This is a genomic window from Lysinibacillus sp. FSL M8-0355 (genome assembly GCF_038008985.1).
GTDB classification, from domain to species: domain Bacteria; phylum Bacillota; class Bacilli; order Bacillales_A; family Planococcaceae; genus Lysinibacillus; species Lysinibacillus fusiformis_D.
On sequence record NZ_JBBPAI010000001.1, the window covers coordinates 2,998,918 to 3,056,588 of the forward strand.

Annotated in this window: 51 protein-coding genes and 1 pseudogene (2 of these 52 only partly in view); 4 read left to right on the forward strand and 48 right to left on the reverse strand. The window is 35.9% G+C overall.

What is annotated here, in order from left to right; all coding sequences use genetic code 11:
* Nucleotides 1–532, reverse strand: the 5' portion of a protein-coding gene (locus MKY46_RS14535) for an imm68 putative immunity domain-containing protein (protein WP_340834621.1). The gene continues 23 nt to the left of window position 1, outside the view; the window shows 532 of its 555 coding nt (coding positions 1–532); the start codon lies at nt 530–532; its stop codon lies beyond the left edge, outside the window.
* Nucleotides 533–1,328: 796 nt separating this feature from the next.
* Here MKY46_RS14535 and MKY46_RS14540 point away from each other — a divergent pair.
* Nucleotides 1,329–1,865, forward strand: a complete 537-nt coding sequence (locus MKY46_RS14540) for a hypothetical protein (protein WP_330493193.1) — start codon at nt 1,329–1,331, stop codon at nt 1,863–1,865.
* Between the two features lie 75 nt (nt 1,866–1,940).
* Here the strand turns inward: MKY46_RS14540 and MKY46_RS14545 are convergent, their stop codons facing one another.
* From MKY46_RS14545 to MKY46_RS14590, 10 genes are all read right to left on the reverse strand, one after another.
* On the reverse strand, nt 1,941–2,480 hold the full coding sequence (locus MKY46_RS14545; RefSeq protein ID WP_340834622.1) for an imm11 family protein: 540 nt from the start codon (nt 2,478–2,480) through the stop codon (nt 1,941–1,943).
* 186 nt (nt 2,481–2,666) lie between these two features.
* Nucleotides 2,667–3,200 (reverse strand): RHS repeat domain-containing protein, encoded by a 534-nt coding sequence (locus tag MKY46_RS14550; RefSeq protein WP_180957843.1) that lies wholly within the window; start codon nt 3,198–3,200, stop codon nt 2,667–2,669.
* A gap of 129 nt (nt 3,201–3,329) precedes the next feature.
* Nucleotides 3,330–3,584, reverse strand: coding sequence for a DUF7660 family protein (locus tag MKY46_RS14555; protein WP_036127392.1), 255 nt, complete (start codon nt 3,582–3,584; stop codon nt 3,330–3,332).
* A gap of 33 nt (nt 3,585–3,617) precedes the next feature.
* Nucleotides 3,618–5,279, reverse strand: a complete 1,662-nt coding sequence (locus tag MKY46_RS14560; protein ID WP_340834624.1) for an RHS repeat-associated core domain-containing protein — start codon at nt 5,277–5,279, stop codon at nt 3,618–3,620.
* A gap of 135 nt (nt 5,280–5,414) precedes the next feature.
* Nucleotides 5,415–6,044 carry a hypothetical protein gene (locus tag MKY46_RS14565; RefSeq protein WP_230593887.1) on the reverse strand — a complete coding sequence of 210 codons (630 nt, stop codon included), beginning with the start codon at nt 6,042–6,044 and terminating at the stop codon, nt 5,415–5,417.
* A 50-nt stretch (nt 6,045–6,094) separates the two neighbouring features.
* Nucleotides 6,095–7,318 (reverse strand): RHS repeat domain-containing protein, encoded by a 1,224-nt coding sequence (locus tag MKY46_RS14570; RefSeq protein WP_340834627.1) that lies wholly within the window; start codon nt 7,316–7,318, stop codon nt 6,095–6,097.
* A 158-nt stretch (nt 7,319–7,476) separates the two neighbouring features.
* The gene (locus tag MKY46_RS14575) at nt 7,477–8,532 is read right to left on the reverse strand and encodes a hypothetical protein (RefSeq protein ID WP_058844143.1); all 1,056 of its coding nucleotides are present in this window, start codon (nt 8,530–8,532) and stop codon (nt 7,477–7,479) included.
* A 5-nt stretch (nt 8,533–8,537) separates the two neighbouring features.
* Nucleotides 8,538–10,148 (reverse strand): RHS repeat domain-containing protein, encoded by a 1,611-nt coding sequence (locus tag MKY46_RS14580; protein ID WP_340834630.1) that lies wholly within the window; start codon nt 10,146–10,148, stop codon nt 8,538–8,540.
* 363 nt (nt 10,149–10,511) lie between these two features.
* Complete coding sequence (locus tag MKY46_RS14585) at nt 10,512–11,096, reverse strand: hypothetical protein (RefSeq protein ID WP_230593993.1); 585 nt, start codon at nt 11,094–11,096, stop codon at nt 10,512–10,514.
* A gap of 19 nt (nt 11,097–11,115) precedes the next feature.
* Nucleotides 11,116–11,919, reverse strand: a complete 804-nt coding sequence (locus tag MKY46_RS14590) for an RHS repeat domain-containing protein (protein ID WP_051891783.1) — start codon at nt 11,917–11,919, stop codon at nt 11,116–11,118.
* 331 nt (nt 11,920–12,250) lie between these two features.
* Between MKY46_RS14590 and MKY46_RS14595 the strand changes: the two genes are divergently transcribed.
* Nucleotides 12,251–12,625, forward strand: coding sequence for a hypothetical protein (locus MKY46_RS14595; protein WP_155273227.1), 375 nt, complete (start codon nt 12,251–12,253; stop codon nt 12,623–12,625).
* Between the two features lie 75 nt (nt 12,626–12,700).
* Here the strand turns inward: MKY46_RS14595 and MKY46_RS14600 are convergent, their stop codons facing one another.
* The 5 genes from MKY46_RS14600 to MKY46_RS14620 form a co-directional block, all read right to left on the reverse strand.
* Nucleotides 12,701–13,240 carry an imm11 family protein gene (locus MKY46_RS14600; protein ID WP_036128862.1) on the reverse strand — a complete coding sequence of 180 codons (540 nt, stop codon included), beginning with the start codon at nt 13,238–13,240 and terminating at the stop codon, nt 12,701–12,703.
* Between the two features lie 186 nt (nt 13,241–13,426).
* Complete coding sequence (locus MKY46_RS14605; protein WP_340835679.1) at nt 13,427–13,960, reverse strand: RHS repeat domain-containing protein; 534 nt, start codon at nt 13,958–13,960, stop codon at nt 13,427–13,429.
* 129 nt (nt 13,961–14,089) lie between these two features.
* Nucleotides 14,090–14,344, reverse strand: a complete 255-nt coding sequence (locus MKY46_RS14610) for a DUF7660 family protein (protein WP_036127392.1) — start codon at nt 14,342–14,344, stop codon at nt 14,090–14,092.
* 33 nt (nt 14,345–14,377) lie between these two features.
* Nucleotides 14,378–14,959 carry an RHS repeat-associated core domain-containing protein gene (locus MKY46_RS14615; RefSeq protein ID WP_340835681.1) on the reverse strand — a complete coding sequence of 194 codons (582 nt, stop codon included), beginning with the start codon at nt 14,957–14,959 and terminating at the stop codon, nt 14,378–14,380.
* A gap of 9 nt (nt 14,960–14,968) precedes the next feature.
* Complete coding sequence (locus MKY46_RS14620; RefSeq protein ID WP_340834634.1) at nt 14,969–16,441, reverse strand: RHS repeat domain-containing protein; 1,473 nt, start codon at nt 16,439–16,441, stop codon at nt 14,969–14,971.
* Between MKY46_RS14620 and MKY46_RS14625 the strand changes: the two are divergent.
* Nucleotides 16,407–16,607: pseudogene (locus MKY46_RS14625) on the forward strand (IS3 family transposase); the annotation flags it as partial. The gene MKY46_RS14620 and the pseudogene MKY46_RS14625 overlap by 35 nt on opposite strands.
* Nucleotides 16,608–16,792: 185 nt before the next feature.
* Here MKY46_RS14625 and MKY46_RS14630 read toward each other — a convergent pair.
* The 10 genes from MKY46_RS14630 to MKY46_RS14675 all read right to left on the reverse strand — a co-directional run bounded on the left by MKY46_RS14630 (nt 16,793) and on the right by MKY46_RS14675 (nt 30,138).
* The gene (locus MKY46_RS14630) at nt 16,793–17,419 is read right to left on the reverse strand and encodes an Imm43 family immunity protein (protein WP_036124943.1); all 627 of its coding nucleotides are present in this window, start codon (nt 17,417–17,419) and stop codon (nt 16,793–16,795) included.
* Between the two features lie 4 nt (nt 17,420–17,423).
* Nucleotides 17,424–21,089 (reverse strand): DUF6531 domain-containing protein, encoded by a 3,666-nt coding sequence (locus MKY46_RS14635; protein ID WP_340834637.1) that lies wholly within the window; start codon nt 21,087–21,089, stop codon nt 17,424–17,426.
* 247 nt (nt 21,090–21,336) lie between these two features.
* A complete protein-coding gene (locus MKY46_RS14640) occupies nt 21,337–21,822 on the reverse strand; it encodes a hypothetical protein (protein WP_155273232.1) in 486 nt (161 codons plus the stop codon).
* Between the two features lie 10 nt (nt 21,823–21,832).
* Nucleotides 21,833–23,923, reverse strand: a complete 2,091-nt coding sequence (locus tag MKY46_RS14645) for an RHS repeat domain-containing protein (RefSeq protein ID WP_340834640.1) — start codon at nt 23,921–23,923, stop codon at nt 21,833–21,835.
* 206 nt (nt 23,924–24,129) lie between these two features.
* Entirely contained in the window at nt 24,130–24,477 is a 348-nt protein-coding gene (locus tag MKY46_RS14650) for a hypothetical protein (protein WP_340834641.1), read from the reverse strand.
* Nucleotides 24,478–24,480: 3 nt separating this feature from the next.
* On the reverse strand, nt 24,481–25,071 hold the full coding sequence (locus MKY46_RS14655) for an RHS repeat-associated core domain-containing protein (RefSeq protein ID WP_080717142.1): 591 nt from the start codon (nt 25,069–25,071) through the stop codon (nt 24,481–24,483).
* A gap of 558 nt (nt 25,072–25,629) precedes the next feature.
* Nucleotides 25,630–26,190, reverse strand: coding sequence for a DUF4303 domain-containing protein (locus MKY46_RS14660; RefSeq protein WP_036126892.1), 561 nt, complete (start codon nt 26,188–26,190; stop codon nt 25,630–25,632).
* A 31-nt stretch (nt 26,191–26,221) separates the two neighbouring features.
* Nucleotides 26,222–28,213, reverse strand: a complete 1,992-nt coding sequence (locus MKY46_RS14665) for an RHS repeat domain-containing protein (RefSeq protein WP_340834643.1) — start codon at nt 28,211–28,213, stop codon at nt 26,222–26,224.
* 192 nt (nt 28,214–28,405) lie between these two features.
* The gene (locus tag MKY46_RS14670) at nt 28,406–29,257 is read right to left on the reverse strand and encodes a hypothetical protein (protein ID WP_036125854.1); all 852 of its coding nucleotides are present in this window, start codon (nt 29,255–29,257) and stop codon (nt 28,406–28,408) included.
* Nucleotides 29,254–30,138: an RHS repeat-associated core domain-containing protein gene (locus MKY46_RS14675; protein WP_340834646.1), complete on the reverse strand. Its 885-nt coding sequence runs from the start codon at nt 30,136–30,138 to the stop codon at nt 29,254–29,256. The genes MKY46_RS14670 and MKY46_RS14675 overlap by 4 nt, the downstream gene beginning before the upstream one ends.
* 169 nt (nt 30,139–30,307) lie before the next feature.
* Here MKY46_RS14675 and MKY46_RS14680 point away from each other — a divergent pair, with 169 nt between their 5' ends.
* Entirely contained in the window at nt 30,308–30,844 is a 537-nt protein-coding gene (locus MKY46_RS14680; RefSeq protein WP_340834648.1) for a hypothetical protein, read from the forward strand.
* 85 nt (nt 30,845–30,929) lie between these two features.
* Here MKY46_RS14680 and MKY46_RS14685 read toward each other — a convergent pair whose 3' ends face one another.
* The 22 genes from MKY46_RS14685 to MKY46_RS14790 form a co-directional block, all read right to left on the reverse strand.
* Nucleotides 30,930–31,469: a hypothetical protein gene (locus tag MKY46_RS14685; RefSeq protein ID WP_036127217.1), complete on the reverse strand. Its 540-nt coding sequence runs from the start codon at nt 31,467–31,469 to the stop codon at nt 30,930–30,932.
* 14 nt (nt 31,470–31,483) lie between these two features.
* Nucleotides 31,484–33,457, reverse strand: coding sequence for an RHS repeat-associated core domain-containing protein (locus MKY46_RS14690; RefSeq protein ID WP_340834651.1), 1,974 nt, complete (start codon nt 33,455–33,457; stop codon nt 31,484–31,486).
* A gap of 357 nt (nt 33,458–33,814) precedes the next feature.
* Nucleotides 33,815–34,162, reverse strand: a complete 348-nt coding sequence (locus tag MKY46_RS14695; RefSeq protein WP_340834653.1) for a hypothetical protein — start codon at nt 34,160–34,162, stop codon at nt 33,815–33,817.
* Nucleotides 34,163–34,828: 666 nt separating this feature from the next.
* On the reverse strand, nt 34,829–35,365 hold the full coding sequence (locus MKY46_RS14700; protein ID WP_036116838.1) for an RNA 2'-phosphotransferase: 537 nt from the start codon (nt 35,363–35,365) through the stop codon (nt 34,829–34,831).
* Nucleotides 35,366–35,450: 85 nt separating this feature from the next.
* Complete coding sequence (locus MKY46_RS14705) at nt 35,451–35,705, reverse strand: DUF7660 family protein (RefSeq protein ID WP_036116835.1); 255 nt, start codon at nt 35,703–35,705, stop codon at nt 35,451–35,453.
* A 39-nt stretch (nt 35,706–35,744) separates the two neighbouring features.
* Nucleotides 35,745–41,246, reverse strand: coding sequence for a DUF6531 domain-containing protein (locus tag MKY46_RS14710; RefSeq protein WP_340834655.1), 5,502 nt, complete (start codon nt 41,244–41,246; stop codon nt 35,745–35,747).
* A gap of 29 nt (nt 41,247–41,275) precedes the next feature.
* On the reverse strand, nt 41,276–41,674 hold the full coding sequence (locus MKY46_RS14715) for a DUF4280 domain-containing protein (RefSeq protein ID WP_051891603.1): 399 nt from the start codon (nt 41,672–41,674) through the stop codon (nt 41,276–41,278).
* Nucleotides 41,675–41,750: 76 nt separating this feature from the next.
* A complete protein-coding gene (locus MKY46_RS14720) occupies nt 41,751–42,248 on the reverse strand; it encodes a hypothetical protein (RefSeq protein WP_051891604.1) in 498 nt (165 codons plus the stop codon).
* Nucleotides 42,249–42,272: 24 nt separating this feature from the next.
* Nucleotides 42,273–43,370: a pentapeptide repeat-containing protein gene (locus tag MKY46_RS14725; protein ID WP_036120165.1), complete on the reverse strand. Its 1,098-nt coding sequence runs from the start codon at nt 43,368–43,370 to the stop codon at nt 42,273–42,275.
* Between the two features lie 15 nt (nt 43,371–43,385).
* The gene (locus tag MKY46_RS14730; protein ID WP_036120168.1) at nt 43,386–44,897 is read right to left on the reverse strand and encodes a phage baseplate assembly protein V; all 1,512 of its coding nucleotides are present in this window, start codon (nt 44,895–44,897) and stop codon (nt 43,386–43,388) included.
* Nucleotides 44,897–45,535 (reverse strand): hypothetical protein, encoded by a 639-nt coding sequence (locus MKY46_RS14735; protein ID WP_036120171.1) that lies wholly within the window; start codon nt 45,533–45,535, stop codon nt 44,897–44,899. Before MKY46_RS14735 ends, MKY46_RS14730 begins: the two co-directional genes overlap by 1 nt.
* Nucleotides 45,536–45,601: 66 nt before the next feature.
* Entirely contained in the window at nt 45,602–46,375 is a 774-nt protein-coding gene (locus tag MKY46_RS14740) for a hypothetical protein (RefSeq protein WP_036120174.1), read from the reverse strand.
* 38 nt (nt 46,376–46,413) lie between these two features.
* Nucleotides 46,414–49,002 (reverse strand): molecular chaperone, encoded by a 2,589-nt coding sequence (locus MKY46_RS14745; RefSeq protein ID WP_051891607.1) that lies wholly within the window; start codon nt 49,000–49,002, stop codon nt 46,414–46,416.
* A gap of 80 nt (nt 49,003–49,082) precedes the next feature.
* Complete coding sequence (locus tag MKY46_RS14750) at nt 49,083–49,778, reverse strand: hypothetical protein (protein WP_036120178.1); 696 nt, start codon at nt 49,776–49,778, stop codon at nt 49,083–49,085.
* A complete protein-coding gene (locus tag MKY46_RS14755; RefSeq protein WP_340834659.1) occupies nt 49,769–51,040 on the reverse strand; it encodes a normocyte-binding protein in 1,272 nt (423 codons plus the stop codon). The genes MKY46_RS14750 and MKY46_RS14755 overlap by 10 nt, the downstream gene beginning before the upstream one ends.
* Before the next feature lie 36 nt (nt 51,041–51,076).
* Nucleotides 51,077–52,687 (reverse strand): serine/threonine protein phosphatase, encoded by a 1,611-nt coding sequence (locus tag MKY46_RS14760; protein WP_340834661.1) that lies wholly within the window; start codon nt 52,685–52,687, stop codon nt 51,077–51,079.
* A gap of 32 nt (nt 52,688–52,719) precedes the next feature.
* Entirely contained in the window at nt 52,720–53,559 is an 840-nt protein-coding gene (locus tag MKY46_RS14765; protein ID WP_036120181.1) for a PP2C family protein-serine/threonine phosphatase, read from the reverse strand.
* Nucleotides 53,560–53,565: 6 nt separating this feature from the next.
* A complete protein-coding gene (locus MKY46_RS14770; protein WP_036120184.1) occupies nt 53,566–54,093 on the reverse strand; it encodes an FHA domain-containing protein in 528 nt (175 codons plus the stop codon).
* 35 nt (nt 54,094–54,128) lie between these two features.
* Nucleotides 54,129–54,704, reverse strand: coding sequence for an FHA domain-containing protein (locus MKY46_RS14775; RefSeq protein WP_036120187.1), 576 nt, complete (start codon nt 54,702–54,704; stop codon nt 54,129–54,131).
* 30 nt (nt 54,705–54,734) lie between these two features.
* Entirely contained in the window at nt 54,735–55,169 is a 435-nt protein-coding gene (locus MKY46_RS14780) for a J domain-containing protein (RefSeq protein ID WP_036120190.1), read from the reverse strand.
* A gap of 89 nt (nt 55,170–55,258) precedes the next feature.
* Nucleotides 55,259–55,684: a hypothetical protein gene (locus MKY46_RS14785; protein ID WP_036120193.1), complete on the reverse strand. Its 426-nt coding sequence runs from the start codon at nt 55,682–55,684 to the stop codon at nt 55,259–55,261.
* A 231-nt stretch (nt 55,685–55,915) separates the two neighbouring features.
* On the reverse strand, nt 55,916–57,671 hold the 3' portion of the coding sequence (locus MKY46_RS14790; RefSeq protein WP_036120196.1) for a hypothetical protein. The gene runs 413 nt beyond the window's last position; the window shows 1,756 of its 2,169 coding nt (coding positions 414–2,169); the start codon falls outside the window, past its right edge; its stop codon occupies nt 55,916–55,918.

Below are 57,671 nucleotides of genomic sequence, written 5' to 3' on the forward strand. Positions count from 1 at the left end.
TTTCATGACCCATTAAATTCTCCAATTGTCCGATCAGTTCTGTATTAATTTCCTTACATTGCTTTGCAATTTCTCTCATATCATCTTCAGGACAAAACTCCTCCAAATCATAGCTATAAGAGTGATGAATAAAATCCTCTAATATCCCCCTTAGCAAAGCCAGTTCTTCTTTTTCCACTTTTAAAGAAATAACAGCATTTTTGTCCATGATGCCGCCACCTAAATCTGGAAGACAAACCTTACCGTTTTTTTGACATTCAACAATAATAGCCGAAACATCCATCAAAAGATTGATTGCACAACCTATATCCTGACGATACCCGTTATCGCTAATAAAGTAAATATCTTTCGTTTGACGTAAGTCTTTTATTTCCCAAGCATTCTTCAGTTGGAAATCTTGCAACATATTTTTAACGTTTATTTCTGCTGGAATTTCCATCTTAAATTCTCTGTTAGCCAAGTAGTCAATTAAAGTGCAAGTATCATCTGTCCCGCCAATATATTCTCCCCACCATCGTTCAATGTACATCATCGCTTCTATTCATTCCCCTCCAATTATTTGTTCAGCCAATTTGGAAAATTGGTTGTAATTGTTTTCCCTATTCCCTTTATCTTCTTCCAATGTAACAAGAGCAAAGTTTTCCACTCTTCTAGTCTCTCAATAACACCTAAATGAGCATAATCAAGAAACAGGGGCTTTCTCGTCCAGCAATATCGCTCCCAGTTTATCTTGCCTCTAACGCCCTACTCAAATACGACCTTGCTACATTAACCCAAACTGTCAGTATTTCGTATTCAAGTAAATCGTAAAGAAGAAGCTTTATGCTGAATTAGCGAATTACTGCCCCTGATACCTAAACGGAATGAAATGCTGCTCACCATCACCAGTGAACTCTTTGACTCTGCCATAAATATCAAGCTCAGCTGACCAAACCCTATTACCTTATTCATCATAGGTTTCAGTAGATGTTCCAAGATAATCACTAGTAACACTATAATAACCTTCATTCGCGATTTTTGCAGAAGGGACAAAGCATCATGAAAATACCCATGCAACTAGATTATTTGCGATGTCGGCGTTTGTCTATGAAGCATTCCGTACCAAATCCCCAAATATATCTGAATTATCTTGCAAGAAATGCTCATGGAGAATTGTATTCCCATCCCACACCAATCTCATAGTTTATTTGTTAGATCCCAACCAGAATTAAAACTTTACCAAAATCGTTCACCCTAATGGATAATATACACAAAAGTATTTATTTAAATTAATATCTTATCTAGTATATATGGTGAAATTAAACAAAAAATATTGGAGGAATAATAAAATGATACCTTTTGAAGAGAACATGAAAATTTGGAATGACACCTTAGAGGAAATTAGTCATCCTATTTATAAATCTATTTTAAATAACTTTCATACAGATATGATTCAAGAAATTTCATTTAACATCAAAGCTGATATTGTCCAAAAGGATTTTGATTCAATTATGAATTATTCATTAAAGTACATTTTACAATCTCTTTTCATTCAAATTAAAAAGTCAAAAGAATTCGAATTAATGGAATTATTTTTTGGAGATAAAGTATGTGATGAGTTTGAAAAGCTACTTCTTATGGATGCTATTGATATTTCTTACCATATAGATGATTTTATTACTGAGAAAGAAATGGAGGAAGAAGGTATTAGTGTGGACGACTTAGATAACTTTCTTAATATCATTGTGAATTTTAATGAAAAGCAGTTTGCAATATTAAAACTTACTAACTCTGTCTGTGAGCTAGGAGAATTAGCTTTTCTAAATCTAGACACTTCAGATACATTCATTAATGGTAACCATTATAGTGACTATGAAGAGAAATAATTCTCTTCATAGCACTGAGGAAATTCATATTATGAAATAAGAGTATGTTTAAAATATGCTATTCACTTATTAGAGTCAAAGTCCTGTCCCTACTTTCATAAAACGCAATCCATTAATTCCATTTTTTTCAATAAAATCTTTAAAATTTTGTGTACAGAAATAAAAGTTGTTAATTCTAATATCTCTAAAAATAGTTTCATTTTCTATTTTTTCTAAATTAAATCTAATGTTTTCACCTCGCAACATTGCAAGAGATTCTTGCATATCTAAACCATCAAAATTAATTGCTGTTAAAACATTTGTTATATTTATATATGTATAATCCTCTGAAATACCTTTGATTTTTATGGGGAGGGTTTCTATATTTTCTGAAAATTCATCAATAAAAAACTTTTCAAATTTCTTTTTTACTATTAATGTAGCTCCATAACAACGTGAATCAAAATCTAACAATTTTCCTCTATTCAGTTTATCTTCTGAAATACCAAATATCTCTGCGTTCCAATCCAGAGTAATTTTTTGCCCTGTAAAAGTTGAAAAAAGACGAACATAGTCCTTATTTAAAAAGGTTAAATCTTTAAAATCATCATCATTTACAAATCTATATACATTCATTTACAAAACTCCCTTTACCAAATTTTAACGTTAAATAATAAATCCGTCCTAATATTTTCTAGCTCAGCTAACACTGCTTCTTTTGCTTTTGCTCCACCAAAACGCTCCGCAGCCTCCAACCTATCAGCAACATTTCTAAAATAATCATTAGTATGGATTATTCTATGATAAGCACCAGGTTATATACTATTTGGATCCATGTTTTAAATAAATCCCATTATCTGCACTATTGACATCAATCTTATGCCTTTCTAGAATATCCCTAGCTCTTTGAGCATTTGGATTTGAATGGTCCCCCGCCACAATATGATGAGCTGCTGAACTTTTATACTTATGCCAAGCACGTTTCATGTACCCTTCATTCTTTCTTAACTCACGATTAGCTTTGTTCATATTTTTCTTTAACTCTTTAGTACAAGAAAGACCAAAAATATCTATTGAGTTATTTGTATCTTGTACATAGCCATATAAGACCAAACCTCCATTAAGCCCAATTGGATCCTTTTGCGTATACATACCCTCAATTGGTGAATAATATCTAAATCTGTTGTAGTAAAGGCCAGTTTCTTCATCCTCGTATTGCCCTTGATATCGGAATGGTATAAAATTCTTGTCACAGGTAAACTCTTTTGACTGACCATAAATATCTAACTCATTGGACCAAACCTTATTACCATCAGTATCGTAGGCTTCAGAAGGTGTACCTAGATAATCACTAATAAGGCTTCTTCAACTAATCAATCGATCTAATAAATTCCTTAAATTGATATATTATTTACACCGCACTCATCAATTTAAAGTCTTTCCATACAAATTTCACATAACTAATTCTTTTTTAGCGTGGGCCTTTTATTCATATATCTTACCTACATATAGCATAATAGATAATAGTTTCCAGTCAATATTTTTGGGAGTATCTAAACCAGAATTTTCATAAAATCCTTCCATATCTTCCATCCATCCCTCAATGGCTTGAAGAAATAAATCTATAGATTTATTCTCCCATTCATCTATATTTTTTTTATAATCCGCTGATAATAAATTTACAAATTCTAAGAATTGTTGCTTGTTTGATACGTTTTCAATTTTGTTATACCAATCCATATTATTCACACCTCTCTATTTCAACTATTGACTCTATTTTTTCCTACAAATCACCTGTCTAGATCCATCTTCCCTCTTTAAAACAATCGATGTTCCACCATTTTTTGTTGACATTTTAAACCATTGATTCTTCACTTGTTTTTTACTTGCCCAGTTTACTGGAATTTCATCAATACCTGCGAGTCTAAATGCTGCGAGTCTTCTATGATCCAACGTCCATATTTTACCGTCTGTATCCTTCCAAACATTAACTGTAGGTAAGTCACTTACTTTAAGTGAACCATTCTTTAATGATTCAGCATTTTCTAAAACTGTAAATGCACCCGTACTATTCTTGATATTACTCTGCATAAAATGAATTTCATTTGGATCTAACGAAAGAGGTTTATTTCCTGATAACTCAGCAAAATTAAATTTAGGTTTTGGCTTTAATCCAAATGGATCATTTATAGCATTCGTATCACTAACATACCCATAAAGCGTAGGATTCCCACCCGCAAGTCCAATCGGATCTATTTGAGTATAATTCCCTTGTTCTGGGTCGTAGTATCGGAATCGGTTATAATACAATCCAATTTCAACATCCTCATACTGCCCTTGATATCTAAATGGAATAAAGTCTTTCTCACCTGTAACTTCTTTCACTCGTCCATAAACATCAAGTTCAGCTGTCCAAACCCTATTCCCTTTTTCATCATAGGCTTCAACAGGTGTTCCAAGATAATCACTAATAATACTATAATGACCTTCACTCGTAATCTTTGCAGAAGGGACAAACCCTTCATTAAATACCCATGTAACTAGATTATCTGCTATAGCAGTATCGGTTTGTGAAGATTTTAGATTGTCTAAAGTATCTGCAGCATTCTGCGTGGAATACTCATGCAGAATCGTATTACCATCCCATACAAAATGCGTTGCCTTATCCTCAGAACGCTTCTCTATTCGCCTACCTAATGAATCATACTTGAAAGTAACTTCCGTATTATCTGGCCTAATGACCTTCGCCATCATTCCATTGCCACAGTACTCATACTTCCACGTATCACCATTCTTTTCAACTTTCTCTACGAGATTTCCTTCTTCATCATAAGAGAATTTAGCATCTTTCGTTTCTAGTAATCTACTACCAGCGCCATAGACACGATCTTTTTTGTCTTTTGTTTCATACAAATTCCCGACATCGTCCACGCTGCGGTATAAGAAATCAAATTGGCGACTGTCTTGATTGGCCCACACAAGGTTACTAAATTCGTCGTAACCATAAGTCACTTTTACACCCGTTAGCTCGTTGACCATACTGCGTAATTGATGATTGATGTCCCAATTGTAGGCACGTCTTCGTGTATCTCGGCTTTGGCTACTTACGCGATGGTGTGTTGGTCTACCTGTGATATCATATTGCCATTTACTAATGACATCCCCTGGCAGGATACGCTCAATCTCTTGCCCAAGTTCATTGTACTGCATCGAGGCTGTCCACTGGGCTTGTTCGGAGCGAGAGGCAGTCATTTGTAAGATATTGCCCAGCTCATTACGCGTGACATCGATTTTGGCACCGAGGCTACTTGTTATTTGGGAGCGATTGCCTAATTCGTCATAGCTACTGGCAATCCAATGGTCATTTTGCCACTCTTTGATGACTTGCCCAGATGGGTCTCGCTCTAGCTTGACGGTTACATGCTCGTTTTCCATTTCTAGTAGCGGACTGTTTTTGTCATAGCAAAACATTTCTTAGATGTAACGGAATGATAACTGTTCACTTATGAATGGTATAAAAAAGAAGGCTTAAGCGCCTTCTTTTTTATTTTTCAGCTATTATTTATCAAACTATGAATATTGCCAATATCCTACTATTGGATCCTTTATCGAATCCTTCGTCACAATTGCATACAAATACACAGCACCAAACCCAAATGGAAGACTTGTGCCTGAATGGAATAATCCACTTGGATAACCGTCCTCATCAATTTGACACAAGAAATTATATCCATTTTTTTCTAATTCTCTGTAATAATATTCCTCTTCTTGGATATGAAAAGGATTCCCTCCAAATTTAATAAAAAAAGGAGTTTCAAATGCTTGTTCTTCACTTACTAAAATACCTTCTGAAATATAGTGTTTATCTATTCCAAATTCAGTGTAAGTAGAATCCAAACTTTCTATCGAAATTGGATGTTCAAACACATACAATGAACAGTTTGGATATATATTTTTTGAAACACGATTTTCGTATTTTTTTGGTATAAAGATGGAAATCATGTTATTTTTATCTAATGGATTAACAAAACAAAGATAGAAGTTATAGTCAAATCCAATTTCACTTAAAAGTTCACCTTTATCGTCAAAATATGCTGGAGCATTTCCACCAATCCATCCATTACCAACATTTCGGTTTTTGTCTAACTGAAATAAAATACTTTCTTTTCGCTCAACTAATATGTTATTTTTATTCTCCATATTGTTCATCCGAAAAACTTAATCCGGATTTCACACTCCTTTGCATTTAGTTATTTTCTACAGATTAATCCATGTCTTTCACCATGTTCAATTGCTTGTTTTCTTAATTCCATAACTTTTTCAGTTGCAAATACTTTTGCTTCCTTACTGTCCCAACCTCTCGTAATGAGTTCATTCATAATCCCACGTCTTGTTAACGCGGCATTTCTATTAATGTTCTGCAAAGCACTTTGTTTTCTTAAAGTTTCTTCAGAATGCATACCATATTTTTTCTGTAAATTTGTAATACTTTGATGAAGAGGACTCTCTTTTAATGCAATTGCAGGGTTTTGTCTGGAAAGTGGTCCTGTACCTCTTCTAGTTACTCCAGCATTGTATTTTAACCATGCATTTTGTAATATTTCATGTGCTGTAAATCCATCTTTCACATGTAATTTACTTGCATATTCTGCAATTTCAAATTCATTTAACAAACCAAATGGATCAGTCCATGTATTCGAATCTCCAACATACCCATAAAGCGTAGGATTCCCACCTGCAAGTCCAATCGGATCAACTTGAGTATAATTCCCTTGTTCTGGGTCATAGTATCGGAATCGGTTATAATACAATCCAATCGCTACATCTTCATACTGCCCTTGATAACGGAATGGAATAAAGTCTTTCTCACCTGTAAATTCCTTCACTCGTCCATAAACATCAAGCTCTGCCGACCAAACCTTATTTCCTTGCTCATCATAGGCTTCAACAGGCGTTCCAAGATAATCACTTATAATACTGTAATGACCTTCACTCGTAATCTTTGCAGAAGGGACAAAACCATCATTGAACACCCATGTCACTAGATTATCAGCTATAGCAGTATCAGCCTGTGAAGATTTCAGATTTTCTAAAGTATCCGCACCATTCTGCGTGGAATACTCATGCAAAATCGTATTGCCATCCCATACAAAATGGGTAGCCTTTCCTTCCGAACACTTCTCTATCCGTCTACCTAGTGCGTCATACTTGAACTTAATCTCTGTCTTATCTGGCTTCATGACCTTCGCCATCATTCCATTGCCATAGAACTCGTACTTCCATGTATCTCCGTTATGTTCGACTTTCTCTACGAGATTGCCTTCTTCATCATAAGAGAATCTGGCATCTTTCGTTTCTAGTAATCTACTACCAGCGCCATAGACACGGTCTTTTTTCTCTTTTGTTTCATATAAATTGCCGACATCATCGACACTACGATATAAGGAATCAAATTGGCGACTGACAATAGACATCATGTTTTTTCTCTGATAACTTAAATGACCTTTAATATTATGAGAATTTGTAAAATTAACCAAACAGAAAGAGTAGCAAAAAATCCCTCAAATAGGGATTCTTGCCACTCTTTATTTTTCCTGATACATAATCACTCTTCAAATTTGAAACCTCGATTTTAAATGAAACTATAGTTAATAATAGGATTTACATTCTCTATCCTTTCTTCACTTCTTTCAAGAATATACATTGGAATTAATTCATTTCCGAGTTCACCTGACCAAGTACATAAAGAAAGATCAATTTTTTCACCAGTACCCTCCAAACGAATGATTGGCCATTTTTTTTCAAGACATGCAGGCCATGTAAGTAATTCGTCACCAGGAATTACAGATAACTCCTTTATCTCATTTTTTATTTTGTAGGTTCCTCTAACTATGCATTCATCAAGTAGAATTGAATTATTCATTGCTTGAATATAATAATGCCAAGGCTTAATCCCCCAAGTAATAATTAATATTCCCTCTTCAAAACATTTATCAACTAAATTGGTTGTAGTAAATAACTCAACAAGATTTAATGGCTCATCGCCAACTTCAGTTCTTATTAATTCACTAAAAAGTTTTAAATCCACCATAAAAAACCCCAGACTTCCCAAACTTCCATAAACTGAAGAATCAAAAACTTTATTGTTCTTTTTAATATCAGTTGTGTTTTTGAATATTAGCACATAGACAGTGACTGTTTCAATTTTTTGTTCATAATCCGTTAGAAACGGTGGAGATTCCGAGGATAAAAATTCAGGCTTATGAACTCCATGTCTAAAAACTTGAATTTTAATATTGTATTCCCCATATAATTCTATACAATCCTTTCGATAAGAAATTTTTTTAAGTAATACATTATCTCTAAGAGCTTGTTGAATAGTCTCATTTTTATTTTTTTTTATTAATTCCAAATTATTTTCATGTGTATAACAAATAAAATCTTGTTCAAAGAAAGATACATCTTTATATATTTTTTCTGTTATTTTTTTACCTAATATAGCAGAATCCAACAATAGCTGATCTTCATTTTTCACTTCTTCAACAATTAGTTTAAATCTACAAATATCGTATTCGCTTATAGTTTCATTAATAGGGATTTCTAGTGCTAAATTTTTAGTTTTCAAATGTGCATCTTTTATATGGCTAGTACAATAACCTTCTTCAAACCATAAAGCTGTATTTTTCATTAATTTCACCCCTGACAATTTATTGGATATCCTTTTTGAGACGCCCATTCCTTTGTTTCTTCCCAAGCTAGTGCAGGTGTGACATCCGCCTTTAATAACTTCCCTTTTGTGCCATCTGAATTAATAACATGCAAATCTCCTTTAAATTTCTGAATTTCTGAATTATTATAGTGATTTTGCAGACTATCTATCCATTCTTGATTTGTTAAACCTGACTTTTTAAATTGATTTTCTGTAAGTACAGGTTTTGTTCCTGCACCAAGCTCATTATAGCCATGCATCGCAGAATGATTAAGTCCTTCACCTTCTAACCATTGCTCTGATGAGAAATATAAAGCAGGCACACCTGTTTGAGAATTAAATGGTTGGATGCCTAATTTAGTGGCAAGTGTATGTGGAACCATGTGATGTCCTTGATTTACAGGGTTCGATAAAGGCATTAACCCAAAAACATCTATCTGTCTATTCGTGTCACTAACATACCCATACAATGTTGGATTATTTCCTGCCAGTCCAATCGGATCAGATTGGGTATATATCCCCTCACTTGCCGAGTAATAACGGAATCGATTATAGTAGAGTCCTGTTTCTTCATCTTCATACTGTCCTTGATAACGGAATGGAATAAAATCTTTTTCCCCAATGAACTTCTTAACTCGTCCATAAATATCAAGCTCACAAGTCCAAATTTTCTTTCCTTGTGTATCATATGCTTCAACAGGGGTACCAAGGTAATCTCTGATAATACTAAAAACACCTTCTCTTGTGATTTTAGCTATTGGATTAAATGATTTATTATCGTATACCCATGTTATCAAGGATTCATGTATATTTGATAAGTCTTCTGAACAATTGTTCCACTCATGCAGAGTCGTATTCCCATCCCATACAAAATGAGTAACCTTATCTTCAGAACGCTTCTCTATCCGCCTACCTAGCGAATCATACTTGAACGTAACTTCTACCTTATCTGGCTTCATGACCTTCGCCATCATTCCATTGCCATAGTACTCATACTTCCACGTATCCCCATTCTTTTCGACTTTCTCTACGAGATTTCCTTCTTCATCATAAGAGAATTTAGCATCTTTCGTTTCTAGTAATCTACTACCAGCGCCATAAACACGATCTTTTTTGTCTTTTGTTTCATACAAATTCCCGACATCGTCCACGCTACGGTATAAGAAATCAAATTGACCGCCTTGATTAGACCATACGAGGTTACTAAATTCATCATAACCGTACGTCACTTTTACACCCGTTAACTCATTGACCATGCTGCGTAATTGGTGATTCACATCCCAATTGTAGGCGCGTCTTCGTGTATCGCGGTTTTGACTACTTACGCGATGATGTGTCGGTCTACCTGTTATATCATATTGCCATTTACTAATAACATCCCCTGGCAGGATAATCTCTTGCCCAAGTTCATTGTACTGCATCGAGGCTGTCCACTGGGCTTGCTCGGAGCGAGAGGCAGTCATTTGTAAAATATTGCCCAGCTCATTACGTGTGACATCGATTTTGGCACCGAGGCTACTTGTTATTTGGAAGCGATTGCCTAATTCATCGTAGCTACTCGCAATCCACTGTTCATTTTGCCATTCCTTGATCACTTGTCCAGATGAATCTCGCTCTAGCTTGACGGTTACATGCTCGTTTTCCGTTTCTAGTAGCGAACCGTTTTTATCATAGGCAAACGTTTCCCAAGTGCCATCCTAGTAACCTTAGCGAATGACATTCCCTATATTCATAGGAATTGTCCTTTAATTGAACGTCGTCTCCATATGAAAGTTGGCCCGTACAAGACGATTTAAATAGTCATGACAGAACTTCTACGGTTCCTATCTCACGAATATTCCCATCTCTTGAAATCACAGTAAGATTAAAAGGGCAATAAATCCCTTTAAATGGATTTATCGCCCTATATAATTGATACTAATGTATTTCTCTTATTACAATTTTAAGAATATACTGATTCAATCTATCTTTGCCACATTAAAGTTATATTTTTCATCTTCACGTGGATCATTAAATCCTTCAAATTCATTTACTTTTTCAAGAGAAAATAAAAAACCAAAATTTAGACTAGGAAAATCTAATTTCTTCATACGAGCATATCCTTTTATAGATACCGAATACTTACCAGAAGGAACACTGTATCTAAATCCTGAATATAGTGTTTTACCATCTAATGTTTGATAAGATACCTCATCATTTTTTAGAAACTCATTTTTATCAAATTCATAAAATGAACCAATATCTGCAATCCACAATGAATCTTTAACTTCAATATTGAAGTCATGATAAACGAATTTTTCTTCCCATTCATCGTCAAATGACTGATTACAATTTTCAAGTTTGATAATATACTCTATAGAATTTATAGGTAGAAAAGGTATCCAAATACCATTTTCAAGTGAAGCTAAATAACGGTTATGATTATCCTGAAAATTTTTTAAAATTTTTTTTGTCCTAACTTTTTCTTTCTTTAAAAAGTCTTGCAGGACGTCTATTGAAAACAAACAAATTCCGTAACTTCCAGTATCTAGAATTCTATCCATTATAACATCTCCTTTTTTCCTATTTACAAGGTATTTTTCCATTAGAATGTAATTCTTTTAATTTCTCTAAAGCTTCTGCAGGAGTTAAATCTTTGAATAACTTTTCTTTTGTGTATGGTATTTTTAAATAACCTTTAACGTCAATATCTTTGTATGCTTTAGCAGCTTTTTCAAAAAACTCATCTGTTGTACCAGTGAATTTTGAACCATGATAAGGTATTCCATCTTCTATAAGTTTTCTATGCAATTTTTTGTGAAGTTCTGCCGTTCCAGCTCCTTCATCTGGATACCAAGAAATGGAATGAATTTGACTTAACTCTGAAATATCTAAAGCCTTGGCTATTGATCTTGGCATCAAATGATGTCCCATGCCAGTATCCAATAAATCTGAATATAAGCCAAATTTATCTATATTATTATTTGTATCCCTGACATAACCATACAGAGTTGGATTCCCACCCGCAAGTCCAATCGGGTCAATTTGGGTATAATTCCCTTGCACCGGATCGTAGTATCGGAATCGGTTATAATACAAGCCAATTTCTACATCTTCATACTGCCCCTGATACCTAAATGGAATGAAATCCTTTTCACCAGTGAACTCTTTCACTCGTCCATAAACATCAAGCTCAGCCGACCAAACTTTATTACCTTGCTCATCATAGGCTTCAACAGGCGTTCCAAGATAATCACTAATAATACTGTAATGACCTTCACTTGTGATTTTTGCAGAAGGGACAAACCCTTCATTAAATACCCATGTCACTAGATTATCTGCGATATCGGCATCTGTCTGCGAGGCATTCTCCACTGAATTTTCCAATGTATCAGAATTATCCTGTGACAAATACTTATGCAGAATCGTATTTCCATCCCATACGAATTCGTCAAAGCTCGACAGATATTATCCATAAAATTGTTTATTTAAATTAACTGTATTATCTAATATTCATATGGTAAAATTAAACAAAAAAATATTGGAGGAATAATAAAATGATGCCTTTTGAAGAGAACATGAGAATTTGGAATGACACCTTAGAGGAAATTAGTCATCCTATTTATAAATCTATTTAAATAACTTTCATACAGATATGATTCAAGAAATTTCCTTTAACATCAAAGCTGGTATTGTTCAAAAGGATTTCGATTCAATTATGAATTATTCATTAAAATACATTTTACAATCTCTTTTCATTCAAATTAAAAAGTCAAAAGAATTCGAATTAATGGAATTAGTTTTTGAAGATAAAGTATGCGATGAGTTTGAAAAGCTACTTCTTATGGATGCTATTGATATTTCTTACCATATAGATGATTTTATTACCGAGAAAGAAATGGAGGAAGAAGGTATTAGTGTGGACGACTTAGATAACTTTCTTAATATCATTGTGAATTTTAATGAAAAGCAGTTTGCAATATTAAAACTTACTAACTCTGTCTGTGTGCTAGGAGAATTAGCTTTTCTAAATCTTGACACTTCAGATACATTCATTAATGGTAACCATTATAGTGACTATGAAGAGAAATAATTCTCTTCATAGTACTGAGGAAATTCATATTATGAAATAAGAGTATGTTTAAAATATGCTATTCGTTTATTAGAGTTAAAGTCCTGTCCCTACTTTCATAAAACGCAATCCGTTAATTCCATTTTTTTCTATAAAATCTTTAAAATTTTGTGTACAGAAATAAAAGTTGTTAATTCTAATATCTCTAAAAATAGTTTCATTTTCTATTTTTTCTAAATTAAATGTAATGTTTTCACCTCGCAACATTGCAAGAGATTCTTGCATATCTAAACCATCAAAATTAATTGCTGTTAAAACATTTGTTATATTTATATATATATAATCCTCTGAAATACCTTTGATTTTTATGGGGAGGGTTTCTGTAATTTCTGAAAATTCATCAATAAAAAACTTTTCGAATTTCTTTTTTACTATTAATGTAGCTCCATAACAACGTGAATCAAAATCTAACAATTTTCCTCTATTCAGTTTATCTTCTGAAATACCAAATATCTCTGCGTTCCAATCCAGAGTAATTTTTTGCCCTGTAAAAGTTGAAAAAAGACGAACATAGTCCTTATTTAAAAAGGTTAAATCTTTAAAAACATCATCATTTACAAATCTATATACATTCATTTACAAAACTCCATTTACCAAATATTAACGTTAAATAATAAATCCTCCCTAATATTTTCTGGATCAGCTAATACTGCTTCTTTTGCTTTTGCTCCACCAAAACGTTCTGCAGACTCCAACCTATCAGCAACATTTCTAAAATAATCATTAGTATGGATTATTCTATGATAAGCACCAGGTTATATACTATTTGGATCCATGTTTTAAATAAATCCCATTATCTGCACTATTGACATCAATCTTATGCCTTTCTAGAATATCCCTAGCTCTTTGAGCATTTGGATTTGAATGGTCCCCCGCCACAATATGATGAGCTGCTGAACCTTTATACTTATGCCAAGCACGTTTCATGTACCCTTCATTCTTTCTTAACTCACGATTAGCTTTGTTCATATTTTTCTTTAACTCTTTAGTACAAGAAAGACCAAAAATATCTATTGAGTTATTTGTATCTTGTACATAGCCATATAAGACCAAACCTCCATTAAGCCCAATTGGATCCTTTTGCGTATACATACCCTCAATTGGTGAATAATATCTAAATCTGTTGTAGTAAAGGCCAGTTTCTTCATCCTCGTATTGCCCTTGATATCGGAATGGTATAAAATTCTTGTCACAGGTAAACTCTTTTGACTGACCATAAATATCTAACTCATTGGACCAAACCTTATTACCATCAGTATCGTAGGCTTCAGAAGGTGTACCTAGATAATCACTAATAAGGCTTCTTCAACTAATCAATCGATCTAATAAATTCCTTAAATTGATATATTATTTACACCGCACTCATCAATTTAAAGTCTTTCCATACAAATTTCACATAACTAATTCTTTTTTAGCGTGGGCCTTTTATTCATATATCTTACCTACATATAGCATAATAGATAATAGTTTCCAGTCAATATTTTTGGGAGTATCTAAACCAGAATTTTCATAAAATCCTTCCATATCTTCCATCCATCCCTCAATGGCTTGAAGAAATAAATCTATAGATTTATTCTCCCATTCATCTATATTTTTTTTATAATCCGCTGATAATAAATTTACAAATTCTAAGAATTGTTGCTTGTTTGATACGTTTTCAATTTTGTTATACCAATCCATATTATTCACACCTCTCTATTTCAACTATTGACTCTATTTTTTCCTACAAATCACCTGTCTAGATCCATCTTCCCTCTTTAAAACAATTGATGTTCCACCATTTTTTGTTGACATTTTAAACCATTGATTCTTCACTTGTTTTTTACTTGCCCAGTTTACTGGAATTTCATCAATACCTGCGAGTCTAAATGCTGCGAGTCTTCTATGATCCAACGTCCATATTTTACCGTCTGTATCCTTCCAAACATTAACTGTAGGTAAGTCACTTACTTTAAGTGAACCATTCTTTAATGATTCAGCATTTTCTAAAACTGTAAATGCACCCGTACTATTCTTGATATTACTCTGCATAAAATGAATTTCATTTGGATCTAACGAAAGAGGTTTATTTCCTGATAACTCAGCAAAATTAAATTTAGGTTTTGGCTTTAATCCAAATGGATCATTTATAGCATTCGTATCACTAACATACCCATAAAGCGTAGGATTCCCACCCGCAAGTCCAATCGGATCTATTTGAGTATAATTCCCTTGTTCTGGGTCGTAGTATCGGAATCGGTTATAATACAATCCAATTTCAACATCCTCATACTGCCCTTGATAACGGAATGGAATAAAGTCTTTCTAACCTGTAAATTCATTCACTTCACCATAAATATCAAGCTCAGCTGACCAAACCTTATTTCCTTCTTCATCATAGGCTTCTACAGGCGTTCCAAGATAATCACTAACAATACTGTAGTTACCTTCACTCGTGATTTTAGCTGAAGGTACGAACCCATCATTGAACACCCATGTAACTAGATTATCATTTTCTAGTTCAGTTGAATCATTCTCTGAGAAACACTCATGTAAGATAGTATTCCCATCCCAAACGAAACTTGTTGTCTTTTCTTCAGAACACTTCTCTACCCGTCTACCTAGCGAGTCATACTTGAAAGTAACTTCTGTGATGTCTGGTCGGATGACCTTCGCCATCATGCCATTGCCGTTATATTCGTACTTCCACGTATCACCGTTCTTCTCAACTTTCTGAATCAGATTACCTTCATCATCATAAGAGAATGTTGCCTCTCTCGTTTCAAGCAATCTACTTCCGGCACCATAGACACGATCGGTCTTTTCTTTCGTTTCATACAAATTTCCGACATCATCGACATTGCGGTGTAAAAAGTCAAATTGATCGCCTTGATTGGACCAGACGAGGTTACTAAACTCATCATAACCATAGGTAACTTTTACACCTGTTAACTCGTTTACCATGCTTCGTAAGTGATGATTGACGTCCCAATTATACACGCGTCTTCGTGTATCTCGGTTTTGACTACTTATTCGATGGTGTGTAGGTCTACCTGTCACATCATACTGCCATTTACTGATGACATCTCCTGGTAGGATTCTTTCAATCTCTTGACCGAGTTCATTGTACTGCATTGATGCTGTCCAATGCGCTTGCTCTGAGCTAGAGGCTGTGATTTGTGATACATCTCCCATTTCATTGCGAGCGACATCGATTTTTGCACCTAAGCTACTTGTAATCTGGGAACGGTTGCCTAATTCATCATAACTACTCGCAATCCAATGGTCATTCTGCCACTCTTTGATCACTTGTCCAGATGAATCTCGCTCGAACTTTACTGTCACATGCTCATTTTCAGTTTGAATTAACGACCCATTTTTGTCATAGCCAAACGTTTCCCAAGTATCATCATAATAATCAGCACGGATGACATTCCCTAGACCATCATGCTGATATGTTGTCCAACGATCACCCGGTCGTTGAATTCTCTGAACCAATCCGGCTAGACTTCGCTCATACGTTCTTTCAATCTCATCAAAGCCGATTTCCTTGATGATATTCCCTTTCGTATCGCGTTCAAACTGATACGCTTCGCCTTTTTCATTGATGACAGCGTTTAACTGCTCTTCTGTATCATAGGTGAAATTGACTTTCTTCCCACCTTGTTCTCGAGCCTTCAAACTGCCGAGAATGGTGTAATCAAAGGCTACTTGCGTATGGTTATCTTTCGCAAAAACAATATCTTCATAGGCATTGTACTTCAATTGTACGTCGTTACCATCTAATTTCTTTGGCATTTTGAAGTTAGAATTTCTATACCTTACAAAGCTTGAAAGTGTAGCACATTTTAAAATTGAATTAGAAAAATACATAACATATTAGAATACAAAACGAATTAAGGGCCACGTTAAAAGACATGAGTCCGATACAAAATATCGAACTCATGCCCAAACCTCTACATAATGAAATAACTCTGTCTAACATTTGAAGGTCACTTCATTACCATGGGGAATTTTACCATTTTTTTGCTATGCTTACTGAACTAAAAGTCGCTATCGAATAATTCAATATAATGCAGACCGTTTTATAGTTTGTTTATATCAATAATTTCTATTTTCCGAATCGAAATAATAAAAAATAGTGTTTATTTACAATATAGATTGTAGATAGTTAGGCACTGAATCTAAGTCCATAAATTGAATCCCTTTAAGATTATCTTTTTCACACAATGATTTAAATCTCTCTGAACAAAACAGGTACCTTCCCAGTTTTAAATCGCTTAATTGAAATAAATCAAGATCAGTGTCTTTTATCACCAACTTTATATACTTATCAACGAAACTTCCACCAACTTTTAATTTTGCATTACTTGGAACTTCTCTTGTAAGGTACTCAGATTTATCATAATCAACTAATGAATGTCTTTTAATACATTTAATAAAGAAAAATAAATCTTTTACTTTTGGTTTACCTTTTGTACTAACAACATGTAAATTAGCTATACCATAATCCTGTAATATATTTACTTGATCCATTGAAGATAAAAATTTTTCAGAGATTACATGACCAAAGAAATTTTCGTAGTAGTCAAATTGAACTTTGCTTCTCGTTATTAACCAAAGTTCTTTTGGGAAATCCATTTGTTCAATAAAAGGTCGATTCCAATTATAGCTCATTCCTTCGTCATATTTCTCATCAGTATAGCTTTCGTGCAAAACACCATCTAAATAGATGGGGGAATTTGCACTATCATTGACTAACATAAAATATTTCATAAAATTACCCCAATCGTTTACAAGTTGGATATTTTTTTGATGGTACATAATCTTTACTAAAATGTCCTGTTTGCAGTTGATTTTTAAGTTGCATTTGCAGTTTACGTACTTTTGTTCTAGCTTGTTTTTCATTTATAAAACCATCATCAAATTCTTCATATATAGTGGCTACTCTGTTCATTACATTCTTATTATAAGCACTATGAGAAGTATTATGAATAAAATCAAATGTACTACCTTTTAAAGTATCCGGATTACTAGGAATCATCATACCATTAAAAGCTTGATCTCTTAAACCTCCAATACCAATATCATTGAAAAATGTTTGATATTGCTTCCAAACATTTGTCGGAATCACATGATGAGCCTGAAAACCTGTAAAGTTTCTCCCTTTAAAACCTTTTTGAACATTACCTGAGAGTATTGTACTTGGCGCTCTCGATAATCCAAATGGATCAATACAACTATTTGTATCACTTACATATCCATATAGTGTAGGATTGTTTCCTGCAAGTCCTATAGGGTCTTGTTGGATATAAACCCCTTCGTTCGGCGAGTAATATCGGAATCGGTTGTAGTACAAGTCTGTTTCCTCATCCATATACTGTCCCTGAAAACGGAATGGAATGAAACCTTTATATCCTGTAAGTTCCTTACCTTGTCCATAGATGTTAAGTTCTATAGACCAGACTTGGTTTCCTTCCTCATCGTACGCCTCTACAGGAGTACCTTGATAATCACTGATAATACTAAAGTTACCTTCATTGGTAATTTTAGCTGATGGTGTAAGTGAATTATCTTCATACACCCATGTTACGAGATTTCCCTGTTGGTTTGTATTCGCATCTTGGGTACTTATCGTACTTGCCTTTACTACCCACTCATGTAAAGTCGTATTGCCATCCCAGACAAAGTGAGTCGCTTTTCCTTCACAATTTTTTTCCACACGTCTACCAAGTGGATCGTATTTGAAAGTAATCACTTTGTTTAAAGTTGAATTGTTCTTTGATAAGAACACAACCTTTGACATCATCCCATTACCATCGTATTCGTACTCCCACGCATCACCAGTTCTTTCAACTTTCTGAATCAGATTACCTTCATCATCATAAGAGAATGTTGCCTCTTTCGTTTCAAGCAATCTACTTCCGACACCATAGACACGATCTGTCTTTTCTTTTGTTTCATACAGATTCCCGACATCATCGACACTGCGGTGTAAGAAGTCAAATTGACCGCCCTGATTGGACCAAACTAGGTTACTGAATTCATCGTAACCATAGGTCATTTGTACACCCGTTAACTCATTTACCTTGCTTCGTAAGCGATTATTGGCATCCCAATTGTACACTCGTCTTCGTGTTTGACGATTTTGACTACATATTCGATGCTGTGTCGGTCTACCAGTTACATCATATTTCCATTTACTAACGACATCCCCTGGTAGGATTTTCTCAATCTCTTGTCCAAGAGCATTGTACTGAATCGTTGCTGTCCAATGGTCTTGAACTGAGCGAGAAGCTGTAATTTGCGACACATTTCCAATTTCATTACGAGCGACATCGATGTTTGCACCTAAGCTACTTGTAATTTGTGAGCGATTACCTATTTCATCATAGCTACTTCCAATCCAATGGTCATTTTGCCACTCCTTGATTACTTGTCCAGATTGGTCTCGCTCAAACTTTACAGTCACATGTTCATTTTCAGTCTCAATTAACGAACCATTTTTGTCATAGCCAAACGTTTCCCAAGTGTCATCGTAATAATCAGCACGAATTATATTTCCTAGGCCGTCATGCTGATACGTTGTCCAACGATTACCTGGACGTTGAATCCTTTGAACCAATCCTGCTGGACTTCGCTCATACGTTCTTTCAACCTCATCAAAGCCAATTTCCTTGATGATATTCCCTTTCGCATCACGTTCAAACTGATACGTTTCGCCTCTTTCGTTGATCACAGCGTTTAACTGCTCCTCTGTATCATAGGTGAATTTGACTTTCTTCCCACCCTGTTCTCGAGAAATTAAACTGCCAAGAATGGTGTAATCAAAGGCTACTTGCGTATGGTTATCCCTTGCAATAACAATATCGTCATAGGCATTGTACTTTAATTGAACGTCGTTTCCATCTGAAAGATTTGCCCGTACAAGGCGATTCAAGTTATCGTAACGGAATTTTTCTGTAGCCCCTAGCGGATTGGTCGTTGATGTACAGTTACCACGACGGTCATATGTCCATGTGGAACTCGTCCCGTCTGGCAATGTCACCTGACTCAGGTTTAGATCAGCATCATAAGCTAAGCTTACCACATGACCTTGCGCATTTGTCACTGTTTCAATCAAACGATGCTCATTATAGGAAAATTCCGTTTTTGTATCATCCTCTAAAATAGTTGCCTGTAATGTACCGTCCTCATTATAGATCCATTGACGACTTCCACCCTCTGCGTTCACTGCCTGAATCAATCGATCCTTGTCATCATGTAGCGAGGATAATGTACTGCCATCAGCTAAAGTCACCTTTATCGGGTTTGCCCATTCATCATAGCTGAATGTTGTTGTGCGGCCATCTTCATCCACTTCTTGCAGTAATTCAAAGTCCTCATTATAGTCATAGCTGATCTCACTGCCATCTGGATGAACAATTTTTGTACAGAGATTATCTTCATTAAAATAATAATAACTTTTATGGCCTAAGCTATTTGTAATTTCGTTATAGCCCTCGTGATATGTAAGCTCACCTGCAAGAACATTGCCATCTCCCCATGTTTTGACTACTCGTGCCCCTGTCGTTGGACCATCATAGCGCCAGAAGAAGCTATTTTTATTGCGATCTGTTTTTTGCATCATTAAGTGATTAACATATTTAATATGCGTACTTTGCCCTAACGCATCTTGGATTTCGATTAAATCTTGTCCATCATTGTAAACGTAACGAACTAAGACTTCACGGCTCATCTGGTTGCGTAAAGCAACCTCTGTCATTCTGCCTACCTCATTGGTCGTAACCTCAAGCACTCTACCAGCACTGTCGGTTACTTGGGATAGGAAGCCTTTAAGGTTATAGGCAAATTGAATATGATGCGCTTGCTCATTTCTTACTTCTTTTAATCGGTATGTTGTTTCTGTTACTTGTTCAAATACATAAATCAATCGTGTATCATGCTCAAATAGATGATACTCCTCACCTGTATTTGTTAAGGTCATTCTTTCACGTTTGTTAAAATACGGCAAGTTTATTGGTAAAATTGGAAATCTAACAGCGCGACCATCCGTCACAACAATCCCAATCAGGTCATCTTCTTCAAATATCTCTAAGGCTAGATCGTATGTAAAGTGCATACCATGACCTGTTAAGCCAATCCGACTGCTATCACTGTACCAAGCGCGTTCCCATGACAGTGGGATAGGTCCAGGTAGTTCGAAATCGACACCTTCATAAATCATACGCCCTGTGATTAAATCAACAGGTTCAAAGCCTCTTTTACAGAACTTTTTACTTAAGCCTTGTGTACAATTAAATTTCTTTAATACTCCATGATTAAATTTCGTTAGCCCAGCTTTCGCCATAGCTTTCATACCGTCTACTGCCTTCGACGCAGCGAGCAATTCATCCATCGAAGAAATGACTTTATCTGCGGCCGTCTTCACAGCTTTAGAACTCATGCCGTGCTCATTAAAGCAGCCCTTCTGTCACAGAGGACAAAAGGGCATACCATAACAAGGACTTATTAACATTCAAATATTACGCGTAGCTCTTTTCAGCCTCTCTGGATCGTATTAAGGGAAATTTGTTTCATGATATCAATATCCGCTGTATTCGTGCTTATACATACGAAATTTCGCAAAGACATGTTACTAATCTACTAATCCTTTGTATTTGAATCCCCAATCATAGGAAACGCTCCTTTTTTCACTCCTCAATGTTGTTAGAATGAAATCTCTCAAGATTTTCAAGTAAATAAAAATCTACTAGATTGGTACCATCATATCCAGTTTCTATCAATACTTTTTGTAATTGATGCAATAGCTTGAGCCACTCTTTTATAAATAATTCAGTTTTCATCATGATACTTCTATAGTTTTCACGACTATCCCAATTAATTTTAATATCACATTTTTCAATTTTACATATCCATGTCTCGAAAAATGCTTGACTTGGGAAAGTTACGACAAACCGTTCCTCTCTTCTTTTTATTGCCTCTAACATTTTAATTACATCGCTTATACCATCAGCTATTTGTGTTCCATAATTGATTCTTAATGACGTATCACACCATTTCATTGTGAAATATTGGTTATTAACATGCCTATTATCCAGTGCTTCAGATATCGTTGTATCTTCTGGATCACGTATTCCAATCTTAAAATTTGGATTGATTATTATTTTAAATTCCACTTTACTCACCTCAATGACATTTAACTTTTGCATGACTATCGTTTCTAATTTCTTCTGCTGTATGATCAATAGGGAATCCATGGAAAGTTCCGTTTCCATTATTTCTTAATCTATAATGTGTTGGTGGATGTGCTTTTGGTGCATTAGAATCACCATTAGGATGAAATACAACACTCTTGCTGTCCGGATTTACCGGGAAGTCCTTGAATCCTCCTGGTTCTAATGTGTCCGCTAATTCACCCGCATATGCTAAATCCTTTTTATTTCCCCATTTTCCATGTGGAAGTTTATCATTATTTGAAGTTATTTGAGCATCCTTGTCTGATAGCTTCAATCCATGCCTTTTCCCTCTTAAATAACCAGGTTCTGGCTTCAAAATTAATCCAAATGGATCAATCTGAATATTTGTATCATACACATACCCATACAATGTTGGATTATTTCCACTTAAACCAATCGGATCCTTCTGTGTATACATCACTTCAGTTGGAGAGTAGTATCGGAATCGATTATAATACAATCCTATTTCTACATCTTCATACTGCCCTTGATAACGGAATGGAATAAAGTCTTTATCACCTGTGAACTCTTTCACTCGCCCATAAATATCAAGTTCTGCTGACCAAATCTTATTACCTTGTTCATCATAGGCTTCAACAGGCGTTCCAAGATAATCACTAATAATACTATAGTTGCCTTCATTCGTAATTTTAGCTGAAGGTACAAACCCATCATTAAACACCCATGTGACTAGATTATCTGGTATTTCTGAGTCGTTCTGTGATGAATACTCATCTATATTTTCAAATGTATCTGAATTATTATGCGAGAAATACTCATGTAGAATAGTATTCCCATCCCATACGAATCTCATAGTTTTCTCGTCAGAGCACTTCTCTATTCGTCTACCAAGCGAGTCATATTTGAAAGTAACTTCTGCGTTGTCTGGTTTGATGACCTTCGACATCATGCCATTGCCATAGTACTCGTACTCCCACGTATCACCGTTCTTCTCAACTTTCTGAATCAGATTACCTTCATCATCATAAGAGAATGTTGCTTCTCTCGTTTCAAGCAATCTACTTCCGGAACCATAGACACGATCTGTCTTTTCTTTTGTTTCATACAAATTCCCGACATCATCGACACTGCGGTGTAAGAAGTCAAATTGACCGCCTTGATTGGACCAGACGAGGTTACTGAATTCATCGTAGCCATAGGTAACTTTTACACCTGTTAACTCGTTTACCATGCTTCGTAAGCGATGATTGACGTCCCAATTATACACGCGTCTTCGTGTATCTCGGTTTTGACTACTTATTCGGTGGTGTGTAGGTCTACCTGTCACATCATACTGCCATTTACTGATGACATCTCCTGGTAGGATTCTTTCAATCTCTTGACCGAGTTCATTGTACTGCATTGATGCTGTCCAATGCGCTTGCTCTGAGCTAGAGGCTGTGATTTGTGATACATCTCCCATTTCATTGCGAGCGACATCGATTTTTGCACCTAAGCTACTTGTAATCTGGGAACGGTTGCCTAATTCATCATAACTACTCGCAATCCAATGGTCATTCTGCCACTCTTTGATCACTTGTCCAGATGAATCTCGCTCGAACTTTACTGTCACATGCTCATTTTCAGTTTGAATTAACGACCCATTTTTGTCATAGCCAAACGTTTCCCAAGTATCATCATAATAATCAGCACGGATGACATTCCCTAGACCATCATGCTGATATGTTGTCCAACGATCACCCGGTCGTTGAATTCTCTGAACCAATCCTGCTGGACTTCGCTCATACGTTCTTTCAACCTCATCAAAGCCAATTTCCTTGATGATATTCCCTTTCGCATCACGTTCAAACTGATACGCTTCGCCTTTTTCATTGATGACAGCGGTTAACTGCTCCTCTGTGTCATAGTTGAATTTGACTTTCTTTCCACCTTGTTCTCGGGATATTAAACTGCCCAGAATGGTGTAATCAAAGGCTACTTGCCTATGATTATCTTTCGCAAAAATAATATTTTCATAGGCATTGTACTTTAATTGAACATCGTTACCATCGGAAAGGTTAGCCCGTACAAGGCGATTCAAGTTATCATAACCAAACTAATAATCGCAATCTCCTCGTTCACCAAAAGACCTAATTTTCGATATTAAATACTCATCGCTAAAACAAAATAATTGAAAATAGGCTTGTTATGACATGAAAAGTCATGGCGAGTCTATTTTCTATTTGTACATGGGCTTCATTTTTACTTTTCTAAACTGACGTCTTCTTTTTGAGAATGACCCTATCCTTATCGCCATCTTTTGCTTGAATATTGCTCGTAAAAATTATCAATATTTTCCTGACTTAGTATTTTCATATCATTAAAAAGACTATCAAGAATATCTTCAGCAATCACTACGTCTTCTACACAACCTGTATTTTTTGCCAGAAGTTCTACCGCTATTTTTATTATATATCCTCTGTCTGCTTCCGACAGAGTACTATCATTATAAACTTGAATTATTAATTTTTTTATGTGTTCTTTCGTCTTTTTGTTTTCAATGTAATCTTCCTCTTCACTTTTGAATTGCTCATTGTAGTAGTTCTTTAAAGAATTTCTAATTTCGTCGATTTCACTTCGATAATTTATTTTCATAATTTAACGATACCTTCTCTTTTTATGAATAGTATAGACACTTTTAGGTATTTCACCTTGTATGAGGACCTCAGCATCCTTCATTGTATAGTTAACTGCTGGTTTTCTAAAACGCTTACCTGTTTGATGATCAATCCCATTAGATACATCAAAAAATTTGTTATAGTCTAACTTATCAGTATCAATAGCATTAATTGTATTTGATTGTCCATAAAACTCAACAATACGTTTCTTTTTCGTAGATGATAAATATTGGGTCCTCAGATTACCATCATCAATATGCTCCTGAATTGAATAATTAGCAGTACTATTTTTAGGAATAATTGGCTCATTATTTAACGCTTGAGACTCTTGGGCATCAGTCAATGCTCGATAAACGGTTATCCATCCAAGCGGGTCAAATTGTATATTTGTATCCTTTACATATCCATACAAAGCAATTCCGCCACTTAACCCAATCGGATCTATCTGTGTGTATGTGCCAGTGCTTGGGTCATAATAACGGAAGCTATTATAATACAAGCCACTGCTCAAATCGTGATACTGCTCTTGATAACGAAATGGAAAAAAGTCTTTCTCAACTGAGAGTTTCAGTGTTGACTATATTTAATGGAAACTGTTGAAAGTACTTGCACTATAATAAAAGAGCAGCAATAATCCAAATTCTATGGATTTATGCTACTCTTTTAGTTAGGTTCGAAATATATTCAGATAAAGCTATAGAACATCCTGTTTTAATCTTTATATTTTTTGGTCAAATGCTTAATCTTATATACCTTCTGAAGGAGAGTACCTTCAAATCATAAAAGAATATTGCCTCTCTTGTTTCAAATAATTTCTTATCCTCTTTAGTCTTGGTTTAATGCCTTTGTATAATATCTTTTCTACTAATCCTGTTGGAAGTGCTCAGAATCTTCGGTGATCTTGTATAAAAATTCTTCAAGAAAGCTGACAATATTCTTTTGATTATCATAAAAAGGACTTTGTTCACTGTCTGTTAATTCTATTGAAAAAAGCAAAGACTCCCATCAAAAGAATTTGTGTATATACGTATATGGCACCATATGAAAATAGATAGTTTCCCTGTATTAAACCATCTTCTTCTGGATACCCTTGTTCATCAATTTGAGTTCATTAGGCATTCATCAGTTTTCATTCCCACCTTTTCAAGAATTCCCTACTAACATTTTCTGAGTTCAACAAGCCCGCAGAATAATTCTCAACCATTTCTGTTCTTTCGTCATCAGAAATTGATATAAATACTGTAATGTCATCTTTTTTATGTCCAAACAAGCCTTCATTCCGTAATATAAGTAATGTTTCAGTCATCGTTTCATAAAATTTCTCTTCAAACTCCCTAAAACTACTATCTTTAATGGTTTCTCTCTTCTCAGCTAAATAGTCTGATACTAATTCCATTTCACTCTGTTCAAGGTCGCTATCATCATACTCCCATTCAGCAGGAACCCACTTGACAGTTTTATATAAGATTTCATCCTTTATATTAAATGACTTCCCTTGAGAATACTTATGATATTTTTTTTCCATTTTTTCATAAGTATTTATCGCTAAAAATACTGTCATAGCATTACTGTCTGTTACCAAACAAGTAGCATAGATTCTCTCCTCTCCAATAACCTTTTTCAATTCTTTAAAATCGTTTCTAACTGCTATGACCAACCTTTTTCCAAATTCATCAAAAAATCCCTCCACGGACTAAAGACCTCCTCGATTGTAGATTCATTTACTTACGTTTTGAACATTTATCAAAAACTTTTTTACCAATAAATTGTAATTTTTCCTCCATTATTTCTTGTGCCTTACTGTCAGTAATCACTCCTCTGGATATTCGGCTTTGTAATACTTTATCTACTCTCTTAAGATTTTTTAAAACCTTCTCCGCATTTTCTAATGTATGAACACCTTTAATGTTAGAAGCCCACATTAAATTTGCTAAATTCCTCTCAACATCAATTCCGTAATTTCGAAGTATCTGTTGACTTGCTGAAACTACAGGACCCCTAGCATCACGTGCAAAACTTCCTTTAAACACAATATGATGCCCATGAGGCTTTATTAAATCTTCAGGCTTATTTATCCCAGCATTAATTAAGAGCCCACCCCAATTAATTAACCCTAACGGATCAATCCATAAATTTGGATCACAGACATAACCATACAACGTAGGATTATCCCCCATAAGTCCAATCGGGTCAATTTGGGTATAATTCCCTTGTTCTGGGTCATAGTATCGGAATCGGTTATAATACAAGCCTATTTCAATATCTTCATACTGCCCTTGATATCTAAACGGAATGAAATCTTTCTCACCCGTAAATTCATTCACTCGCCCATACACATCAAGCTCAGCCGACCAAACCTTATGACCTTGTTCATCATAAGCTTCGACAGGTGTTCCTAGATAATCACTAATAATGCTGTAGTATCTGTCATTCGTGATTTTTGCAGAAGGGACAAAGCCATCATTGAATACCCATGTCACTAGATTTTCTGCGATATCGGCTTCTGTCTGTGAGGCATTTTCCAATGTATCAGAATTATCCTGTGACAAATACTCATGCAGAATCTTATTGCTATCCCACACAAAATGAGTGGCTCTATCTTCAGAACGCTTCTCTATCCGCCTACCTAATGAATCATACTTGAACGTAACTTCTGTCTTGTCTGGCTTCATGACCTTCGCCATCATTCCATTGCCATAGTACTCATACTTCCACGTATCACCATTCTTTTCGACTTTCTCTACGAGATTTCCTTCTTCATCATAAGAGAATTGGGCATCTTTCGTTTCAATTAATCTACTACCAGCGCCATAGATACGATCTTTTTTGTCTTTTGTTTCATACAAATTTCCGACATCGTCCACGCTACGGTATAAGAAATCAAATTGACCGCCTTGATTAGACCATACGAGGTTACTAAATTCGTCGTAACCGTACGTCACTTTTACACCCGTTAGCTCATTGACCATGCTGCGTAATTGGTGATTCACATCCCAATTATACACGCGTCTTCGCGTATCGCGGTTTTGACTACTTACACGATGATGTGTCGGTCTACCTGTTATATCATATTGCCATTTACTAATAACATCCCCTGGTAGGATTCTTTCAATCTCTTGTCCGAGTTCATTGTACTGCATCGAGGCTGTCCACTGGGCTTGCTCGGAGCGAAAGGCAGTCATTTGTAAGATATTGCCCAGCTCATTACGCATAACATCGATTTTGGCACCAAGGCTGCTTGTTATTTGGGAGCGATTGCCTAAGTCGTCATAGCTACTGGCAATCCAATGGTCATTTTGCCACTCTTTGATGACTTGCTCAGATGGGTCTCGTTCTAGCTTGACGGTTACATGCTCATTTTCCATTTCTTGTAATGAGCCATTTTTGTCATAGCTAAAAGTTTCCCACGTACCATCATAGTAGTCAGAGCGAATAATATTTCCTAGCGCATCGTGCTGATACGCTGTCCAACGATTTCCTGGCCGTTGCATCCGTTGCACGAATCCTGCGAGGCTTCGCTCATACACTTTTTCCATGTTATCAAAGCCGTTTTCCTTGATAATATTGCCTTTGGTATCGCGTTCAAAGGTGTATGCTTCACCTTTTTCATTGATAACAGCGGTGAATTGCTCCTCTGTATCATAGGTGAATTGGACTTTCTTGCCACCTTGTTTGCGGGATGTTAAGCTGCCTGCCAAGAATCGTATAGTCAAAGACGACTTGCGTATACTGAGTCTTCGAAAAAACAACAAAAAATTAAAAGGCCTGATTCAGGAATATTATCCGAATTCAGACCTTAGCTTCCTTCTTGATTCATTTTTGCTGAACTTGAGTGTTACCCTATTCCCTTTTTGATAAAATAAATTCCTCTATATTTTAGTTTCTAAAGAAGACAATATAATGGTTTATTTCTGCTCAATTCTTACTTTTGCACCTAAAGAAATAAAATATTCAGCTAAAACTAAAGTATTTTCCCCATATCCCTCAGCTATTAGAAAACCATTATTATTTAATCGGTTTCGTATTTCAACAAGTGATAGTCCTGTTTCTTTTTTTAATGCTAGGATCACTTTTGATTTATTTTCACCTGGATCTTCAAGATACACAAAAATTTTTTTCACTTTTTCTATAATTCTTTGTTCAGTTGGAGCAAAATTCTCTTTTGATTTCTCAATAGGGAGAAACTCGCATATGTTCTTAATTTCTCCATCACTTAACTTTGCTTTCCACTCTTTCTCCATTAAATCAAAAAAGTTTGATTGATATTCACCGCTTTTATAGTATCTATCATCATGTTTATCAAGCCAAACAGATAAAAAATAGTCAAATTTTTCTAGTGAATCTACTAATAGTTTTGGTGAAAAATCTCCTCCAACATAATCGTAATAAATTGGAGTTTCAACTTTACTTATATCGGCAATCACTGGATTTCCACTCCAACTGGAAATAATAATCCAATTTTCATTCCATTTCATTGTCTTTGAAACATCTATCCAACCTTTATCTTCTCTAATATACCTGTAACCTTCTAAAGCAACTAATAGATTTTCCATACCAAATATATAGAAATCGTTAGTCCAATAAAACATTATGTCTTTAGATTTTGGTAAATCACTATACCATTTTAAAAGTCCTGGGCTTAAAATTGGGAGTTTGAAAATTTTTCTTAATTCCTGTTTTGTTTCTGTAGATGTTCCTAAACATTTTATCTTATTGGCATTTTCCAGCTTAGAAATTGAACGAGCTAGGTACTTCATCGTTTTTTACAGCTCCCTTCACTGTTATATCTATCTATCATTGCTTGGCGATCAATTAGTCTACCAGTAGTAGCATTGGTATAACTTCCTCTATGTCCTCTCTCTCCATATAAATGTTTATTGTATCCTCCACCATGTTTAGCATTAGGTAAAAATCTAATATTTCTTGGATCCCCCTTCCAAGCATTCCCTAAAGCACCGTTTTTATGATTAGTAATATGATGCCCTGTATAACCACTCACTTTTCCACGGCTTTTTAGTTCTTCTATTTCTGCTTCATTCCAAGGGTGAGTTCCATGCCCTGTTTTTCCAACCAAATCTTTTTCTAATTCCCAAGCACGTTCTATCCCTTGATAATACGATCCATTTATTGGTGTTACTTTTGTAGGTTTATACATAATTAAGTTCAATTCTGATAAATTCACACCTGGTAGCATTGGAAATTTTGGGGCTAAACCAAATGTATCAATTGAATTATTTGGGTTCCCGACATATCCATACAAAGTAGGATTCCCACCCGCAAGCCCAATCGGGTCAACCTGCGTATAATTCCCTTGCTCTGGGTCATAGTATCGGAATCGGTTATAATACAAGCCAATTTCTACATCTTCATACTGTCCTTGATAACGGAATTGAATAAAGTCTTTCTCACCTGTAAATTCTTTCACTCTACCATATACATCAAGCTCAGCCGACCAAACCTTATGACCTTGTTCATCATAAGCTTCGACAGGTGTTCCAAGATAATCACTAATAATACTGTAGCTACCTTTATTCGTGATTTTTGCTGAAGGGACAAAGCTATCATTGAATACCCATGTCGCTAGATTATCTGCGATATCGGCATCTGTCTGCGAGGCATTCTCCACTGAATTTTCCAATGTATCAGAATTATCCTGTGACAAATACTTATGCAGAATCGTATTTCCATCCCATACGAATTCGTCAAAGCTCGACAGATATTATCCATAAAATTGTTTATTTAAATTAACTGTATTATCCAATATTAATATGGTAAAATTAAACAAAAAATATTGGAGGAATAATAAAATGATGCCTTTTGAAGAGAACATGAGAATTTGGAATGACACCTTAGAGGAAATTAGTCATCCTATTTATAAATCTATTTTAAATAACTTCCATACAGATGTGATTCAAGAAATTTCACTTAACATCCAAGCTGGTATTGTCGAAAAAGATTTTGATTCAATTATGAAATATTCATTACAATACATATTACGATCCCTTTTCATTCAAATTAAAAAATCAAAAGAATGCGAATTAATGGCATTAGTTTTTGGAGATAAAATATACGATGCGTTTGAAAAGCTACTTCTTATGGATGCTATTGATATTTCTTACCATATAGATGATTTTATTACCGAGAAAGAAATGAAGGAAGAAGGTATTACTGTGGAAGACTTAGACAACTTTCTTAATATCATTGTGAATTTTAATGAAAAGCAGTTTGCAATATTAAAACTTACTAACTCTGTCTGTGAGCTGGGAGAATTAACTTTTTTGAATCTAGACACTTCAGATACATTCATTAATGGTAACCATTATAGTGACTATGAAGAGAAATAATTCTCTTCATAGCATATTAGGTAATATAAAAAACAATGAAAATAATGAATTTTTAAAGTAACCCTCACTTATCCTATTCTAATTTTCACTTAGCTGTCCCTATCTCCTCAAAGTACAATCCATTAATTTTGTTTTCTTCAATAAAGTCTATAAACTTTTGAGTACAATAATAGCTTGAATTAATTTTAGTGTCTCTAAATATAATTTCATTTTCTAAACTTTCTAATTTAAATCTGATGTTCTTGCTCCGCATCATTTCAAGGGATTCCTGCAAATCTAAACCATCAAAATTAATTGCTGTGACCACATTTGTTACATTTATATAAATATAATCTTCTGAAATACCTTTGATTTTTATTGGGAAAATTTCTATAATGTCAGAAAATTTTTCAATAAAAAGATTTTTAAATTTCGCTTTTATTATTAATGTATCTCCATAACAGCGTGAATCAAAATCTAACAATTTTCCTCTTGTATGTTTATCTTCAGAGATTCCAAAAATCTCTTCTTTCCAATCCAGAATAATTTTTTGTCCCGTAAAACTAGAAAAAAGACTAATATCCTCCTCATTCAAAAAAGTTAGATCTTTAAAACTAAAATCATTCTCTATTTTAAATATTTTCATTATAAAATCCCCTTTCACCAAATTTTAACGTTGAATAATAAATCATTCCTTATATTTTCTAACTCAGTCAAGACTGCCTCTCTTGCTTTCGCTCCGCCCAATTTTTCAGCCATGTCTAACCTATTATAAACATTTTTAAAATATTCGTTGGTATGAATTACTCTATGATAAGCACCAGGTTGTAAACTATTTGGATCTACATGTTTCAAATAAACACCATTTTCTGCACTGTTGACATCTATCTTAAGTCTTTTCAAGATTTCTCTTGTTCTTCCTGCGTGTACGTTTGAATGATCCCCCGCTACAATATGATGAGCTGCTGAACCTTTATACTTATGCCAAGCACGTTTCATGTACCCTTCATTCTTTCTTAACTCACGATTAGCTTTGTTCATATTTTTTCTTAACTCTTTAGTACAAGAAAGACCAAAAATATCTATTGAGTTATTTGTATCTTGTACATATCCATATAAGATCAAACCCCCTTTAAGCCCAATGGGATCCTTTTGTGTATACATACCCTCAGTTGGTGAATAATATCTAAATCTGTTGTAGTAAAGGCCAGTTTCTTCATCCTCGTATTGCCCTTGATATCGGAATGGTATAAAATTCTTGTCACAGGTAAACTCTTTTGTCTGACCATAAATATCTAACTCATTGGACCAAACTTTATTACCATTAGTATCGTAGGCTTCAGAAGGTGTACCCAGATAATCACTAATAATACTATAAATCCCTTCTCTTGTAATTTTTGCAGAAGGAATAAATGTACCTTCATTGAAAATCCAAGTTATAAGACTATTATCAATGTTAGTTTTACTTGAAGATATATTCTGAATATTAGTTTCACAAGCATCGCTACGTTCATGCCACTCATGCAGAATCGTATTGCCATCCCATACAAAATGAGTCGCCTTATCCTCAGAACGCTTCTCTATCCGTCTACCTAGCGAATCATACTTGAAAGAAATTTCTCTCTCGTCTGGACGAATGACCTTCGACATCATCCCATTGCCATAATACTCATACTTCCACGTATCACCATTCTTTTCGACTTTCTCTACGAGATTTCCTTCTTCATCATAAGAGAGTTGGGCATCTTTCGTTTCAAGTAATCTACTACCAGCGCCATAGACACGATCCTTTTTGTCTTTTGTTTCATATAGATTGCCGACATCATCGACGCTACGGTATAAGAAATCAAATGGACCACCTTGATTAGACCATACGAGGTTACTAAATTCATCGTAACCGTACGTCACTTTTATACCCGTTAGCTCATTGACCATGCTGCGTAATTGATGATTTACATCCCAATTGTACACGCGTCTTCGCGTATCGCGGTTTTGACTACTTACGCGATGGTGTGTCGGTCTACCAGTTATATCATATTGCCATTTACTAATAACATCCCCTGGCAGGATTCGCTCAATCTCTTGCCCAAGTTCATTGTACTGCATCGAGGCTGTCCACTGGGCTTGTTCGGAGCGAGAGGCTGTCATTTGCAAGACATTGCCCAGCTCATTACGCGTGACATCGATTTTAGCACCGAGGCTACTTGTCATTTGGGAGCGATTGCCTAAGTCGTCATAGCTACTGGCAATCCAATGGTCATTTTGCCACTCTTTGATAACTTGCCCAGATGGGTCTCGTTCTAGCTTGACGGTTACATGCTCATTTTCCGTTTCTTGTAATGAGCCATTTTTGTCATAGCTAAAAGTTTCCCACGTACCATCATAGTAGTCAGAGCGAATAATATTCCCTAGCGCATCGTGCTGATACGCTGTCCAACGATTTCCTGGCCGTTGAACCCGTTGCACGAATCCTGCGAGGCTTCGCTCATACACTTTTTCCATGTTATCAAAGCCGTTTTCCTTGATAATATTGCCTTTGGTATCGCGTTCAAAGGTGTATGCTTCGCCTTTCTCATTGATCACAGCGGTTAATTGTTCTTCTGTATCATAGGGTGAATTGTACTTTCTTGCCACCTTGTTTTCGAGACGTTAGGCTGCCTAGAATCGTGTAATCAAAGGCAACTTGCGTATGGCTATCTTTCGCAAAAATAATATCGTCATAGGCATTGTACTTTAATTGAACGTCGTTACCATCGGAAAGGTTGGCTCGTACAAGGCGATTCAAGTTATCATAACCAAACTAATAATCGCAATCTCCTCGTTCACCAAAAGACCTAATTTTCGATATTAAATACTCATCGCTAAAACAAAATAATAGAAAATAGGCTTGTTATGACATGAAAAGTCATGGCGAGTCTATTTTCTATTTGTACATGGGCTTCATTTTTACTTTTCTAAACTGACGTCTTCTTTTTGAGAATGACCCTATCCTTATCGCCATCTTTTGCTTGAATATTGCTCGTAAAAATTATCAATATTTTCCTGACTTAGTATTTTCATATCATTAAAAAGACTATCAAGAATATCTTCAGCAATCACTACGTCTTCTACACAACCTGTATTCTTTGCCAGAAGTTCTACCGCTACTTTTATTACATCCCCTTTGTTTGCTTCAGATAGAGTACTATCATTATAAACTTGAATTATTAATTTTTTTATTTGTTCTTTAGTCTTTTTGTTTTCAATGTAATCTTCCTCTTCACTTTTGAATTGCTCATTGTAGTAGTTCTTTAAAGAATCTCTAATTTTGTCGATTTCACTTCGATAATCTATTTTCATAATTTAACGGCACCTTCCCTTTTTATGAATAGTATAGGCACTTTTATGTATTTCACCTTGTACCAGAACCTCAGCATCTTTCTTTTCATAGCTATATGCTGGATTTTTAAACGTTTACCTGTTTGAGGATCAATCTCATTAGATACATCAAAAACTTTGTTAAAGTCTAACTCATCAGTATCAATAGCAATAATTGTATTTGATTGTCCATAAAACTCAGCAATACGTTTCTTTTTCGTAGTTGATAAATATGGGGTCCTCAATTTACCATTACCAATATGCTCCTGAATTGTAAAATTAGCAGTACTATTTTTAGGAATAATTGGCTTATTATTTGAGACTCTTGGGCATTAGTTAATGCTCGATAAACAGATATCCATCCAAGCGGGTCTAATTGTGTATTTGTATCTTTTACATATCCATACAAAGCCGTTCCGCCACTTAACCCAGTCGAATCTATCTGTGTGTACGTGCCAATGCTGGGGTCATAATAGTGGAAGCGAGATTAGTTTTTAGAGATAAAATAAGTAATGCGTTTGAAATATCAGGAAATAGAGAAGGAGTATATTACTACTAACAATAAAAACACATGCACATGGGATAATACCATATACATGTGTTTTATTTCTCTGCTACATATTGTAGATTTCTGTACTGTTAATATTTTTAGTAGCTGATAAAATCATACGATATAGCATCTGCTAACCATATCGTTTCATGCGCAAAATAAAATTTCACACCATTTTTATATGCATCTTCTGAATTGATTTTTAAAACTATAGGGGCAGTGTCTCTCCTTTTACCTACTAAGATAGCTGTATGAATGTCTTCAGATAAATGAACATATTGCCTTGTTTTTGGAACCAAGCCATTCTTTATTATTGACTCAAGAAAACGACGACTAGTTCCATGATAAAGTGTACTAGGTGGCTTCATTTCCTTTTTTTGAATTTTCATAGGAGTCGAATGTCCATAAAACGCTCTTATTTTATCATCTAAAATTTCGTAACGCTTCTTTTCTGACTTCTCAATCATTTTTTTCAAATCATCAATCTCAATGCGAGACCATTTATCAGATTTTCTTAATGATTCTAACAATTGATCAACTGAAACCCACCCATTAGCATCTAACTCTAATTCATACTTTCCCGGAGAATGGCGTAGAGCATATGCCACCTCTTTACTAAGTTTATCATAATTCATTTATCTTACAGCTCCTTGAATCCTTAAATCCAACCTCTTTTCCATTGCTTTTGTCCATCTGGCAATATTTTTTAGAGTAGACTTTTTACTCATAGATTTTACCCACATACAACATATTCGCCAAAAAGTTCCAATCGATATTTTTAGGTGTATCTAGACCAGAATTTTCATAGAATCCTTCCATGTCTTCCATCCAACCCTCAATGGCTTGAAGGAATAAATCTATAGATTTATTCTCCCATTCATCTCTATTCTTTTTATAATCAGCTGATAATAAATTTACAAATTCTAAGAACTGTTGCTTATTTGAAACGCTTTCAATTTTGTCAAACCAATCCATACAATTCTCCCCTTTCAATTTTTACTATCAATTTTACTTTTATTTTTTCTTACAAATTACTTGTCTAGTACCATCTTCCATCTTCAGAACAATTGATGTTCCTCCATTCTTAGTTGACATTTTACGCCATTGATCCTTCACCTGTCTTCTACTAGCCCAGTTTACTGGAATTTCATCAATATTTGCTAGTCTAAATGCGGCAAGTCTTCTATGATCTAGCGTCCATATCTTACCATCCACATCTTTCCAAACGTTTACTGTAGGCAAATCACTTACTTTAAGTAAACCATTTTTTAATGATGCGGCATTTTCTAAAACTGTAAATGGACCTGTACTATTTTTGATATTGCTCTGCATAAAATAAATTTCATTCGGATTTAACGAAAGAGGTTTATCTCCTGATAACTCAGTAAAATTAAATTTAGGTTTTGGCTTTAATCCTAATGGGTCAATTATAACATTCGTATCCCCGACATAGCCATACAAAGTAGGATTACCACCAGCCAGTCCAATCGGGTCAACTTGCGTATAATTCCCTTGCTCTGGGTCATAGTATCGGAATCCGTTATAATACAAGCCTATTTCAATATCTTCATACTGCCCTTGATATCTAAATGGGATGAAATCTTTCTCACCCGTAAATTCCTTCACTCGTCCATATACATCAAGCTCAGCCGACCAAACCTTATGACCTTGTTCATCATAAGCTTTGACAGGCGTTCCTAGATAATCACTAATAATGCTGTAGTATCCGTCATTCGTGATTTTTGCAGAAGGGACAAAGCCATCATTGAATACCCATGTCACTAGATTTTCTGCGATATCGGCTTCTGTCTGTGAGGCATTCTCCACAGAATTTCCCTGCGAGAAATACTCATGCAAAATCGTATTGCTATCCCACACAAAATGAGTGGCTCTACCTTCAGAACGCTTCTCTATCCGCCTACCTAATGAATCATACTTGAAAGTAACTTCTGTGAGATCTGGACGAACGACCTTCGCCATCATTCCATTGCCATAGTACTCATACTTCCACGTATCACCATTCTTTTCGACTTTCTCTATGAGATTGCCTTCTTCGTCATAGGAGAATCTGGCATCTTTCGTTTCTAGTAATCTACTACCAGCGCCATAGACACGATCTTTTTTGTCTTTTGTTTCATATAGATTGCCGACATCATCGACGCTGCGGTATAAGAAATCAAATTGACCGCCTTGATTAGACCATACGAGGTTACTAAATTCATCGTAACCGTACGTCACTTTTATACCCGTTAGCTCATTGACCATGCTGCGTAATTGGTGATTCACATCCCAATTGTACACGCGTCTTCGTGTATCGCGGTTTTGACTACTTACGCGATGGTGTGTCGGTCTACCAGTTATATCATATTGCCATTTACTAATGACATCCCCTGGCAGGATTCGCTCAATCTCTTGACCAAGTTCATTGTACTGCATCGAGGCTGTCCACTGGGCTTGTTCGGAGCGAGAGGCAGTCATTTGTAAGATATTGCCCAGCTCATTACGCGTGACATCGATTTTGGCACCGAGGCTGCTTGTTATTTGGGAGCGATTGCCTAATTCATCATAACTACTCGCAATCCAATGGTCATTCTGCCACTCTTTGATCACTTGTCCAGATGAATCTCGCTCGAACTTTACTGTCACATGCTCATTTTCAGTTTGAATTAACGACCCATTTTTGTCATAGCCAAACGTTTCCCAAGTATCATCATAATAATCAGCACGGATGACATTCCCTAGACCATCATGCTGATATGTTGTCCAACGATCACCCGGTCGTTGAATTCTCTGAACCAATCCTGCTGGACTTCGCTCATACGTTCTTTCAACCTCATCAAAGCCAATTTCCTTGATGATATTCCCTTTCGTATCGCGTTCAAACTGATACGCTTCGCCTTTTTCATTGATGACAGCGGTTAACTGCTCCTCTGTGTCATAGTTGAATTTGACTTTCTTTCCACCTTGTTCTCGGGATATTAAACTGCCAAGAATGGTGTAATCAAAGGCTACTTGCGTATGGTTATCCCTTGCAATAACAATATCGTCATAGGCATTGTACTTTAATTGAACGTCGTTTCCATCTGAAAGATTTGCCCGTACAAGGCGATTCAAGTTATCGTAACGGAATTTTTCTGTAGCCCCTAGCGGATTGGTCGTTGATGTACAGTTACCACGACGGTCATATGTCCATGTGGAACTCGTCCCGTCTGGCAATGTCACCTGACTCAGGTTTAGATCAGCATCATAAGCTAAGCTTACCACATGACCTTGCGCATTTGTCACTGTTTCAATCAAACGATGCTCATTATAGGAAAATTCCGTTTTTGTATCATCCTCTAAAATAGTTGCCTGTAATGTACCGTCCTCATTATAGATCCATTGACGACTTCCACCCTCTGCGTTCACTGCCTGAATCAATCGATCCTTGTCATCATGTAGCGAGGATAATGTACTGCCATCAGCTAAAGTCATCTTTATCGGGTTTGCCCATTCATCATAGCTGAATGTTGTTGTGCGTCCATCTTCATCTACTTCTTGCAGTAATTCAAAGTCCTCATTATAGTCATAGCTGACCTCACTACCATCTGGATGAACAATTTTTGTACAGAGATTATCTTCATTAAAATAGTAATAGCTTTTATGGCCTAAGCTATTTGTAATTTCGTTATAGCCCTCGTGATATGTAAGCTCACCTGCAAGAACATTGCCATCTCCCCATGTTTTGACTACTCGTGCCCCTGTCGTTGGACCATCATAGCGCCAGAAGAAGCTATTTTTATTGCGATCTATTTTTTGCATCATGAGATGATTCACATATTGTATATGCGTACTTTGCCCTAATGCATCTTGGACTTCGATTAAATCTTGGCCATCGTTGTAAACATAGCGAACTAAAACTTCACGACTCATCTGGTTACGTAGGGCGACTTCTGTCATTCTGCCCGCTTCATTGGTCGTAACGTCTAATACTCGCCCTACACTATCCGTTACTTGAGATAAGAAGCCTTTCAGGTTATATGCAAATTGAATATGATGCTCTTGCTCATTTCTTACTTCTTTTAATCGGTATGTTGTCTCTGTTGTTTGTTCAAATACATAAGTCAGCCGTGTGTCATGCTCAAATAAATGATATTCCTCACCTGTATTTTTCAGGGTCATTCTATCTTTTTTATTAAAATATGACAAATTTATTGGTAAAATTGGAAATCCTACTGCGCGACCATCTGTCACAACAATCCCAATCAGGTCTTCTTCCTCAAATATCTCTAAGGCTAAATCATATATAAAGTGCATACCATGACCTGACAAGCCAACACGACTACTATCACTGTACCAAGCACGTTCCCATGATAGTGGGATAGGTCCAGGTAGTTCAAAATCGACACCTTCATAAATCATACGCCCTGTGATTAAATCAACAGGTTCAAAGCCCTTTTTACAGAATTTATCACTTAATCCTTTTGTACAATTAAACTTCTTTAATACCCCATGATTAAATTTCGTCAGCTCTGTTTTGGCCATAGCCTTCATACCGTCTACTGCCTTCGAAACAGCTAGCACTTCATCCATCGAGGCGATAACTTTATCCGCGGCTGTCTTCACGCCTTTAGAGCCTTTGTTGGCTAACGCCGAAACTGTATCTAGCGTTTGTGATACTTTTGTATAGGCCGCTTTCAACCCTTTTACTGCTTTTGAGGCATCCACTGCCTTATCCGCAGCCTTGGCGGTTTTACTTGCTGCCTCTGCTACTTTTGCGGCTTTATTGACCTTGTAAGCAGTTTTTGCTGCATCGCCCACTATTGGAACTGCGCCCACTAAGTTCATGGCTGCTCCCATATAGTCTCCTCTTGCCAAGCTAATACCTGCATTCGCAATATCTGCAATGGTCCCGATACCCGGAATAAATCCAGCGACATCTAACGCTAAACTAACATTATCAAGCAGCTTACTAAAGAAGCCTTTTTTCTCTTTCTTCTGCTCTGCTTTTTGTGGGAAAATGACGTCCACTTTTGTTGTAGCTTCGATTGCTTCTTCATTTAGCTTCGGTGGTTGGCTTTGCTTCTCCGTACCCTCTTGATCAATCAGTGTACTAATTAACTGCGTGTCAGCTGCAAGGATTACATGACTTTGCTCCTTCGCTGAAATAGCAATCCATTCCTCCGCCTCTACAGATAGCTCTTTCATTCCACTTATTTCAAGTGTTTCATCTGCCGCTAGCATGATGGTACTGTTACTTTGAAATGTTACACCTTCTCCATCATCCATCTTAAGGTCCAAAACGCCATCTACTGCACTAAAGGTAATATCTCCAACACCTAATGTCATATCTTTTCCCGCGTTGGTCGCTAATGATTTCACGGTCGTGTCTGCCATTTTCTTCGTTTGTTTTTGTCCACCCTCAGGTGTGGCTGGATTAACGCGTACCGAGCTAATCACAATGGCATCTTCTTCCACAGCACTTGGAAAATGTAATTGGGCACGTGCACCTTTTTGCGGCATTAAATACATCACACCGTTAGCATCTGCTGAATAAGCAAACCAGTGCGCTTTTTCTTTATCCTGTTTTTTATCGATATCTAAATGAATTTTAACGGTGTTTTGCGTGACATCAATAATCTTTCCTGTAAAAGCTGCCCCAATCAAATCTAAATTGCGTACCAATCGTTGGCGAATACTTTTCTCTGGTTGTGCAGTATATTGAAACTTTAATACACCATCATCAAGATGGACTTCTCGAACCGTTATAATATAGGGCCTTCCCTTTAATTGCACCGAAGTGCCTAGCTCAAAGGCCTCTGTGCTTTCAAACTCACAAAATGTATAATCAGCTTCGCTTACATCCGAACCATCATTTTCTGTAATCAACCGATACGTATCGACATCCATACGTAATATGGAAGGAAGATGATCAATCGTTATGCTTTTCCTGCTTTGAGGTGTACCAAACCAGAATCGTGGACCCTTCCCTTTTAGGTCAGGAAAAACAACCGCATGTAGATTGGAGGCCATTCTTTTAATAAATGCCCAATCCGTTTCCAAATATTGAATCGCAATATGACCAATGGTTTGACTATTAGAGGCATGGTCAATGTAATCCCCATGAGGATAGACTTCCACAATGTTATCCATTAACTCCACATATGTCATATTTGCATCTTGAAAAGAACGTGAGCGCTTCTCAATATCCAGATTTGCTGTAAATGACACTGCCTCTACTGTGACCGTGTGCACACCTTGAGATGCCTGTAACTCTGCATTTTCAATTCTTCCTGAGAACAATATGCTCTTATCTCGTCCAAATTTCACAACAATCTCATCTGTATGACTAACTCGCTGAATATACTTTTGCGCTTGCTCTTCAGCAATCATTCCGGTAAAGGACAACCTCGCATGATCATTACCTTTATGTTTTATTGTTAGTTTGTCTAAATGAATAAGTGGATAAGGCCATTCGACTACAAGATCCTCATACGTACTAATCATGTGGACTTCTTTTTCTCCTAGCGCTTTCATTGCTTACCTCCTTTCAATCAATCTATTCTTTAAAAACCTTGTTTCGGTATTTCTAAGTCCTCTTGCCCATCATGAACAATATCGATTTTGCCTCCGCCTGCAGAGCATTGCGTATGACAACGATTAAGTAACGCTTGCTTCCCCTCGATATTGACATTTTCCATCCCTTCCATCCAGTCGATGGAGCATACAGGTGTACATGGTTTTTTCAACTTTAAGCAAACACCAAAGGTTGGGATGTTATCAGGGTTTCGATCCCCAACATTCATTACAGCTTTCTCTTTAATATAAACACCATGATCTTGCGGCAAATTTAAATAATTGAGGTGGCTACCATGCTCACAGGCAATGATTGCGCCATGTACTACATAACTAAATTGCTCTTGTTCCGAACCTTCTGTCTCCAAATTTTCTACAACTTGAGCCATTAAATATCCTTCCCTTCCTATCATTTGTAATAAATTTCCGCTTTAACAGTACATAGCAACAAATGATTTATTAAAATTACTTACTTTCCAATCTTACTCGCTGCAACTGAATCCCAAGAAAGGGGCGTCGCAATATACTTTCTGCTACATCTAAATTGATGACGGTGAAAGCTTCCTTTTGGCCTGCGACTTCAAAAATACAATCCAGTTCCACTTTCTTGGGGTCTATCACTAGCTCTTTTATTCCTCCGTCAGGATAATAAGCGGTTTCATGAGAAATACAGTCCTTTTTCACTATATCCATAAGCCAATACACGCGCTGTGTCCCTTTCTTGACATCCGTAAAGACAATAGCTGTAAAACCTAAGTTATCCTCGTATTTCATTAACAGCGCTTTTAAATCATCAGACACGATTCTTCGAGGCTTGTCTAAATAATCTAGATATACCGCATTCTCTTTTTCTACCACTTCCCCGAATACAGAAGAACAGACAAAGTTTTCATCGAGGTCCGTTTTCAAAGGGATGATTGGATTGAGAATGCTTAGATCTTGCCGAAGAATAAAATATTCCATCTTTTCCTCCTGTATCTATCAGTGCTAATAAATCCAATGAACATCTTTCATCTGTTCTGCGCTAAATTGATACTTCTCTTGATCACGTTTAAAGAAGGTAGCCCCCTTTAAATTAGCACCTGTAAAATTGGCACCTTCAATCTGCGCAAAGTCAAATCTCGCATTTTCCAAATTGGCATTACTGAAATCAGTACCGAGGTAGCATGCCACTTCCCCTCCGGAAAGCCTTAGCGTTTTTCCTTGAGCATAACTAAAATTAGCGCCTACCAAATTGGCATTTCGAAAATCAGTATCTTGAATAGCTGCATAGGAAAAGTCAACATTCTCTAAACCACAATCTACAAAGCTAGTACCAACACAAATACTTTGCTTCAATGAAGACCCTGCTAAATCACAACTGTTAAAAATTGCGTAGGAAAAATCCATCTGGTTAAAATTTTTCTGTTGTAATGGTAGGTTTGAGAAGTTTTCGAATGTATACGATTTGTCCATCTCTTTTTGCTCTAACCATGAGAGAAGGTTTTTATCCACCCGTTCTCGTTCGTCAATGATAGCAACATCCTCACTAACCCCTTTGTACTCACCAACACGAAATCGCAAGCACTCTGCTCGTTGAAAATGGAGTTCAGGTACGCTTTCCTTTTGATAGCGAAAAAGATAGCGAACCAATTGAATGATATACTGATGAAATAGAACTACTATCTTTTGAAGAATCCCTCTAACATCAGCTGCTTGAATCATGAGATACGGTTTTCTTTCTTTCTCAAGTATCTTTTGTAAATCAACCATTGCCTCACTAAGCCATGTTGCTTCATAATGTGCTGTACATTCGACCCAATCGAAGTACCATGCTTCACCATATGCCTCTAGCAAATACGTACACTTGTTTTCTAGTAATGAGGTTCGCAGCAAAGAAAGATGAATAAAGGCAATTGGTGCTAACTTTCCCTGTCTTTGCTGATCTCTAATATTCGCAAACAGCTGTTCAAGTGAGTAAATGATTGGCTGTAGCAAAATTTCCTTGTTTTGGCGAAACTGTCGATCAACTTTCTCTTGCAATCGGCTGACATGAACTGAAACGCATTCATCCATAAAATGCTGTAATGCTTCTTCTCGTTTCATACATTCACATCCTCACTAATTTGCTCGTACTTCTGTTCCTTTAATTTCCATTTTATCTTCCATCTTGATTGAATTTTCTTTACAGGTCATCTCAATTTTCTCGTTCGCATTAATCATTATTTGTTTGGCATTAATGACCACTTTATCTGTAGCTTTTAAGTTAATATTCTTATCACTTATTATCGAAATACCATTATCATCCATCAGTGAAATCATCAATCCTCCACCCGATATGACGATCCGATCAGGTGCAAGTAGAATTTGTTTTCCATGCTTTGTTCTGAGTGTTTTTACATCTGGATCAGCCATACGTCCTGGATCTTGGCGACTATCCTCTGGTGGTGTGGCACTTGACCCGCCACCCCCATCTTGACTAGTTGGATTAGTTGCTGCTAACATCGTATTTGATTGTGGAGGCGCTTTTGAAACAGAGCTAATCGCAATCCCTTCATCCTCATGATTGCTTGGAAAATAGATTCTTACATTATCAGATAGCTCCGGCATAAAATACCATCCTGTGTTATCTTCTGATGCATAAATTGTTGAATATGGAAACCAATAGGCCGTATCCTTTTCTTGCCCCTCATCAAAATCGACATGAATACGAATTTTGTCTCCGGCAACATCAATTACCTTTCCTTGAATGGAAGCACCAATAATAGCTTGATTATAGGTAGTGTGGACACTGAAACCGTTCCGAGGTGTTAACGTATAAATATGCTTGAACAAGCCATCTTTTAAAGTTGAAAAAATTTTATAAACATACAATTTTTTAGATTGGAAAGTAACTTCATTGCCTATTTTGAAGGATTGCAGCGATTCTACTTCATAATACATGTAGTCACTATCAGTAATACTTTCGAGATGATTTTTACTTGAGATAAGAAAATTGCCAATAGCCTTTTTAACCCGATAATTAATGGCCTCCATTTTCTTTGTGCTTCCAGCTTGAAATGGAATACCAAAATAAAATTTTGCAGATGAATGAACTGTATCTGGCACTAGACCTGTATGAAAACGCGAGGCCATTCGTTTAAGAAACTCCCAATCTGTCTCTATATATTGCATTGTAAAACGACCAATACTAGCTCCCTTTGTGACATGATCTATGAAATCTGCACCTTTTTGATCGGCAATACACACATCGATTAATTCACTGTATGGCATACTAGCATTTTGATAGGTTTGATTTTTTTTCTTAACATCTAGTAAATACGTATGTGAAACTGCTTTAACTTCCAAATAGTAAGTGCCCATCACCGATTTCACTTGTACATCTAACGCTAACCCATTAAAAATAGGCTTCGATTGACCATTACCATCTATTTGCAATACCTCTATAGATGTTTCTGCATCTGTCATATATACATAGGAATCTTCAAGTTCATCTGGAATTACACCCGTTAAATGCAATGTAGCATGATCGTTCATTTGTTGCGTAATTTCGATTTGATGGACGCGAATGTTATAGGGCATCACGATCATATCTTTATATGTTAAGGCTGTTTCATTTTTTATCCGATCCATCAAATAACACCCTCTCCATCTAATTTATTTTGGATTGAGATAGTTTCCATCATCCCATAAGCAATAGGTTTCCAAATATTCATCTCTTTCTTCAAACAATTTATAGAGCCCATCGTCACATTTTCGCCTACTATAAACAAAAACATTAAATTATAAATCTTGTTATCTAGTGCAGGTGTTATGAAATCAAAGTAACCAATTTGGACATCGTTCACTTCATTAAAGCCGATATCCAACATTTTTGTTGTTGGCTGCATTTTTTGAAGTATCTCCATCATCGTCTGTGTGAAATCTTCTAATTCCTCTGCTTTTATTTGTTGTTCCATGATTTTCAGCGTGACATTAATAGATGTACTTTCACTTGTATAGATGTAATCGGGTCTTCGGCTGGACGGATATTTAATATCCATTAAATCAGATTCCATTACTTCAAAAGCGGCTGGAATACGCATTTGGATTTGACCATCATAAAAGTCCATTTTCGTAAATTCGATTGTTTCATCTTCGATTATTAGCTGACCATCTTTAATCGCTTGAACAAGGTCCGTATGTAACAATTGTTTTTCTATGTTTTCCAATCGTTTCTTCTGCCTTGCTTGTTTCGTCATCTCAATGACTTCTTCATCCATGAAATTCATCTTTTACCACTCCTTTTCGTTCAACTCCTGTTTATGCCTAAACGTTGTTCACCAACTGAATTTTAGTTAATCGACTATCATACGCTTTGGTCGGTCTGGACTATGTCCTCCTCGACGACCACCGTTCTTTGATTCAGATAATATACGGTATAAATATTTATGAATTTGACTATTGGAAAACGCTTGAAATTCTAACTCTAATCGATTGCAAATATACATTTCAATGACATCTCGCTGTACCCGCTCCTGATTCAAACACTCAAAAGCAAAGGTAATATCATATACATTGGTTGGGCGATTTTTTAATAATTCCTTTGCGTAAAACTGTAAAACTTTAGGGTGGTATGTGCTCTCTTGTATACCTGCATACTGACAGTGCAGATAATTCACTGTATTGTATTCCGTGGCAAAATCTAAAAAATTATTTGGCTCGGATCGCAGCCTTGCTCCAGCCTTTAATTTAAAGCGGGCTATTTCTAATTCGTTTAGGGCAAGATTCAGAGACTCATCGAGAAAAATAGTGGCTGTAAAATCCGTGAAATCTAATTTATTCACTGCTTCAGCAAACTTTATTTTTATAATGGTTTCTTGCCCTGTTGCCTCATATGGAAGTTCATAGCTATTATGCAGTAGATAAAGCCTATTATTATGTTTAACGATCCCTTTTGTAATATGGATAATAGTATCTGCAATCGTAATATTGGCACCTGCTATAATGCCATTTGAATAATCCTGGAAATATAAATCTAAAAATTCCCTTGGATAATCGCGCAAGTTCTCCAGCATTTCTCTTTTTAAAATTCTGCCTTTTTGAAAATGTGGATATTGATTGGTAAACATCTGTCACTCACCTCTTTTATTTTTTGGCAGATGCCTACTTACTTTAATCCATCAAAGAAATCTAGCTCTGATAAATCTGTTTCAAAGGCAAAGAATTCCTTGCTCCCGATCATTAGCTGCTCCTCTTTCCTAGCCACTGGCACGACATGGAAGCCCCAATGATCCTCTCCTGCAAAGACAAAGAATTTAACCTCCCCATTGACGATTGAATCTGTTTCGTCCTGTGGAATTTTATCAAAATAATTCGATGCAATACTTTCATATAGCACAGGGACAAAATCCTCTTGACGATTAATATAAGTATACTTATGTGCTGCTTGAGGATCGCTTCCAGTTAGGAAAAATTCAACCTCTGTGACGCCCCATGGACGGGAGATAGTTCCATGAATTTGATTCAGTCTCTCTAGACTACTAATCAGAAGCTTTTCCTGACGATTATGAGTAAATGCACTAACCGTATACGGTACAATAGGTGCAGCATTTGTTACTTCCGTTTCGATCATGCCAATCTTTTTTGCATTTAAGTAGCGTAATGCGCCTCTTAAACAAGCGAGCTTTAATTCTGGCACTTTTCCAACATTTTCAGCCTTTTGTCTAAATTCAATGCTACGACCTGGCACAAATTCCTTTAAAGCCTCTCGAAAAGCGTCAATTCTACAAGATTGTCCTGTCAGCTTAATAATGGAATATTCCCCAAGCATGCCACTTTCATAAAAACCTTCTAAAAACTCTCGTACAATATCATAAATATCCGCCTTGATTAGGTGGTTAATTTCTTTAATATTGAAATAAACGTTTGGATAGTCATAAACATCTTTAAATTGGTGGTTTTCTAATAGAGATAAACACCAGCGATCTACCGTTGTGATATTCAAATCACTATCTTGCTGTATATCGCTTTCTGAGTAAAAGCGACTCCTAAGAATACCGGTTTTTCGGAAAAATTCTTTCTTCATTTCCTCGGCCATTTCCCATAAGAAATAATGATTATTACGAACCCTTAAATACTCATCACGCGTATGATTTTCATATTCTTTAAAACGTGTAGGGATAATAGACTCAGCATCCTCAAATGCCTTTTCAAATTGCTTGTAAACCGCCTCGACGCCATAATCATCCACATACCGATAAATATCCTTCCCTGGAATATCAATTAACGCATCGATGTCATAGGCATTTTTCCCACGACTATAATAATTCGCAAAGACAATTTTCATAAATTGAAAAATTCGATACGTAATATTATTACCACCAAAATTGGTATCCCCATTTTCATAGGTTGTATGAATATCAATTTTGTAGGAAATATGTCCGTCCTCTATTCGAAACTTACAGGATGAGAGGTCTGTTGTTCCCCCTCCACAATCGATTACTAGAGCCTTGTATTCCTTGCCATCCATAAAGCTCTGATTCTCTATTTGATTGGCTATCGTATTATAGAGCACTGCCATTCCTTCATCGAGAGCATGCTCAATTTCAATTTGATATTCAGGTAAAATGGCGTGAAACATATCTAAAAATTGAGTTTTCAGCTTAACAGGGCTTGAAATATGCAAATGTTGAAAGCGACATTTAAATTGATGCTCAGCCATTTGAATGATATAGAGTAAAAATTCTCTTAGGATTTGACTGCGTGGGATAACTGCTGTATTCCCATTCGCATCCATTATTTCCTCCAATTTCGCATAATTACTAACCCAACGTTTGATGCCCTGAAATTTAGTCGCTAATGATGTATAGCTATTTTTTTTCATAACCTTCAAGGCTTCATAGCCGAAATGATAGTTTATGTGATCAGCGTTTGAGCAATCTGCAACCGCAACCACTGTAGGCACAACTTCAATCCATTCATTTTGGTGTAGTGGGTCTGGGAATTGTACAAAATTGATGCTATTGAGTGTAATTCTCTTATTTAAAAGATCATGGCTACAAGGTGATGAGACATAATCGCTATCCAAAAATACACCAGCTGTTGTATTGGTTGTGCCAAAATCAATGGCAAGAATGGCATTGGTTGTCTCTAACTGTTTCATCTCTAAATCTGGTATTGGCACTTTGTAGTAATGTAGATTTGTTGGTGGGAGTGGCGTCTCCTGATAATATGTTTTATAGATATACTCTGAGTCTTGCTTTCGCAAAAAAATAAAGCTATAGTTCTTATTCTTTGTCTCGCGTATTCCTAGCGCTTGATCTGCCACTAAATAATAGCAATTCGCTTTTTCATCGTCTTTTACGATATTTAGAATGCCACATAACTCAAAATGCTCATTTACTAGTAGCACATTGGATTCTACAAGAAAGCCACCTGTTTCAATGAGGTATTGATCTGGCTTATCTATTTTCATGCCTTTATAGAGATTCATTTTGGCAGGTATTTTAATATCACCATTATCTGAAAGTGGTGTTTTTAAATACTTTTGCAGTGCCTCCTCGACTCTCTCAAAGCCCCCATCTTGATTTTCTTTAATCAATAGATGTTCTTCCGCTCCACGGTATCTTAAAATCTTCTCGATTAATTCGTCCCTAGTTAGCGTATTAATTAACCCTGTTATGAGCTTTTCTTTATAACAAATATTTCTAAGCTGAAAAGTGGTCATCTCCATCAACTCTACACGTGTATAGGTCATATATTTCTTTTCTGTATAACGCTTATTCGCATAAAGCTTATATGAATATTTAGTCGTCAATTTATACCCCTCCCCACTTTTTAATAAAGAGCTATTCGATCTAGCATCATCGTCTCTTCTACGTCAATGATGCCAAAATGGTATTGCCAGTAAACCTCCATCTGAAAGCCAATAGGTAAAAAGATTTCTTGGATTAGCTGAACTTTATTGATATTTTCTATTGTCTTTTTTTGATGAATGTAAAGCAGTAATTCATCATTTTCCTCTGATTTCACATAAATAAAACAATTTCTAAATATATTTTTCAGCGTGTCCTTTATCAGATATAATGCTTCTCCTGTTTGATAGAGTCTGAGCATATTAAGCGCAATAATTTCTTGCTCTTTCTTTGAAAAAGATTTGATTTTATCGCGAACCAGTTTTCCAAATACATTTGCTTCAATGTCTCTCAGCATAAAGCGAATATAATATTCCTTTTTATTCAAGCCTTGCATTCGATCAATTTCAGCTAAAAAATGCAATGTAATATCTAATAAAGCGTCTCTAAATGCTTCATCAGTCGTATGATCAGGATGAAAGAGATCTTTAAAAATATCGAAGTACCGATAATAGGGGTTTACTTCCACATGTTGCTCTATTGCCTGTGAATTTAATAGTTGTGGACTAAGCTCCATATAAGGTGAATAGATTTTGGCAAGATGAAAGTAAATATCCTTTGTTAAAAAGCCCTCTTCTTCAGCTTGTATAAGTAAATCCCAAATATAGTTCATAACCATTTACCTACACATTTATATTCAGTGAAATGCCTTTGGACTTCAGCAAGAAGAAAGCTTAAGACATCATTCGTCATAAAATCTCGCTCTTGTTTTGACAGGAATTGTAATAGCATCGTCTTTTTATGACTAGCATCTTCTGTTGCGTCTTTTAAAAATGGATGCACGAAGTGACGATTCTCTAAAAGCCCTTCCAAAATATCTATTCTCAAAAGTTCAAGATTGTCTGCTGCCTGAAAGGAGTTTATCAGTCTAATTATTTCTCCTTTTGTTGAAACATTGACATTATATTTACTAGAAAGCTTGTGCATAAAGTGTTCATTTCGCCGATTCGAGACTAGTTCATAAGTCAATTTACCTACTTGTTCTTTTTCTACTTTAGCTATTTTAAGTAGCTGCCATACTCCTGATTGATCCTGAGGTGAAACAATGGTTAATTCGCTATCTGAACGTTTTATATATCTAATATTGTCTTCTTCCGCATCAATGAGATAACCATGTTGAGTACCTGTTTTTCGTAACGATAAGACATGCTCATAATTTATTCGATCGATGGCCGGAAATGGAAAACCGCTATTCTTAACCTCGTGACGCTGAACATTCCAAAGCGGAACCATATTCAATCGTTTTTGCTGCTCATATTCCTCTAAATCAATCGTAACCTCGAAAATTTCTACATCCTCATTTAATGGTGGACAGCCTATCAGTATGACATCAATGAACTTACTCACAAAAGGATGATTGATTGTTTTCCAAGGTAGGCCATTTCTTTGGAAGATTGAATAAAGGTCTTTAATTTTTTGCAAATAGCGATTATTTTTGGTAAGACTCAGCTTTATTTCGACCAATCCCTGCGATGTAGCAAGATGACCATTGAAAATTCGTTGCTGTGCAAGTAAATGCTGTATTTCGATAGAATCACACTCTAAAAATAATGTCATGAGTATTGCAGGTTCATTATTTTTAATGGATTCAAGAAGCTTCTCCATGTCTATTTTTGTCTCTTCCAAATCTGTTGGACATATCGGAAACAAACAATCATGAATGGGGTCGACATCTTCTCGGGCACTAAGCGTTGTGTAAATGTCATATCTATTCTCGTAATCATCGATTTCATTAAAAATACGTTCTTCAAGCTTTTTGTTCATATCTTCTTGATAATCAATTAGATTTACAAAAACGCCACTTACAATATCCTTTAGTAATTGACGTTGCTCTAGATTTTCTATTTTTCGTAAACGTTCAAACATGAGCTCTTTTAACAATTTACTTTCCTTCTTTCATGACTCAGGATTTGAATGCTAACTGGCATCAGTTACTTCATCTACTGGAGGTTCTGCTTCATTAGGAAGTGCATTATCTGCTGGTTGAACCTGTGGAACAGGGTTTAATTTATCATTCGCATTCATAATCTTTCTCTCTAATCCAAGAACTTTTGCCAGTAATTCTGTTTCTTGATAAATCTCCTGCGCAAGCGTATAGGACTCTATCGCTTGAACATATTCCTGACGGGCATAGCTCTGATCCCCACTTTTTTCTAACCCTTCTGCCTTTAATTCTTTTTGAGCCTTCTTCAATTCATTTATTTTTTCTTGTGTATCTTCAATTTTTGTTTTAATTTGTGTCTCTCCAGTAAATGAAATGGCGAGTGCTTTTTTTCTAGCTTTCTCATAAATGGCTAAAGCCCCACTGTAGTCCTCTGCCTCAAAACGAAAATCTGCATCTTTTATAGCATCAACAATCTCCACAACGGAATCCATGTTGGCAATTCTTTGCTCTACTTCTTCCTTACCAAATCCATTAATGAGTTTGCCCTCTTTTTTAGCTTTTTCATAATGTTCTAATGCCTCTGTAAATTTTCCAGTTTCCGCTGATTTATCACCATTGATAATTAGTTGTGTCACTCTTAATTTTCTAGCTAGTAAATTTCTATGTATAGGATCTTTTAATTTTTTTGCTGCATTTCTTCCCTCACTATATGCAAGTAAAGCTTTATCATAATTTCCGTCTTGAAAGTAAACATTTCCACTCTTTTCATGGTCCTTCATCTCGACTGTTAACTCTGCTAATTTTTTTGCTTGTTTTACTTGATAAAAAATCGTGCCGCCACCTACAACCAAGGCTAAAACTAATGCAGCAGCAATCATTTTTATATACTTCATCTTGTTTTTGTTCGTTTCTTGATACACCTTGTTCACAAATATCGCAGCAACCGTATAATTTTCTACAACTTTTCTTTGCCTACTCAACAATATTTCTTCCAACAAATCTGTATATTGTTCAGAATCTTTGACACCTTCCAAAGCGTCAGCCATCTCAATCTCACTGACATCTCCCCAAAAGCCAGCTGTACAAAGTAATAGGACATCACCATCAGTAAGCTTCATTTTTTTAGACACAAAGGGTTGAAATTTGTTTGGTTTACCTAGATAATTCAACAAATTCCCTCTTTCTTCATGCTGGCTAATATCTAATGAACGGTTCTGACTGTTTACTATTTCCTGTGCTAAACTTTGGTCTGTACTTTTGTAGGTTAATGTACCGTTTCGGAAGTGATACAGTCGCGAATTCCCCGCTACTCCAACAATCATTTTTGAGTAGTCGGAAACAACTATGACAATACTAGCCTTTAATCTTACTCGTAAGCTTTGTGCTTGTAGTATATTTTGTGCATGTCTAAGGTATTTATTGATAGCTCTCCTTGACATAGCTGGCTTTTCCATAAATTTTTCCAATATAGCCTTTACGGCAAGCTCTGCACTACTAATTTCCTGATCTGCATCCAAGCCCTTGACAGCTACCCAACAAGCTACATCGTCAAGTTCTGTATAGGCAAAATAGTCTTTATTTTGCAGAAAGGACCCTGCTTCAGATAAAAAGCCCGTTTTAAAGTCGCAATTTTCCTTTCTCATACGTCTCCTCCTTCTCTATTCCCTATTCATCGTCACCAAGTTTTTTCTAAAATCACGATGGTAGCATTATCTTGATTTTTTAAGCGTTTTTGTTCAACGGCTTTTATCATGCTTTGTGCTAAATCATAGGGTGGAGCTTGCTGAGAGAGAATTTTTTCCATTTCAACCTCCGTTAAAGCATCATAGATTCCATCACTAAAAAGACATACCTTGTCCCCTCTATTTAGCTGAATCGGATTATTTCCTGTATCCAAATTTTTAAAGCCTGCATATCCTAAATAATTGATTAATCTCTTTTTTAGAGGATTTTCCTGAACCTCAAGTTGCGAAATTTCACCTGAAATATATCTTTCGGTTAAAACTGACTCAAAAATATGTTTTTGGTTAATCTTTAGAAATTCACCATTTCTAAAGATCGTGAGAACACTATCCCCTACTGCCCCCCAATGAAGATAGCCTTCACTATCAATAACGGCCGTGACTAATGTTGTTCCTCCATTGGAGCCATTTAAGTTTTCCACAATCATATGATTGCTTGCTATAGCAGCTTCCTTAAAAAAGTTTTGTAGATTATTTAAGCTACTAAGCTTTTTAAATTCTTCTATGAAGGTTGTCACTGCGATCGTGCTAGCCATCCGACCATTGGCTAAGCCGCTAATTCCATCTGCAAGCACCGCGATTGTGCCATATGTCGTTTCGGCAGTTGAGAAATAATCATCCTGCTCATCACGTCTTCCGATTGTTTGACCATTTCCAATATAAATTTTCCCTTTATCCATTTTTTGAGCAAGTATACTTCTTATTAGCAGTAACAAGATAAGGACAATGATAAAGATTAAGGTAATTATGTACGGCAATAACTTTTGGTCCATATGTCATCATTCCTCACTTTGATTGTTTTCCCATTCAAAGTGAACACCACAAAGTGGAATAAATAAAAATATACTTCTCCCTAGCTGTATCACATCATAGGCTGCTAATTCCGTTGGTGTATAAACGGCCTCATTATTTAGATAGGCTAATCCTGATGCATCTCCTGGCAGTAAGTAAAAATTACGTTTTTTAGGATCATACACAATGACTGCATGATTTCGCTTAGAGATGGAATTGTCCCCTGCAATGCGGATATGCATATCTTCTGCTCTACCTATAAAATTCTTTTCAGATAAGATACGATAATCTCTACCCATTTGTGGCCCTTCAATACAAACTAACCATCCTGTTACAGGATCTATCCCATCCATTTCTCCTAAGTAAGGCAATGTTTTATCATCTGCTTCAATGACAGGTGAGGAAGGACTATTTTGTCTTTGCTCCTGTTCCACCATCACGTTACAGTAAGGACAAATATTGCGATGTCTCCTTGAACTAAACATATGACCATTTGTACATCTAATCAAACTCATTTCGATATCCCCCATCTTTGTTACGAATTTTTTCTCTATTTAACCAAAATTCGCGTATTCGCTATGTATATTGTGTCTCCATTACCTAATGGGTAAGGAATCTCATGTTTTAATCTATTTTTTACGCGCTTATTCGCTTTTTTTAAGCCAACACCATTAACCGAATCTATATCCTCTAAATACCAAATTCCAGCTACACAATTTAGTACAGCATGCTCATAATTCACAAGAGATTCATACTCTGTTCCACTTAAATCAATATCCGCCTTGTGTTCAGCTGAACTTTTTCCAATAAGCAATGAAATTTGATCGCCAAGTTCCCATTCATCTATTTCTACTCCACGTTCATTAAGAAGAACAAGCTTTGAAATGTCCTTCTTAGCCATCACTTGAGTGATTGCCTTTGCTTCGTATTTAAGCGATACATATATAATGGCGAGTATGACTATTACCGTCCCAATAACGAATTTCAAAAGGACATCCTGATTCATCACAAAAACATATAAAATGAAAAAGAAGGCGATTGTGACAATAATGATATCGATAATTTTTATAAACATTTTTTTTCGTGTATTTCCACTGTAAGCTTCAGCTGAAAATGGCTCATACATATAATCACACTCCTCTCTTTTTGCCATAGCTTATTTATTAAAAAAACGTTCAAATAAATCCGTTGTATCCAATGGATTTTTCTTCGTTTTTTTATGAAGCGTTGAGGACATCTCCTTTGTTTTAGGATTGAAGCCAAAGAAATGTTCAAAGTTTTTTTCAATATTATTCATATTAAAATCTGGCTTTTTCTCTGTAGACTGATGTCCGTTTGAATGCTTTTCATTTTGTTGTTCATTTTGCCAGCTGGTACCTTTGCCATCGAGACGGGCATCGTAAGTCTCTTTCAGCGCTGGATCTTTAAGCACCTTATATGCCTCTTGAACCTCTAAAAAAATTTTCTCTGACTCTTGATTTCCACCACTCACATCAGGGTGATGCTTTTTGGAAAGCTTTCGATAAGCTAATTTTATTTGCTCTTGTGTTGCATTTCGGTCTATACCCAATGTTTCATAATGCGTTTTCATGTTTTCAACCCCAATTTAGGATTATTAAAAATAATCTAAGGAACTATAAAAGTTCCTTAGATATAGTAGTGTTTTATCGTGCTGCAATCTTAGACAGCGTAGCCGCCTTCGATTTTTGCCAATTCTGTTTTGTCTTTCTTTTGCTTAATAAATAAGAAGAACTCACCAATACCTTCAGTGTCACCATATCTTTCTGTATAGTCCACAACGAAAGCATTTGGGAAATGAATTTTTCTTACTACTTGATCAGCTGAGATCACTTCAAGTGTCACTTTGCGGTAGCAATCAGCTTTTTCAGCTGGTACTAATGACCATAATCCTAATTTCATCGTATCATCAGAATTATCACCATCAGTGGCAGTTAAAATTTTACCTTTTACTTTTAAAGTTGCCCCAACATCTGTAGAGCGCGCGTTAGAATCATTCGGTGTATCTGTCTCATATTCGACAGTCATGATGCTTTCTAACCCTAATTCAATTGCTTCTGATCCTTCTACTTTTAATACAAAACCCATTTTTAGTACCTCCTAAATTTTGTTGAATCGTAACTTCTGACTGTTCTAATGAAATAAATTTAAGTACAGCTATTCATTTCACAGGGCCATGTTTCATACCGACACGATGAAATATGTAATATTTTTCATTTTAGCAATTAGTCGTTCGATTCATATTTATGTTAAAAGATTTATGAATGATAAATCTTAAACACCCTACTTAAATAATTGAAAATGGTGATAAATAAATTGTTAGGCTTTAACAGCACTTGTCCCTTTAGTAATCGTGACCTCAAGATTTTTAACATTACCGTTAAATACAAGATCGATCTGACATAAGCTTGTTTTCTCATCAATGATGTAGCCAATATCATCTCCGTCATGAATGATAGAGTTTACATGACCTTTATCATTCAGCCACTTACTTTTTTGACTACTTGGATTATTACTAAAGAAGCGAACGATATTCTCGTGCTTAAAGTCACCAGATTGGAATCGAAGTATTCTTTCAATATACGTACTAACTTGCGTTTTATAGATTGAATCGAATCCATCTTCTTCCATTGCTAGACTTCTTGCTTTATAAACAGTAATACGTCTAATATCTTTATCCTGTAGTTGGGCATTTTCGGAAGAGAATACAAAACCGAAGCTTCTGCTGTTAATAGCGTCTTTAATATTATTCGTAAAACCTGAAATTTCCTTCGCCATCGTAGTTACAGCCCTAAGTGAGTTGTCTCCGGCTTCAATATCAAATCGAACTCCAGGGTAATTACGTTTTACATTTTTAAATGATTCCTTTAAATACTCTGGGCATTGGTAGGCGGAAACGATACCTGCTGCTACATAGCTAGCACCTACATAAACGCCTTCTATCCAAAGCTTTAAAATATCTTCCTTTTCTTTCGATAGACGAGCTCCATTTTCGGTAGTATGCATTCTCGTATCAATAACTACGCCTGATTTATCTTTTGGAATAATCGTAAAGTTTGGTAGGCATGGTATCGCGAACTCACTAAATTCTTTTCTGACAAGAACCGAGCATTTATCGATCAGGCGATCAATCCCAGCAGTTGCGATGCCGTTGAAGGTAGTTTCTTCTTCAGCCATAAAGTTAAAGAAAATTTGAACCTTGTAATCTTTTACCGTATCTAAGAGGATTGATAAAGATTCCATTGTGTTACCCTCTTGCTTTGTAACCTTTTCATTCCCTTTGAATCTTGATCGGCTAACTTTCATTTTTCCAGAAGATTCTAATTCTAGAGCAGGTACAATGCCATACCATACAGTATCTGTAAAATCATTTTTAGCGTTAACCGTATTTAAATACGTGCGTAATCTTGGTAGATTATTACTTTTCACAAGCATATCGAGCTTCGTGTTTGTCACTAATAATGACGGCTGCATACCTTTATTTTTCGTAGCATATTGATCGAAGTACATTTTGACACCTAATAGCTTTTCGACTAAAGGCTTGACCGTTTTTACAAATTCATCCTTTGCATCCTTATAGAACTCTAGGTATGTATTGTAATTTTGAACTTCTGTTTCAACATCAAATTCGGCTTTTACAGCTGGTAGAGGTGAGAACGTTCTCACAACTAAATCTTTTACATAGGAAGACGGCGATTCTGTAATAGCCTCATAGTCTTCTTCGAAAACTGTACTCAAGCCGTAATTACTATTTTCTTCAATGACCATCAGTTCTGAACTATTCGTTTGAGGTGCCTCAATAATTTTCAATTCGCCATTATCACCAATAGTAAGCGTACCTATTTGTAATTTTTCGGACTCATCCTCATCTTGACTAGCACCTAATAATAATCTTGTTTTAATATCTTCAATTGCTAAAGGCAGCATCGCCATTACATTGTTGTAGTTTCTACTAGCTACTTCAAACATAAGATTTAGCTTGTCACCAGTATCTAATTTTTTCGGATCTCCCTCATCCAGCTTGTCATACTCACTGTATAGGTAATGAATTTCCTTACGAACTTGGCGAATATCA

Coding starts and splice junctions, on each gene's coding strand:
- MKY46_RS14670 (WP_036125854.1), bottom strand. CDS start 29,257: ATGAAGTACCTAGCTCGTTCAATTTCTAAGCTGGAAAATGCCAATAAG.
- MKY46_RS14585 (WP_230593993.1), bottom strand. CDS start 11,096: ATGGATAGAATTCTAGATACTGGAAGTTACGGAATTTGTTTGTTTTCA.
- MKY46_RS14635 (WP_340834637.1), bottom strand. CDS start 21,089: ATGAGTTCTAAAGCTGTGAAGACGGCCGCAGATAAAGTCATTTCTTCG.
- MKY46_RS14560 (WP_340834624.1), bottom strand. CDS start 5,279: ATGGAAAACGAGCATGTAACCGTCAAGCTAGAGCGAGACCCATCTGGG.
- MKY46_RS14695 (WP_340834653.1), bottom strand. CDS start 34,162: ATGAAAATAGATTATCGAAGTGAAATCGACAAAATTAGAGATTCTTTA.
- MKY46_RS14540 (WP_330493193.1), top strand. CDS start 1,329: ATGATACCTTTTGAAGAGAACATGAAAATTTGGAATGACACCTTAGAG.
- MKY46_RS14680 (WP_340834648.1), top strand. CDS start 30,308: ATGATGCCTTTTGAAGAGAACATGAGAATTTGGAATGACACCTTAGAG.
- MKY46_RS14710 (WP_340834655.1), bottom strand. CDS start 41,246: ATGAAAGCGCTAGGAGAAAAAGAAGTCCACATGATTAGTACGTATGAG.
- MKY46_RS14685 (WP_036127217.1), bottom strand. CDS start 31,469: ATGAAAATATTTAAAATAGAGAATGATTTTAGTTTTAAAGATCTAACT.
- MKY46_RS14705 (WP_036116835.1), bottom strand. CDS start 35,705: ATGGATTGGTTTGACAAAATTGAAAGCGTTTCAAATAAGCAACAGTTC.
- MKY46_RS14730 (WP_036120168.1), bottom strand. CDS start 44,897: ATGGATCGGATAAAAAATGAAACAGCCTTAACATATAAAGATATGATC.
- MKY46_RS14720 (WP_051891604.1), bottom strand. CDS start 42,248: ATGGAATATTTTATTCTTCGGCAAGATCTAAGCATTCTCAATCCAATC.
- MKY46_RS14775 (WP_036120187.1), bottom strand. CDS start 54,704: ATGTATGAGCCATTTTCAGCTGAAGCTTACAGTGGAAATACACGAAAA.
- MKY46_RS14715 (WP_051891603.1), bottom strand. CDS start 41,674: ATGGCTCAAGTTGTAGAAAATTTGGAGACAGAAGGTTCGGAACAAGAG.
- MKY46_RS14565 (WP_230593887.1), bottom strand. CDS start 6,044: ATGGAGAATAAAAATAACATATTAGTTGAGCGAAAAGAAAGTATTTTA.
- MKY46_RS14620 (WP_340834634.1), bottom strand. CDS start 16,441: ATGCCAAAGAAATTAGATGGTAACGACGTACAATTGAAGTACAATGCC.
- MKY46_RS14765 (WP_036120181.1), bottom strand. CDS start 53,559: ATGGACCAAAAGTTATTGCCGTACATAATTACCTTAATCTTTATCATT.
- MKY46_RS14600 (WP_036128862.1), bottom strand. CDS start 13,240: ATGAATGTATATAGATTTGTAAATGATGATGTTTTTAAAGATTTAACC.
- MKY46_RS14735 (WP_036120171.1), bottom strand. CDS start 45,535: ATGAATTTCATGGATGAAGAAGTCATTGAGATGACGAAACAAGCAAGG.
- MKY46_RS14610 (WP_036127392.1), bottom strand. CDS start 14,344: ATGGATTGGTATAACAAAATTGAAAACGTATCAAACAAGCAACAATTC.
- MKY46_RS14745 (WP_051891607.1), bottom strand. CDS start 49,002: ATGACCTATACACGTGTAGAGTTGATGGAGATGACCACTTTTCAGCTT.
- MKY46_RS14740 (WP_036120174.1), bottom strand. CDS start 46,375: ATGTTTACCAATCAATATCCACATTTTCAAAAAGGCAGAATTTTAAAA.
- MKY46_RS14700 (WP_036116838.1), bottom strand. CDS start 35,365: ATGAATTATGATAAACTTAGTAAAGAGGTGGCATATGCTCTACGCCAT.
- MKY46_RS14595 (WP_155273227.1), top strand. CDS start 12,251: ATGAATTATTCATTAAAATACATTTTACAATCTCTTTTCATTCAAATT.
- MKY46_RS14570 (WP_340834627.1), bottom strand. CDS start 7,318: ATGTCTATTGTCAGTCGCCAATTTGATTCCTTATATCGTAGTGTCGAT.
- MKY46_RS14785 (WP_036120193.1), bottom strand. CDS start 55,684: ATGGGTTTTGTATTAAAAGTAGAAGGATCAGAAGCAATTGAATTAGGG.
- MKY46_RS14545 (WP_340834622.1), bottom strand. CDS start 2,480: ATGAATGTATATAGATTTGTAAATGATGATGATTTTAAAGATTTAACC.
- MKY46_RS14770 (WP_036120184.1), bottom strand. CDS start 54,093: ATGAGTTTGATTAGATGTACAAATGGTCATATGTTTAGTTCAAGGAGA.
- MKY46_RS14750 (WP_036120178.1), bottom strand. CDS start 49,778: ATGGTTATGAACTATATTTGGGATTTACTTATACAAGCTGAAGAAGAG.
- MKY46_RS14760 (WP_340834661.1), bottom strand. CDS start 52,687: ATGAGAAAGGAAAATTGCGACTTTAAAACGGGCTTTTTATCTGAAGCA.
- MKY46_RS14780 (WP_036120190.1), bottom strand. CDS start 55,169: ATGAAAACGCATTATGAAACATTGGGTATAGACCGAAATGCAACACAA.
- MKY46_RS14650 (WP_340834641.1), bottom strand. CDS start 24,477: ATGAAAATAAATTATCGAAGTGAAATCGACGAAATTAGAAATTCTTTA.
- MKY46_RS14725 (WP_036120165.1), bottom strand. CDS start 43,370: ATGAAACGAGAAGAAGCATTACAGCATTTTATGGATGAATGCGTTTCA.
- MKY46_RS14630 (WP_036124943.1), bottom strand. CDS start 17,419: ATGAAATATTTTATGTTAGTCAATGATAGTGCAAATTCCCCCATCTAT.
- MKY46_RS14555 (WP_036127392.1), bottom strand. CDS start 3,584: ATGGATTGGTATAACAAAATTGAAAACGTATCAAACAAGCAACAATTC.
- MKY46_RS14575 (WP_058844143.1), bottom strand. CDS start 8,532: ATGAAAAATACAGCTTTATGGTTTGAAGAAGGTTATTGTACTAGCCAT.